Origin of the sequence: Pseudomonas sp. OE 28.3 (assembly GCF_014268205.2) — a bacterium.
Lineage (GTDB): Bacteria > Pseudomonadota > Gammaproteobacteria > Pseudomonadales > Pseudomonadaceae > Aquipseudomonas > Aquipseudomonas edaphica.
Map to the genome: position 1 here is coordinate 6244543 of NZ_CP077082.1, position 57671 is coordinate 6302213.

General features: G+C 60.4%; 49 protein-coding genes (1 of these 49 running past the window's edge). 29 read left to right on the plus strand and 20 right to left on the minus strand.

The features are described from left to right. Positions 1–17: 17 nt before the first annotated feature. Positions 18–1271, minus strand: a complete 1254-nt coding sequence (gene glyA, locus HU759_RS28200) for a serine hydroxymethyltransferase (RefSeq protein ID WP_099550385.1) — start codon at positions 1269–1271, stop codon at positions 18–20. Positions 1272–1716: 445 nt separating this feature from the next. Here glyA and HU759_RS28205 point away from each other — a divergent pair, with 445 nt between their 5' ends. After that, the gene (locus tag HU759_RS28205; RefSeq protein WP_225933015.1) at positions 1717–3243 is read left to right on the plus strand and encodes an FAD-dependent oxidoreductase; all 1527 of its coding nucleotides are present in this window, start codon (positions 1717–1719) and stop codon (positions 3241–3243) included. On the opposite strand, the gene HU759_RS28210 is transcribed toward HU759_RS28205, so the two are convergent. After that, positions 3208–3936 (minus strand): TraX family protein, encoded by a 729-nt coding sequence (locus HU759_RS28210; RefSeq protein WP_169987519.1) that lies wholly within the window; start codon positions 3934–3936, stop codon positions 3208–3210. The genes HU759_RS28205 and HU759_RS28210 overlap by 36 nt on opposite strands. Positions 3937–4026: 90 nt before the next feature. Between HU759_RS28210 and HU759_RS28215 the strand changes: the two genes are divergently transcribed. The 3 genes from HU759_RS28215 (at position 4027) to HU759_RS28225 (ending at position 6120) form a co-directional block, all read left to right on the plus strand. Beyond that, positions 4027–5067 (plus strand): low specificity L-threonine aldolase, encoded by a 1041-nt coding sequence (locus HU759_RS28215; protein ID WP_017137986.1) that lies wholly within the window; start codon positions 4027–4029, stop codon positions 5065–5067. A 183-nt stretch (positions 5068–5250) separates the two neighbouring features. After that, on the plus strand, positions 5251–5451 hold the full coding sequence (locus HU759_RS28220; RefSeq protein ID WP_017137985.1) for a hypothetical protein: 201 nt from the start codon (positions 5251–5253) through the stop codon (positions 5449–5451). A 135-nt stretch (positions 5452–5586) separates the two neighbouring features. Beyond that, positions 5587–6120, plus strand: a complete 534-nt coding sequence (locus HU759_RS28225; protein ID WP_026013773.1) for a hypothetical protein — start codon at positions 5587–5589, stop codon at positions 6118–6120. A gap of 515 nt (positions 6121–6635) precedes the next feature. On the opposite strand, the gene gbcB is transcribed toward HU759_RS28225, so the two are convergent. After that, a complete protein-coding gene (gene gbcB, locus HU759_RS28230; protein WP_017139359.1) occupies positions 6636–7736 on the minus strand; it encodes a glycine-betaine demethylase subunit GbcB in 1101 nt (366 codons plus the stop codon). A 283-nt stretch (positions 7737–8019) separates the two neighbouring features. Between gbcB and gbcA the strand changes: the two genes are divergently transcribed. Further along, on the plus strand, positions 8020–9315 hold the full coding sequence (gbcA, locus tag HU759_RS28235) for a glycine-betaine demethylase subunit GbcA (RefSeq protein ID WP_017139360.1): 1296 nt from the start codon (positions 8020–8022) through the stop codon (positions 9313–9315). Positions 9316–10144: 829 nt separating this feature from the next. On the opposite strand, the gene HU759_RS28240 is transcribed toward gbcA, so the two are convergent. The 6 genes from HU759_RS28240 to HU759_RS28265 form a co-directional block, all read right to left on the minus strand. Then, complete coding sequence (locus HU759_RS28240; RefSeq protein ID WP_017139361.1) at positions 10145–10915, minus strand: electron transfer flavoprotein subunit beta; 771 nt, start codon at positions 10913–10915, stop codon at positions 10145–10147. A 10-nt stretch (positions 10916–10925) separates the two neighbouring features. Next, a complete protein-coding gene (locus HU759_RS28245) occupies positions 10926–12146 on the minus strand; it encodes an electron transfer flavoprotein subunit alpha/FixB family protein (RefSeq protein WP_099550384.1) in 1221 nt (406 codons plus the stop codon). After that, complete coding sequence (dgcB, locus tag HU759_RS28250) at positions 12146–14089, minus strand: dimethylglycine demethylation protein DgcB (protein WP_169987521.1); 1944 nt, start codon at positions 14087–14089, stop codon at positions 12146–12148. The genes HU759_RS28245 and dgcB overlap by 1 nt, the downstream gene beginning before the upstream one ends. Before the next feature lie 167 nt (positions 14090–14256). Continuing rightward, positions 14257–16317, minus strand: a complete 2061-nt coding sequence (dgcA, locus tag HU759_RS28255; RefSeq protein ID WP_069552019.1) for a dimethylglycine demethylation protein DgcA — start codon at positions 16315–16317, stop codon at positions 14257–14259. Between the two features lie 16 nt (positions 16318–16333). Further along, a complete protein-coding gene (locus HU759_RS28260) occupies positions 16334–16864 on the minus strand; it encodes a DUF5943 domain-containing protein (RefSeq protein ID WP_099550381.1) in 531 nt (176 codons plus the stop codon). A 67-nt stretch (positions 16865–16931) separates the two neighbouring features. Continuing rightward, positions 16932–17909: a dipeptidase gene (locus HU759_RS28265; RefSeq protein ID WP_014720245.1), complete on the minus strand. Its 978-nt coding sequence runs from the start codon at positions 17907–17909 to the stop codon at positions 16932–16934. Between the two features lie 219 nt (positions 17910–18128). Between HU759_RS28265 and HU759_RS28270 the strand changes: the two genes are divergently transcribed. Together HU759_RS28270 and HU759_RS28275 are read left to right on the plus strand one after the other, a co-directional pair. After that, positions 18129–18530 (plus strand): lysozyme inhibitor LprI family protein, encoded by a 402-nt coding sequence (locus HU759_RS28270; protein WP_017139363.1) that lies wholly within the window; start codon positions 18129–18131, stop codon positions 18528–18530. A gap of 40 nt (positions 18531–18570) precedes the next feature. Then, positions 18571–18987: a DUF3010 family protein gene (locus HU759_RS28275; protein ID WP_186617038.1), complete on the plus strand. Its 417-nt coding sequence runs from the start codon at positions 18571–18573 to the stop codon at positions 18985–18987. 113 nt (positions 18988–19100) lie between these two features. Here the strand turns inward: HU759_RS28275 and HU759_RS28280 are convergent, their stop codons facing one another. Together HU759_RS28280 and HU759_RS28285 are read right to left on the minus strand one after the other, a co-directional pair. Then, positions 19101–20291 carry an AAA family ATPase gene (locus HU759_RS28280; protein ID WP_186617036.1) on the minus strand — a complete coding sequence of 397 codons (1191 nt, stop codon included), beginning with the start codon at positions 20289–20291 and terminating at the stop codon, positions 19101–19103. Positions 20292–20359: 68 nt separating this feature from the next. Continuing rightward, the gene (locus HU759_RS28285) at positions 20360–21304 is read right to left on the minus strand and encodes a GlxA family transcriptional regulator (RefSeq protein ID WP_099550379.1); all 945 of its coding nucleotides are present in this window, start codon (positions 21302–21304) and stop codon (positions 20360–20362) included. 194 nt (positions 21305–21498) lie between these two features. Between HU759_RS28285 and HU759_RS28290 the strand changes: the two genes are divergently transcribed. The 6 genes from HU759_RS28290 to HU759_RS28315 all read left to right on the plus strand — a co-directional run bounded on the left by HU759_RS28290 (position 21499) and on the right by HU759_RS28315 (position 26857). Continuing rightward, positions 21499–22443: a choline ABC transporter substrate-binding protein gene (locus HU759_RS28290; RefSeq protein WP_017139367.1), complete on the plus strand. Its 945-nt coding sequence runs from the start codon at positions 21499–21501 to the stop codon at positions 22441–22443. A gap of 77 nt (positions 22444–22520) precedes the next feature. Beyond that, positions 22521–23408, plus strand: a complete 888-nt coding sequence (locus HU759_RS28295) for a 3-keto-5-aminohexanoate cleavage protein (RefSeq protein WP_017139368.1) — start codon at positions 22521–22523, stop codon at positions 23406–23408. A gap of 155 nt (positions 23409–23563) precedes the next feature. After that, positions 23564–24529 (plus strand): L-carnitine dehydrogenase, encoded by a 966-nt coding sequence (locus tag HU759_RS28300; protein WP_099550378.1) that lies wholly within the window; start codon positions 23564–23566, stop codon positions 24527–24529. A gap of 117 nt (positions 24530–24646) precedes the next feature. Continuing rightward, entirely contained in the window at positions 24647–25126 is a 480-nt protein-coding gene (locus HU759_RS28305) for a thioesterase family protein (protein WP_170036870.1), read from the plus strand. A gap of 9 nt (positions 25127–25135) precedes the next feature. Further along, positions 25136–26296, plus strand: a complete 1161-nt coding sequence (locus HU759_RS28310) for a gamma-butyrobetaine dioxygenase (RefSeq protein WP_186617034.1) — start codon at positions 25136–25138, stop codon at positions 26294–26296. A 297-nt stretch (positions 26297–26593) separates the two neighbouring features. Then, positions 26594–26857 carry a hypothetical protein gene (locus HU759_RS28315; RefSeq protein WP_017139371.1) on the plus strand — a complete coding sequence of 88 codons (264 nt, stop codon included), beginning with the start codon at positions 26594–26596 and terminating at the stop codon, positions 26855–26857. Between the two features lie 109 nt (positions 26858–26966). Here the strand turns inward: HU759_RS28315 and HU759_RS28320 are convergent, their stop codons facing one another. Together HU759_RS28320 and HU759_RS28325 are read right to left on the minus strand one after the other, a co-directional pair. Then, complete coding sequence (locus HU759_RS28320; RefSeq protein WP_005792167.1) at positions 26967–28070, minus strand: GlxA family transcriptional regulator; 1104 nt, start codon at positions 28068–28070, stop codon at positions 26967–26969. Positions 28071–28571: 501 nt separating this feature from the next. Beyond that, positions 28572–29948 carry an L-serine ammonia-lyase gene (locus tag HU759_RS28325; protein ID WP_099550375.1) on the minus strand — a complete coding sequence of 459 codons (1377 nt, stop codon included), beginning with the start codon at positions 29946–29948 and terminating at the stop codon, positions 28572–28574. A gap of 414 nt (positions 29949–30362) precedes the next feature. Here HU759_RS28325 and HU759_RS28330 point away from each other — a divergent pair, with 414 nt between their 5' ends. The 3 genes from HU759_RS28330 (at position 30363) to choV (ending at position 33397) form a co-directional block, all read left to right on the plus strand. Then, on the plus strand, positions 30363–31310 hold the full coding sequence (locus tag HU759_RS28330) for a choline ABC transporter substrate-binding protein (protein WP_099550374.1): 948 nt from the start codon (positions 30363–30365) through the stop codon (positions 31308–31310). Between the two features lie 66 nt (positions 31311–31376). After that, positions 31377–32222 (plus strand): choline ABC transporter permease subunit, encoded by an 846-nt coding sequence (gene choW, locus HU759_RS28335; RefSeq protein WP_017139374.1) that lies wholly within the window; start codon positions 31377–31379, stop codon positions 32220–32222. Then, complete coding sequence (choV, locus tag HU759_RS28340) at positions 32219–33397, plus strand: choline ABC transporter ATP-binding protein (protein WP_017139375.1); 1179 nt, start codon at positions 32219–32221, stop codon at positions 33395–33397. The genes choW and choV overlap by 4 nt, the downstream gene beginning before the upstream one ends. 168 nt (positions 33398–33565) lie before the next feature. On the opposite strand, the gene HU759_RS28345 is transcribed toward choV, so the two are convergent. Then, the gene (locus HU759_RS28345; RefSeq protein WP_225933073.1) at positions 33566–35500 is read right to left on the minus strand and encodes a BCCT family transporter; all 1935 of its coding nucleotides are present in this window, start codon (positions 35498–35500) and stop codon (positions 33566–33568) included. A gap of 391 nt (positions 35501–35891) precedes the next feature. Here HU759_RS28345 and betI point away from each other — a divergent pair, with 391 nt between their 5' ends. From betI to yccS, 10 genes are all read left to right on the plus strand, one after another. Next, positions 35892–36485: a transcriptional regulator BetI gene (gene betI / locus HU759_RS28350; protein WP_010207128.1), complete on the plus strand. Its 594-nt coding sequence runs from the start codon at positions 35892–35894 to the stop codon at positions 36483–36485. Positions 36486–36594: 109 nt separating this feature from the next. After that, on the plus strand, positions 36595–38067 hold the full coding sequence (betB, locus tag HU759_RS28355; protein ID WP_017139377.1) for a betaine-aldehyde dehydrogenase: 1473 nt from the start codon (positions 36595–36597) through the stop codon (positions 38065–38067). Positions 38068–38211: 144 nt separating this feature from the next. Further along, positions 38212–39915 carry a choline dehydrogenase gene (betA, locus tag HU759_RS28360; RefSeq protein ID WP_017139378.1) on the plus strand — a complete coding sequence of 568 codons (1704 nt, stop codon included), beginning with the start codon at positions 38212–38214 and terminating at the stop codon, positions 39913–39915. Between the two features lie 165 nt (positions 39916–40080). After that, positions 40081–41523 (plus strand): TldD/PmbA family protein, encoded by a 1443-nt coding sequence (locus HU759_RS28365; protein ID WP_017139379.1) that lies wholly within the window; start codon positions 40081–40083, stop codon positions 41521–41523. After that, positions 41523–42839 carry a TldD/PmbA family protein gene (locus tag HU759_RS28370; RefSeq protein WP_170036855.1) on the plus strand — a complete coding sequence of 439 codons (1317 nt, stop codon included), beginning with the start codon at positions 41523–41525 and terminating at the stop codon, positions 42837–42839. Before HU759_RS28365 ends, HU759_RS28370 begins: the two co-directional genes overlap by 1 nt. 299 nt (positions 42840–43138) lie before the next feature. Beyond that, positions 43139–44029 (plus strand): alpha/beta hydrolase, encoded by an 891-nt coding sequence (locus HU759_RS28375; RefSeq protein WP_170036853.1) that lies wholly within the window; start codon positions 43139–43141, stop codon positions 44027–44029. 35 nt (positions 44030–44064) lie between these two features. Continuing rightward, complete coding sequence (gene mdtD, locus HU759_RS28380) at positions 44065–45492, plus strand: multidrug transporter subunit MdtD (RefSeq protein WP_017139382.1); 1428 nt, start codon at positions 44065–44067, stop codon at positions 45490–45492. Between the two features lie 130 nt (positions 45493–45622). Then, on the plus strand, positions 45623–46960 hold the full coding sequence (gene dbpA / locus HU759_RS28385; protein WP_232626477.1) for an ATP-dependent RNA helicase DbpA: 1338 nt from the start codon (positions 45623–45625) through the stop codon (positions 46958–46960). Positions 46961–47096: 136 nt separating this feature from the next. Continuing rightward, positions 47097–48275 (plus strand): NAD(P)/FAD-dependent oxidoreductase, encoded by a 1179-nt coding sequence (locus HU759_RS28390; protein WP_099550370.1) that lies wholly within the window; start codon positions 47097–47099, stop codon positions 48273–48275. A gap of 232 nt (positions 48276–48507) precedes the next feature. Next, complete coding sequence (gene yccS, locus HU759_RS28395) at positions 48508–50691, plus strand: YccS family putative transporter (RefSeq protein ID WP_138451593.1); 2184 nt, start codon at positions 48508–48510, stop codon at positions 50689–50691. 94 nt (positions 50692–50785) lie between these two features. Here the strand turns inward: yccS and HU759_RS28400 are convergent, their stop codons facing one another. Further along, on the minus strand, positions 50786–51523 hold the full coding sequence (locus HU759_RS28400) for a transporter substrate-binding domain-containing protein (RefSeq protein WP_186617030.1): 738 nt from the start codon (positions 51521–51523) through the stop codon (positions 50786–50788). A gap of 198 nt (positions 51524–51721) precedes the next feature. Between HU759_RS28400 and HU759_RS28405 the strand changes: the two genes are divergently transcribed. Further along, on the plus strand, positions 51722–52174 hold the full coding sequence (locus HU759_RS28405) for a GNAT family N-acetyltransferase (RefSeq protein ID WP_186617027.1): 453 nt from the start codon (positions 51722–51724) through the stop codon (positions 52172–52174). A gap of 103 nt (positions 52175–52277) precedes the next feature. Here HU759_RS28405 and HU759_RS28410 read toward each other — a convergent pair whose 3' ends face one another. The 3 genes from HU759_RS28410 to HU759_RS28420 are packed head-to-tail and all read right to left on the minus strand — an operon-like array spanning position 52278 to position 55241. Then, positions 52278–52574 (minus strand): winged helix-turn-helix domain-containing protein, encoded by a 297-nt coding sequence (locus tag HU759_RS28410; RefSeq protein WP_017139388.1) that lies wholly within the window; start codon positions 52572–52574, stop codon positions 52278–52280. 18 nt (positions 52575–52592) lie between these two features. Further along, the gene (locus HU759_RS28415) at positions 52593–53093 is read right to left on the minus strand and encodes a M48 family metallopeptidase (protein ID WP_017139389.1); all 501 of its coding nucleotides are present in this window, start codon (positions 53091–53093) and stop codon (positions 52593–52595) included. A 42-nt stretch (positions 53094–53135) separates the two neighbouring features. Next, the gene (locus HU759_RS28420) at positions 53136–55241 is read right to left on the minus strand and encodes an EAL domain-containing protein (RefSeq protein ID WP_186617025.1); all 2106 of its coding nucleotides are present in this window, start codon (positions 55239–55241) and stop codon (positions 53136–53138) included. A 310-nt stretch (positions 55242–55551) separates the two neighbouring features. Between HU759_RS28420 and HU759_RS28425 the strand changes: the two genes are divergently transcribed. Continuing rightward, positions 55552–56217, plus strand: a complete 666-nt coding sequence (locus HU759_RS28425) for a polysaccharide lyase family 7 protein (protein WP_017139391.1) — start codon at positions 55552–55554, stop codon at positions 56215–56217. Positions 56218–56260: 43 nt separating this feature from the next. On the opposite strand, the gene HU759_RS28430 is transcribed toward HU759_RS28425, so the two are convergent. Continuing rightward, a complete protein-coding gene (locus tag HU759_RS28430; protein ID WP_186617022.1) occupies positions 56261–56662 on the minus strand; it encodes a hypothetical protein in 402 nt (133 codons plus the stop codon). Between the two features lie 652 nt (positions 56663–57314). Here HU759_RS28430 and HU759_RS28435 point away from each other — a divergent pair. After that, the gene (locus HU759_RS28435) at positions 57315–57602 is read left to right on the plus strand and encodes a hypothetical protein (RefSeq protein ID WP_017139393.1); all 288 of its coding nucleotides are present in this window, start codon (positions 57315–57317) and stop codon (positions 57600–57602) included. Between the two features lie 60 nt (positions 57603–57662). Here HU759_RS28435 and fba read toward each other — a convergent pair whose 3' ends face one another. Then, positions 57663–57671: the end of a class II fructose-bisphosphate aldolase gene (gene fba / locus HU759_RS28440; RefSeq protein WP_003177554.1), read on the minus strand. It continues 1056 nt past the right edge of the window; the window shows 9 of its 1065 coding nt (coding positions 1057–1065); its start codon lies off the right edge, out of view; its stop codon occupies positions 57663–57665.

Below are 57671 nucleotides of genomic sequence, written 5' to 3' on the forward strand. Positions count from 1 at the left end.
TTACTCCAAAACCGCGCTCAGCGATAAACCGGGAAATCAGCGCACAGGGCAGACACGTGCTTGGCCACGTTGGCCTCGACATCGGCGTCGCCGAGGTTGTCGAGGATGTCGCAGATCCAGCCGGCCAGCTCGATGCATTGCGGCACCTTGAAACCCCGCGTGGTCACCGCCGGGGTGCCGATGCGCAGGCCCGAGGTCACGAACGGCGACTGCGGGTCATTCGGCACGGCGTTCTTGTTGACGGTGATGTGGGCGCGGCCGAGGGCAGCGTCCGCGTCTTTGCCGGTAAGGCCCTGGCGGATCAGGCTGACCAGGAACAGGTGGTTATCGGTACCGCCGGACACCACGTCGTAGCCGCGCTTGATAAACACGTCTGCCATGGCCTGGGCGTTGTCGATCACCTGTTGTTGGTAAGCCTTGAAACCGGGCTCCAGCGCTTCCTTGAAGCACACGGCCTTGCCGGCGATAACGTGCATCAGCGGGCCGCCCTGGGCGCCGGGGAACACAGCAGCGTTGAGTTTCTTCTCGATGGCTTCGTTGGCCTTGGCCAGGATCAAACCGCCACGTGGGCCGCGCAGGGTTTTGTGGGTGGTGGTGGTGACCACATCGGCGTAAGGCAGCGGGTTCGGGTACAGGCCCGCGGCAACCAGGCCGGCGACGTGGGCCATGTCGACGAACAGCAGTGCGCCAACCTTGTCGGCGATCTGACGGAAGCGCGGAAAATCGAGGGTCTTGGAGTAAGCGGAGAAACCGGCCACGATCATTTTCGGCTGGCATTCGACGGCCAGGCGCTCAACTTCGTCGTAGTCGATCAGGCCGGTGTCGGTGTTGATGCCGTACTGCACGGCGTTGTAGAGCTTGCCCGAGGACGACACTTTGGCGCCGTGGGTCAAGTGGCCGCCGTGGGCCAGGCTCATGCCCAGGATGGTGTCACCGGCATTGATCAGCGCCAGGTACACCGCGCTGTTGGCGGACGAACCGGAGTGTGGCTGCACGTTGGCGTAATCAGCGCCGAACAGTTGTTTGGCGCGCTCGATGGCCAGGGCTTCAACCTTGTCCACATGCTCGCAGCCGCCGTAGTAGCGCTTGCCTGGGTAGCCTTCGGCGTATTTGTTGGTCAGGCCGCTGCCCTGGGCTTCCATGACGCGTTTGCTGGTGTAGTTCTCTGACGCGATCAGCTCGATATGGTCTTCCTGACGCTGCTCCTCGGCATTCATCGCCGCCAGCAATGCGTCGTCATACCCTTGGATCTGGTCTTTTTTGCTGAACATCGCGTCTCTCCCAGCCTTTCGTATTGTTGAGGCCCTCGCAGGGCCCTTTGATGCGATGGTAGGGCTGGCGCAGCGAGGTCAAATGCCTACGCACGCCACGCAAAGGTGCGTTTACGACATGGCTTCGCGGGTGGGCGATAAAACACGCAGATGGCTCGGGCCGCCTGAAGATTTAGAAACAGAAACCTGACACTTTAAGCCTCACACGCCTGAAAACTTGGCTACGCTTGCCACTCAAACAGCGCCAGCTCATGTATTCGACGCTTTCACTGCTCAGTCCAACAGATTGAACGCCCTACACCGTTGAGGAACGCGGGCATGGCGCTCGACTCTTCGCCCAACCTGGCCACGCCGCTGACGCAAAGCGTTACACCTGCACGGTGCGCGTGGTGCCTTCCCCGATGCGAGCGCAGGGATATTCGCGCCAGGCTGGGATGTTGGCCTTGTGACGACTGACCCCGAATTGGGCAGCGTGGCGCACCTGGCAGCGTACAGGCTGGGCAGCCCATTCCCCGAGGATGCCAAGCTCTGCGCAGCGTTGAGTTCATTCTGGCCTGCAGTTGCATCAGACTCAGCACAAGCCTATCCACCAAACGTCGGGGCGGGTCCGACCGTAAAACCAATGCTGGATCAGGAGATCGGCAAAAGTGCCGGTTTCCCGTGGGATGGCGTACCCGCTCCGAAAAAATACGTCGCCAATTACGCGCCCCATAGAGCGTACGAAACTTACTTCTATACCGACTACACAGAGAACGCGCTGAACGGGAAGTTCTCATTGGCACTCACAGGCAAAGTCGACTCGCAGGAATATCAACGGCGAATCGATGCTTTCCGGCGCGTCAAACTGTCATTGAGCACCACACCTGGAAATTGGTTTATCGACACATTCAGCATGGCAACGCCCGACAGCGCAGGCCGCTATGACGTGATCATAATAGGTGCCGGCCCGGCGGGTTGCGCGGCGGCCATTTGCTGCGCTCAACAGGGCTTGAAAGTGGCACTGATTGAGCGCCTGTCTTTTCCGCGCCACCGCCCGGGTGAAACCCTGCACCCCGGCTTAGAGCCTCTGCTTCAGCAACTGGGTGTGGCTGAAAAAATCCGCGGCGACGCCTTCGTCCGGCCTGCGGGTACTTGGGTGAGGTGGGACACTGAACGACACTTTGTGCCTTTCGGGCAAGACCAAAACGGACCTTGGCGGGGGTTTCAGACTCCCCGAGCAATGCTGGACGGGTTGCTGCTGGATCGAGCAGCCGCGTCAGGTGTCCACGTCCTGCAACCCTGCCAGGCAAAGACCGTGTTGCAGATAAGAGATCGAGTGGTGGGCCTCCAGACCCAGGCCGGGCAACTGTTTTGCAGGCACCTTATTGATGCCAGTGGCGCTCACGGCTGGCTTGCACGCCAATTAAGGCTGACATCGCGTCGCTGCTCGCCCCCGCTGACTGCCGTGTATGGCTATAAGCGAGGAACAGTCCAGGAAAATGCGCTCGGCATCTTCGCAGACCCATCGGGCTGGTATTGGACGGCTCACATCGGCCAGCAGCTTTATCACTGGACGAGACTGCACTTTGTGCAAGATAAATCACCGAAGATGGCGGCTGTTCCAGCCTGTTTTGAACACTTACCGTGTGAAGGAACGATCCGGGGGGCAGATGTCACTTGGTCAATCTGTGATCAGGCAGCGGGTAACGGCTATTTCATCATCGGAGACGCAGCCAGCAGGTTGGACCCGGGCGCCTCTCATGGCGTACTCAAGGCGCTGATGTCAGGAATGATGGCCGCGCAATGTATTGCCGACGAAAGCCTCAACCCAATGCACAGGCAGGCTATTTCACTTCAATATTGCCAGTGGCTGCGAGATTGGTTCGAGCGCGACGTACAAAAAATGCGCGATTTCTACGCGGCTCATCCGTTCCCACCTTGTTGGCTCGAGTCGATGTCAGCCAATGGCCTTTCGAACCCCCAACAAAAGTAAAAAATGTAACGGATAAAGCGCGTAAGCCCAGCGGCGCATCGCCGGTGGCGAGACGTTTTTGGCGTGTCGCAACAAGACCAAACCCGCCAAGGGCGCAATCAGGCAAGCGGCCAACCCCATAAGCGCCACAGGCGTGCCGCTATTGAGCAGAATCTGCCATTGATTGGCGGCCACGCAGACCAAACCCGGCAACACGCTGAAATACCATGGCCGGTTAAACACCAGCAGCATCGCCAGCGGCAGTAACACACCGAAAAACCCGAACATCAGCTGGGCAGAAAACAGCGCCGCGATGACTAGGGCAATCAGCGCCAATCCTCGATCAAAAAGCACCTTCTGCTGCCATCCTCGGGCAACCAGCAACCCCAGCGCCAACGTCGGCAAGACGTTCAATGTATCGGCATCCTCGATAAACATCCGGTAGGGCACTTCACTGATCACACTGAACAGCAACAGCCAGCCCAGGTAGCGCCACTGGCCCGTGACGGGAGCATTGGCGACCCGGTGCAAATTGGCTGCAATCGCCAGGCAAAACCACGGAAACGCCAGGCGCCCCGGCACGTACAGGCCGTCCAGGCTCAAACCGACATAACGCAAGTGGTCGAGCACCATGCTCAGCAGCGCCAGCCACTTGAGCAGATCCAGTGCGCCATCGCGGACGCGTCCGACAGCCAACGTGTGTGTACCGTGCATAATTCCCCAGTGACTTTGCATTTACAGTGCGTGCGCACCCGCGACAATCTTGGTTACAGTGCGCACCAACATCGACCACAGGAATGGGCCATGACCGACAATAGCCAACAATTCGCCAGCGACAACTATTCCGGCATCTGCCCGGAAGCCTGGGCCGCCATGGAACAAGCCAACCAGGGCCATCAACGCGCCTACGGCGACGATGAGTGGACCCACCGTGCCGCCGACGGTTTCCGCAATTTGTTCGAAACCGACTGTGAAGTGTTCTTCGCCTTCAACGGCACCGCGGCCAACTCCCTGGCGCTGTCTTCGCTGTGCCAGAGCTACCATAGCGTGATTTGCTCGGAAACCGCCCACGTCGAAACCGACGAATGTGGTGCGCCGGAGTTCTTCTCCAACGGCTCCAAGCTGCTCACCGCCCGCACCGAAAACGGCAAGCTGACGCCCGAATCGATCCGCGAGATCGCCCTCAAGCGCCAGGACATCCACTACCCCAAACCGCGCGTGGTCACCCTCACCCAAGCCACGGAAGTGGGCAGCGTGTATACCCCGGAAGAAATCCGCGCCATCAGCGTCACCTGCAAAGAGCTGGGCCTGAACCTGCACATGGACGGCGCGCGCTTCTCCAACGCCTGCGCGTTCCTGGGCTGCTCGCCGGCCGACCTGACCTGGAAAGCCGGTGTGGATGTACTGTGTTTCGGCGGCACCAAAAACGGCATGGCAGTAGGCGAAGCCATCCTGTTCTTCAACCACAAACTGGCTGAAGACTTCGATTACCGCTGCAAACAGGCCGGCCAGCTGGCCTCGAAAATGCGCTTCCTCTCCGCCCCATGGGTGGGCCTGCTGGAAAACGATGCCTGGCTCAAACACGCCCGCCACGCCAACCAATGCGCCCAATTGCTCAGCAGCCTGGTGGCGGACATTCCCGGCGTGGAACTGATGTTCCCGGTACAGGCCAACGGCGTGTTCCTGCAACTCTCGGAACCGGCCATCGCAGCGCTGACGGCCAAGGGCTGGCGCTTCTACACCTTCATTGGCAAAGGTGGCGCACGGTTCATGTGTGCGTGGGATACCGAAGAAGAACGCGTAAGAGAATTAGCCGCAGACATTAGGGAAGTGATGAACGCTTAAGCCTCACGAATACTGGCGCATTGCCGAGACTGTTATTTGGTATTTCCGACAGCATCACAGTCCACTTTCATCGTCTAGCCTCTTGGAACCCGAAAGGAAAACGCCGCTGCAGCGGCCACCTTTCGGGCACAACTGCCTGCCGAATAATCGGTCGGAAACGGAAATCCAGCAGAGGGTTAGACCATGGAAGTTCAATGCTACAACACTAAAGCGTTGCAGGAAGGCAGTCTCAGCACCACGTTTGTGAGCTGGGATGAGTTCAGGAAACTGGCGAAAGTCGGTGACACCATCAGGGAGCCTTCAAGAACCCTGGTCATCACCGAAAAAACCTTTGAACTGACAGCATCAGGTGAGCAGTTCGCCATACAGATATACGCACGCTAACCAAGCTGACCCGATCGCTCCCACGCTCGCGCGGGCGCGATTAACTGAATGTACATGATCGTTCCCACGCTCTGCGTGGGAATGCATCCCCGGACGCTCTGCGTCCAAGCCGCACCCAGATTCAAGGACGAATCCATGGGCAGAAGCCGCTACGTCATCACCGAACCCGAAAAGCCGCACTTCCTCACCTGCACCGTCATGGAGTGGCTACCGCTGTTCACCCGTGACTACATCGTTGGTCATCTTTTGGACTGCTGGCGATATCAACAAAACCACCACGCCCTGAATCTCTTCGGCTACGTCGTTCTCGAAAACCACTTGCACTTCGTCGCTCAGGCTCCCGACCTTGGCAAATGCGTGAGCCAATTCAAATCCTTTACCGCCCGTACCATCATTGATGATTTGCAGCGCCGAGGCGCAGAGCGTTTATTACAACGCCTGCGGTTCAGCAAACGGGCGCACAAGGTAGACCGGGCTTATCAACTTTGGCAGGAAGGCGCACACGCTGAGTTGGTGTACAGCGAGGGGGTGATGCACCAGAAACTTGATTACATTCACCACAACCCGGTGAAACGAGGATATGTGGACCTAGCCGAACACTGGCGGTATTCCAGTGCGCGCAATTACGCAGGGCAGGAAGGGCTCATCGAAATTCAACAGTGGCACTAGTGCCCGCCGCCCCCTCTCTGCGTGGGAATGCCTCCTGGGGCGCTCCGCGTCCCGCTCTATGCGCATGGCTTGAATACTGGGCACTTTGTGACGCGGAGCTTCACGGGCTGCATTCCCACGCGGAGCGTGGGAATGATCGGGGGCACTCAAACAGCTCGTTCCCACGCTCTGCGTGGGAATGCCTCCTGGGGCGCTCCGCGTCCCGCTCTATGCGCATGGCTTGAATACTGGGCACTTTGTGACGCGGAGCTTCACGGGCTGCATTCCCACGCGGAGCGTGGGAACGATCCGGGACACTCAACCAGCTCGTTCCCACGCTCTGCGTGAGAATGCCTCCTGGGGCGCTCCGCGTCCCGCTCTATGCGCATGACTTGAATACTGGGCACTGTGTGACGCGGAGCGTCACGGGCTGCATTCCCACGCGGAGCGTGGGAACGATCGGGGAAACATGTTTACCGGACACTAGTGACGCTCTGCGTGGGAATGCCTCCTGGGGCGCTCCGCGTCCCGCCCTATTAGAACTCGATGCGCACGTCGCCCTTCGGCACGCTGCAGCACGACAGGATGTAGCCTTCGGCTTCGTCTTCCTCGGTGATCCCGCCGTTGTGGTCCATCTCGACCTCCCCGCCCAGCTTCATCACCTTGCATGTTCCACAAATGCCCATGCCGCACGCTTTAGGGATCAGCAGGCCAAGCTTGGCCGCGGCTGCGTGCACGGTTTCGCCCGGTGCCACGCGGATGCTTTTGCCGGAGGCGATAAATTCCACTTGATGCAGGTCTGCCAGGTCGATCTCTGGCGCGTCCGCTGCTTGCTCGGCTTGTTCCACCGCATCGGCGCGGGCTTCCGGCGGCGTGGCGCCGAAGGACTCCTCGTGATAGCGCGTCATGTCGAAGCCGGCGGCCTCCAGCAGGCGTTTCACTGCGCTCATGTACGGCGTAGGGCCGCAGCAGAACACTTCGCGCTCAAGGAAGTCCGGCACCATCAATTCCAGCATCTTGTGGTTCAAGTAACCGCGATAACCCGCCCAAGGCTCGCCCAGCCCGTGTTTTTCGCAGATCAGGTGCAGGCTGAAGTTGTCGATCCGCGACGCCATGTGCTCCAGCTCGCGGTGGTAAATGATGTCTTTGGGCGAACGGGCGCTGTGGACAAACGTCATGTCGACATTCGCGTTGGTGTCGTAGAACCAGCGCGCCATGGACATAACCGGCGTGATGCCGACACCGCCACTGAGGTACAGCACTTTCGGGCTTGGGAAGTCGATGGCATTAAACAGCCCGACCGGCCCGTGCACCGCCAGCTCTTGCCCTTCATGCAGGGTGTCGTGCAGCCAGTTGGAAACCCGCCCACCCGGCACGCGCTTGATGGTCACCGAGAAGCTGTACGGCACCGACGGCGAACTGGAAATGGTGTACGAGCGCATGATCGGCTGGCCTTCGATCTCAAGCTCCAGGGTCACAAACTGCCCCGGCTTGAAAAAGAACAGGATCGGCTGGTCGGCCATGAAGCAAAAGGTGCGCACGTCCCAGGTTTCCTGGATGACTTTGACGCAACGGACGATGTGCCGACCATTGGCCCAGGTCTGGGTGGTTACCGGGTTCAGGAAATTGTTGGACATGCTTGCTCTCCACTGCCGATGCTCGGCTTTATGGTGGCGATTCTGCGTAACGCCGGAACCGCCCATTTACCTATCTGCGACATTCACATACTTATCGCGACCAGCCCCCATACCACGGGGCTTGCGCGTCGGGATCAGAGTGGGCCATGTCGTTAATGGACAAGGTTCGGCGCATCGGCGGCCCCACACTCGCTGCCAACAACTACGCTTTCTTTACGCCTTGCTGCAAAACCTGATCAGCCACTTTCGCCGGCCACACAGAATGGCCATGAGGACACACACGATGGACGTCACCGCAACCTTAAGCTTGGGCGATCCGCTGGAACCCGCACGCAAGGCCACCGCGCAAATGCTGCAAGAGCGCGAGCGCACTTTTTCGCTGCCGCAGCCGTTCTACTCTGATGAGCGGTTGTTTGATATCGACATGCAGGAGATCTTCCAGAAAGAGTGGTTGATCGCCGGCATGACCTGCGAGATCCCCACCAAGGGCAACTACATCACCCTGCAAATCGGCAAGAACCCGATCATCGTGATCCGTGGTGCCGACGGCGTGGTGCATGCCTTCCATAACGTGTGCCGCCACCGGGGCTCGCGCCTGTGCACCAGCGACAAGGGCAAGGTCGCCAAGCTCGTTTGCCACTACCACCAGTGGACCTACGAACTGGACGGCCGCCTGTTGTTCGCCGGCACCGAGATGGGCGCCGACTTCGACATGAAGCAGTACGGCCTGAAGCCTGTGAACGTGAAAACGGCTGGCGGCTACATCTTCATCAGCCTGGCCGAAAACCCGCCGGCCATCGATGACTTCCTGTCGACGCTGAACCACTACATGGAACCCTACGACATGGAGAACACCAAGGTGGCGATTCAAACCACCTTGTTCGAAAAGGCCAACTGGAAGCTGGTGCTGGAAAACAACCGCGAGTGCTACCACTGCAACGCGTCGCACCCGGAACTGCTGAAAACCCTGCTGGAATGGGACGACGTCACCGACCCGCGTGCCGACCAGGCCTTCAAGGACCACGTTGCCGCCTCCGCCGCTGCGTGGGACGCCGAAAAGATCCCTTACGCCCACGCCAGCTTCGGCCTGCGCAACCGCATCGTACGCATGCCGTTGCTCAAAGGCACCGTGTCGATGACCCTGGACGGCAAGCAAGGCTGCGCCAAGCTCATGGGCCGCATCAAGAACCCGGACCTGGGCTCGATGCGCATCCTGCACCTGCCGCATTCGTGGAACCACTGCATGGGCGACCACATCATTGTGTTCACCGTGTGGCCGATCAGCGCCCAGGAAACCATGGTCACCACCAAGTGGATCGTGCACAAGGACGCCGTCGAAGGTGTGGACTACGACGTGGAGCGTATGCGCCAGGTCTGGGACGCCACCAATGACCAGGACCGCCGCCTCGCCGAAGAAAACCAGCGCGGGATCAACTCCACCGCGTACCAGCCAGGGCCGTACTCCAAGACCTATGAGTTTGGTGTGGTGAACTTTGTCGATTGGTACAGCGAGCGTTTGTTGAACAACCTGGGCGCGGCGCCAGCGCCTTACCTTAAGGGTGTAGCGGCGCACGAATAGCTGACACACCAAAGATCAAACTGTGGGAGCTGGCTTGCCTGCTCCCACATGTATATTGGTCACTGTTCAAATAATGATCACCCCCCTTACAGCCCTTTGCCGATCTACCCTCCAGCCTTCGCCCAACAACTTATCCACAAAGCCACCCACAGCAATTGTGGGCAAGTGTGCCCGGCCCTCTAAATTAACTGAAGAAAATCCGTGACTTATTCAAGTCGTGCGGTTTTAGCCACACCTGATCACTTATTGATCAACCCCTTGAAAGCCTCTTAATACGTGGCCTGCAGCAGTACGCGAACACCTTATCCACAGAAGCACCAACAGACTTTGGGGGCAACTTCGCCGGCGTTGTGGAAAACCGCGTCAAACCTTCACAAATCGGGGCATCCAGGGGTTTCAGCGAGCCAATAAGCCAAATTGATCATATTTTGACCATACCACTGAAAGCCTTTATTTATAAGGCTCACAGCCAGTAGCGAACATCTTATCCACAGAAGCGCCAACAGACTTTGGGGGCAAGTTTGTGCAGGGTTTCAAACTTATCCAGGAAAAAACCCAAGCAAAACCGTCAGTTAGCCTGGTTGTTTTTCGTACAGAGGGCTGCAGGGCTTGATTAGCCGGGGGTGTGGACAACCGCGAACAGGTTATCCACAGGCGGATCAACAGGGATTGTGGGTAATCCAACGATGCATCGTAAAGACAGTGTGGCGGGCGAGCTTTCTGTGGGAGCTGGCTTGCCTGCGATACAGGCACCTCGGTCCATCAGTCAGACCGAGGTGATGCTATCGCAGGCAAGCCAGCTCCCACACAAGCCAGCTCCCACAGGTAATCAGCGCACCACGCCTTCTTCAATGAGTAGCTTCAGAATCGCTTCCGCGCCCGCCTCGGGGCTAAGACCTTTGAGCACTTGCCCACCGCCGCCGCTGGCCTTGGCGGTCGCCGCCTTCATCCGGTCCGCGCCGCTCTTGGCCTTAATCACCTTGAGGCGCTTGGGCCGGGGCTTGGCCGGTTGCAACACTGCGTCTGCGAGTAACTCGTCCGTCTCGATTTCGACCTCATGGGCCGCCAGTTCACCGCGTTGCGCCGGGCCATAGGCGCTTTGCCGTGGTTTGGGCGCGGCGTTATCCACAGTCGCCAGAAACGGCAGGCGCACCTTCAGGCGCCGCCGCTGCCCGCGCGGCAAGGCTTGCAGCACATGGGCAATGCCGCCATCGATAGATTCCACTTGCGCCAGCCCGACTATCAATGGCCAACCCAATTGCTCGGCCAAAAGAAACGGCAACATGCCTGAGCCTTCGCCGGTTTCCGCCTGGCTGCCGGTGAGCACTACGTGGGCGCCAGTCTCGCGCAGATAATCACTGAGCACCGGCAAGGCGTCGCTGCCCGCCGGTTGTTCCAGCACATGCAATTGCGGCAGGCCCATGCCCAGGTAGCTGCGCAACGTCGGCTCGTTAACGTCACCGGCATGCAACACCTGCAACTTATCCCCAGCCAGCTGCAGGCCCAGCTCGACGGCGCGTGCATCCTGCTCCGCACGGCGTGGGCGGCCGGAGGTCGGGTGGGCGCCGATTGACACCAGGCTGATTACATTCGTGGTCATGGTCATGTCCCTAGGCTGCGTCGCGCTTGGCGCCGTTGCGGTACACCTGCACCGCCTCGATCAAGGCTTGCAGAATCGCGGCGCTTTCGCCGATCACCGACAAGTCGGCACGCTTGATCATGTCGCAGCCAGGGTCGAGGTTGATTGCCACCACCTTGTCGCAGGCACCGATGCCTTGCAGGTGCTGGATCGCCCCGGAAATACCCACAGCCACATACACCCGTGCCGTCACCCAAGTACCGCTGGCACCGACCTGACGATCACGCGCCATAAAGCCATCATCCACTGCCACCCGTGACGCACCTTCGGTGGCGCCCAAGGCGGCGGCGGTCTGGTGGAACAGTGCCCAATCTTTTACGCCATTGCCGCCAGAGAAAATAAACTCCGCCTCGGCCATCGGAATCGCCCCTGGGTCCACCGCCACTGCGCCGAGATCCTCGATGCGCGGCAGGCTGCGCGCCAAGGCTGTGGATAACTCCACGGGCAAGACTTCGTGACGGGTTTCGCTGACCGGCTCGGCGCATTCCACCGCTGCCAGAATCAGGCGCGGCAGTGGCCGGGCCAAATCCTCCTGGCCCGCACCGGCGCGACCGATGCACTCCTCGCCCTTGATCTGCCAGACGCGTGTGGCCGGGCGCTCCTTGAGGCTCGCGGCAAAACGCCGGCCCAATTCACCGCCGCCACTGCGGCTGTCGGGCAGCAACCAATGGCGCGGGTTGAACTGGTTATCCACAGCCCGCAGGCCCTGGACGCGTTGCTCCGGTGAATAACCCTCGAATTCGTGGCCTTCCAGCACCAGCAGGCGATCGACGCCCGCCGTGGCAAAAGCACTTTCTTTGTGCTCGCCAAACACCACCGCCAGCACTGCACCGTCGCTGCCGGCCAGTTGCCGGGCAAGGCCGAGCAAATCGCGGTCGTGGCTGCTCAGGCGCCCACCAACCATGTCCGGCACCACGTTGATGTAGAACGCCGGCGCTGGCACCTGGTGCAACGGCAACTGCACTTGCACCGCCGCCGTGCGCTTGGCCGCGCCGCCCTGCTGGGCGCCGCTGCGGTCGATACGCTTGATGCCGTTGGGGCCGATAAAACCCACGCCATGTACATTTTTGCGGATGACGCCGTTCGGCCCCATCCAACTGTGTTGCAGCGGCTGCATGGCGGCGTGCAACGGGTGCAGGCGGTTGCGGGCGATCCATTCGGCCCGTGGGTCGCGGCGGATAATGTCGCTCATCAGTGCACCTCCGCAGGTTGACGCTTGATGGGTGCCTTGCCAGGTGCGGCGTCTTCAAGCAACGCGTCGGCGACCAGTTCGGCGATGTCCTTGATCAGGGGTCGTGGCTCGACCACGCCCTCAAGCATCGCCGTGCATTGTGGACAACCCACGGCCACCAGCTCGGCGCCGGTTTCGCGGATGTCATCCATGCGCATATCCGGGATCCGCTGCTTGCCGGGAATATCGGTGATCGGCGCGCCGCCGCCGCCGCCGCAGCAGCGCGAACGGAAACCCGAGCGTTGCATCTCCTTGACCTCAATGCCCAACGCCCGCAGCACTTGGCGAGGCGCCTCGTATTCGCCGTTGTAACGGCCCAGGTAACAAGGGTCGTGGTAGGTCACGCTGTTGCCCTTGTGCTGGCCCAGGTTCAGCGCGCCTTCACCGATCAGCTCGGCCATGAAAGTGCTGTGGTGCTGCACGACATAATTACCGTTGAAGGCGCCGTATTCGTTTTTCAGCACGTGAAAGCTGTGCGGGTCGCAGGTGACGATACGCTTGAAGCTGTACTTGGCCAGGGTCTGGATGTTGCGTGTGGCGAGCAATTGGAACGTGGCCTCATCACCCAGGCGGCGAGCGACGTCACCGCTGTCGCGCTCCTCCAGGCCCAGTACTGCAAAATCGACCTTGGCCGCTTTCAGCACTTTGACGAAGGCGCGCAAGGTGCGTTGGTTGCGCATGTCGAAAGCGCCGTCGCCGACCCAGAACAGCACGTCGCTGCTGCCTTTTTCGCTGAGCAACGGCAAGTTCAGGTCCGCTGCCCAGTTGAGGCGACCGCCCGGTGCGAAGCCGCCGGGGTTGTCGGTGGCGATCAGGTTTTCCAGGACTTCGGCGCCCTTGTTCGGCGTGGCACCTTTTTCCAGGGTGAGGTGGCGGCGCATGTCGACGATGGCGTCGACGTGCTCGATCATCATCGGGCACTCTTCCACGCAGGCGCGGCAGGTGGTGCACGACCACAGGGTTTCGGCATCAACCAAGCCGTTGACGATCGGCTGGTGCGGGTTGCCGCCGTGCTCGCCAATCGGTTTACCTGGATAAGGGCTGCCGGCGAACTTGGCATCGGTGCCACCGGCCAGGCCGACGACCATGTCCTGAATGAGTTTTTTCGGGTTCAGCGGCTGGCCGGCGGCGAACGCCGGGCACGCCGCTTCGCACTTGCCGCACTGCACGCAGGCGTCGAAGCCGAGCAGTTGGTTCCAGGTGAAATCCTTGGGTTTTTCCACGCCCAATGGCGCGGTTTTATCGCTGAGGTCGAGCGGCTTCAAACCTGTAGAGCGGCCGCCACCAAAACGCTCGGCGCGGCGGTGCCAGGCCAAGTGCAGGGCACCGGCGAAGGCGTGCTTCATCGGCCCGCCCCAGGTCATGCCGAAGAACATTTCGCTTACGCCCCACAGCACGCCCAGGCTCAAGAGCGCGGCGAGCAGCCAGCCGCCGAAGTCGGCGGGCAGAATCCCGGCCACCGGCAAGGTCACCAGGAAGAAGCTGACCGAGAACGCCATCAGGCTTTTCGGCAGGCGCATCCACGGGCCTTTCGACAGGCGTGATGGCGGGTTGCGCCGACGTAAATAGACGAAGGTGGCGCCGACAAACATCAGCACCGAGGCCAGCAGCAAGGCATAGCCGAGGATACGGTTATGCAGGCCAAAACCGTGCACCAAAATGGCCAGCAACGCCGACAGCACAAAGCCCAGGGCTGTGGCGACGTGGGTGTTGGCGATGTATTTGTCGCGGGCGACCACGTGGTGCAGGTCGACCATGTAGCGCTTGGGCATGGCCAGCAGGCCGCCCAGCAAGTCAACCTTGGAAGCACGCCCACGGCGCCACATGTTCACCCGGCGCAGGGCGCCTAGGGCGGCGAGGCCGATGGCTGCAAACAAGAGAATAGGAAGCAAGGTGTTCAACATGGTGAAGCTCCCAAAGACCACACAGGTCTTGCATGGGAACCGGATAAAGGTGGGAGCTGGCTTGCCTGCGATGGCATCGCCTCGGTGTCACTCAAGACCGAGTCGCCTGCATCGCGGGCAAGCCCGGCTCCCACATTGACCGGTTCCCACAGTGGTTCGGTGGTTGCCTAGAAATCCTTGCACAAGCGCAGGGCGTCATAGATAGCGGCGTGGGTATTACGCTGCGCCACACAGTCACCAATGCGGAACAGCAAGTAGCCGTCACCCGCTTCGCTCAAGCACGGCTGCGGCTTGATCGCGAACAAGGCTTCGACGTCAATCTGGCCCTTGTTGCGCGAACCTTCCTTGAGCCCGTAGTAGATAGCTTCGTCCGGGCGCACGCCGTTCTCGACCACCACCTGGTCAACCACGCGTTCTTCCTTGGCGCCGGTGTACTCGTTCTCCAGCACCGCCACCAGCTTGTCGCCCTCGCGGTAAACCTTTTCCAGCATCATGTCGCCGGTCATGATCACTTCTTTGGGGTACATGCTGCGGTAGTAAGTCGGGAACGACGTACCGCCAATCGCCACGCCTGGCTTGATGTCGTCGGTGACGATTTCCACCTGGCTGCCTTTGTCGGCCAGGAAGTCGGCCACCGACATGCCGGTGAACTCGCAGATGGTGTCGTACACCAGCACGTTCTTGCCTGGCGCGACTTTGCCGTCGAGCACGTCCCAACTGCTCACCACCAGGCCTTCAGCGGCGCCCCAATGTTCGTTCTGCTCGATAAACGGATGCCCGCCGACGGCCAGCACCACGATGTCAGGCCGCAGGTCCAGGATGGTCTCGGCATCCGCCGCCACGCCCAGGCGCAGGTCGACTTTCAAGCGCGCCAACTCCAGCTGGAACCAGCGGGTGATACCGGCAATCTGGTCACGCTGCGGGGCTTTGGAGGCGGTGGTGATTTGCCCGCCGATAAACTCTTTCTTCTCGAACAGGGTCACGTCGTGGCCACGTTCGGCCGCGACCCGCGCCGCTTCCATCCCGGCCGGACCGGCACCGACCACCACGACTTTGCGTTTGGCCCCGGTGGATTTCTCGATGATGTGCGGCACGCCCATGTATTCACGGGAGGTCGCGGCGTTCTGGATGCACAGCACATCCAGGCCCTGGTATTGGCGGTCGATGCAGTAGTTGGCGCCGACGCATTGTTTGATCTGGTCGATCTGGCCCATCTTGATCTTGGCGATCAGGTGCGGGTCGGCGATGTGCGCACGGGTCATGCCGACCATGTCCACATAGCCGCCTTCCAGAATGCGCGTGGCCTGGTTCGGGTCCTTGATGTTCTGCGCGTGCAGCACCGGAACCTTGACCACTTCCTTGATACCGGCCGCCAGGTGCAGGAACGGCTCCGGCGGGTAGCTCATGTTGGGGATCACGTTGGCCAGGGTGTTGTGGGTGTCGCAACCCGAGCCCACCACGCCGATAAAATCGAGCATGCCGGTGTCGTCGTAATACTTGGCGATCTGCTTCATGTCCTCATGGGACAAGCCGTCCGGGTGGAACTCGTCGCCACACAGGCGCATGCCCACGCAGAAGTCGTCACCGACCTCGGCGCGCACGGCCTTGAGTACTTCCAGGCCGAACTTCATGCGGCCCTCGAAAGTGCCGCCCCATTCGTCGGTACGCTTGTTGACCCGTGGGCTCCAGAACTGGTCGATCATGTGCTGGTGCACCGCGGACAGTTCCACACCATCCAGGCCACCGGCCTTGGCGCGCTTGGCGGCGCTGGCGTAGTTGCCGATCACGCGCCAGATTTCTTCCGGCTCGATGGTCTTGCAGGTAGCACGGTGCACCGGCTCACGCACGCCGGACGGCGACATCAGGGTTGGCCAGTTAAAGCCGTCCCAGCGCGAGCGACGGCCCATGTGGGTAATCTGGATCATGATCTTGGCGCCATGCTTGTGCATGGCATCGGCCAGGTTCTGGAAGTGCGGGATGATGCGGTCGGTGGACAGGTTCACCGAACTCCACCATTCCTGCGGGCTGTCGATGGCCACCACCGAGGAGCCGCCACAGATCGCCAGGCCGATACCGCCCTTGGCTTTCTCTTCGTAGTACTTCACATAGCGGTCGGTGGTCATGCCGCCGTCGGTGGCATACACCTCGGCGTGGGCGGTACTGAGCACGCGGTTGCGGATGGTCAGTTTGCCGATCTGGATCGGCGCAAACATTGCTTCGAAAGCCATGGCACGGTTCCTCGACTTACAACGGCTTGACGGTGAACAGGCCGTCGTCATGGCCCTCTTCGGAGCCTCCGTAAACTTGCTCGGCTACGGTGCGAATCTTGCTGCCACGCGCCTGCAGAATCTGGTCCATGGCACCGGCAAACCAACCGGTGAACATGTAGTCCACTTTGCGCCCGACCTTGCCGTACACGTAGACAAACGCCGAGTGTTCCAACTTGACGCTGGCGGTGCCTTTGTCGAGGTCGATGTCCTGGATCTTGAACAGGCCCCAGCCGCGTTGCGACAGGCGCTTCATGTAGTGCTCGAACACCGCAACGCCTTCCAGGCCGTGGCACTCAGCTTCTTTTTCACACCAGTGCCAGGCGGATTTGTAGCCGGCCTTGTAGAGGATCTCGGCGTAGGCATCGCTGCCCAGCACTTCTTCGATGCCCATGTGGTTGTTGACGAAGAAATGCCGTGGCACATATAGCATCGGCAGGGCGTCGGAGGTCCAGACACCGGTTTCGCTGTCGACTTCGATAGGCAATTGCGGGGCGATTTTGGCCATGGAAACTTAACTCCAGAAAATTCTCAGGTATGCCCCGACGCGAACGGTCGGGGAGAAATGCGGTGGCTTATTCGCCCCAGACGTCTTTCAAGACATTGACCCAGTTCTCGCCCATGATCTTGCGCACCACGCGCTCGCTGTGGCCGCGTTTGAGCAAGGTCTCGGTGAGGTTGGGGAACTCGCCCACGGTGCGGATGCCCAGCGGGTTGATGATCTTGCCGAAGCTGGTCAGACGGCGGGCGTAGCCTTTGTCATGAGTCAGCATTTCAAAGAAATCCTGGCCATGGCCCTGGGTGAAGTCGGTGCCAATGCCAATGGCGTCTTCGCCGACGATGTTCATGGTGTATTCGATGGCTTCGGCGTAGTCGTCGATGGTCGAATCGATGCCCTTGGCCAGGAACGGCGCGAACATGGTCACGCCGACAAAACCGCCATGGTCGGCGATGAACTTGAGTTCTTCATCGGACTTGTTGCGCGGGTGCTCTTTAAGGCCCGACGGCAGGCAGTGGGAGTAGCACACTGGCTTTTTCGATTCGAGGATGACTTCTTCGCTGGTTTTGGAACCGACGTGGGACAGGTCGCACATGATGCCGACACGGTTCATCTCACCGACGATCTCACGACCAAAGCCCGACAGCCCGCCGTCACGCTCGTAGCAACCGGTGCCGACCAGGTTCTGGGTGTTGTAGCACATCTGCACCACACCCACGCCGAGCTGCTTGAAGATCTCGACGTAGCCGAGTTGGTCCTCAAACGCATGGGCGTTCTGGAAGCCGAAGATGATGCCGGTCTTGCCCTGCTCTTTTGCACGGCGAATGTCGGCGGTAGTTTTCACCGGGATCACCAGGTCGCTGTTTTCACGGATCAGGGTCTGGCTGGCAACGATGTTGTTGATCGTGGCCTGGAAGCCTTCCCACACCGACACCGTGCAATTAGCGGCGGTGAGGCCACCTTTGCGCATGTCTTCGAACAGGTCGCGGTTCCACTTGGCAATAATCAGACCGTCGATAACGATGCTGTCGGCGTGCAACTCGGCTGGGCTCATCAGGCGTCCCCTTATTGGCGATTCATGCGCCGAATCGTCTGCCGGCGCTTTGGGGCCAGCATATGCTCAGGGGCCGACGGAGCCGGGTGCAAAAACGACAGGGGAATTGCCGAAAGCGTCAATCAGCGACAAAGGCCTACATGACATAGCTGACAGGTGGCTGTTCTTTGTCCCACGCTTGAGCCAGAATTTGCTCATCACCTGATATGAGACGGCGCAATGAAATCGATTTTCCTGGCTTTGGCACTCATCGCAACCGGCGTACACGCCGCTGAAGACACCGACAGCACGCCCTGCGATGGCATCGAAAACGACAAACAAACCCTGGAATGCGCCACCTATAACAAAACCACCGCCGAGCAATTGCTCAAGGATAACTACCAGGGCTTGCTGGAACGCATGGGTTCGACCTATGGCAGCAACAAATCGCAACTGGCCGACATTACCGCTCGTCTGAAGGATGCCCAGCAGAAATGGGAAAAGCTGCGCGATGCCGATTGCGCGGTGGACACCTTCCCGGCGGTGAATGGCAGCAAGGACTACGCGATTCAACAGAATGACTGCCTGGCGCGAATGAGTGATGAGCGGTCGGAGTTTTTGGAGTCGATCGGGCAGGAATAAGCGACAATCCCGTCACTTTTTCTCTGAAACCAGGCTATCCATGACTATCTGCGGCATCGAAATCAAAGGCAGCGAAGCCATCATCGCCGTCGCCTCCCTGGACAACCAGGCGCTGACCCACGTGGCGCTGGCCATCAAGAAAATCGCCCTCGATGACGACGATGAGGCAGCCAACGTCAAAGCCTTCGCCGCCCAGGTGAAGGCGTTTGTGCAAGAAAACGCCATCACCCGCATCGCGATCAAAAAACGCAGCAAGAAAGGCGAATTCGCCGGTGGCCCGACCACGTTCAAGATTGAAGGGGTGTTTCAGTTGCTGGACGGGGTTGAGGTGACATTGCTGTCGCCGCAGACCATCAATGCGCAGAACAAAAAGTACGATTTTGCCCTGCCGGCGACGCTGAACAAGTATCAGCATGAGGCCTTCAAGGCGGCGTGTTCGGCGCTGGTAAAAAAGTAAGCCACACCACCAATCCCCTGTGGGAGCTGGCTTGCCTGCGATGGCGGTTTGTCAGATAACGCTGTACTGCCTGATCTACCGCTATCGCAGGCAAGCCAGCTCCCACATTTGATTTATGGTGTCTTTGAATTCGCTGTACGGCTTATGTGCAGCAGCCAATCGCCAAAGGATTTGTCTTCCAGGGCATACCCGCCGCGACTCGACTTCCACACTAGCTCTTTGTCACGCAAGGCATCGATACAGGCCTGAATGGTCTGGGTGCCCGGCACCACGTCGCTGCCCATGTCCTCCAGTGCCTTGCTGACCGCCGTGAGTGTACTGTCGGTAAACGGCGCAAAAGGCTCGTTGTTCTGCGAACGCACCACCATCACCTCCAACACAGCACGCTGGGGAATGGTGAGGTTGTTCCACGCGCTTTCAAATTCGGTCCACACGCCGGCACGCAACAGTTCGGCGCGGCTGTGCAGCAGTTGGCCCAGGTTGCTCGCCTCGCCCAACTCCAGCGCCACTTCGCCGATGATGGTACGCAGCATCTCCGGGCGCCGGCCGACCAGTTCAAAGGCTTCGTCGATGTCCGCCGCGTTGAACTGATTGGTTTTGGCCAAATGCGCGTTGAGGTGCAGGGTGTAGGCCTGGGTAAACTCTTTGCCGAGCAAAGGGAACGGGGTAATGCTGGAGCCGAAGAATGGCTGGCTTTTACCGAGGACCAAATGCGCAAGCTTGTCGCGATTGGAGCCGGTGAACACCAGGCGCAAGCCACTGCCCTCCTCGTCACGGCCCTGGTTGAGCTGATCTCGGGCAGCTTTCAACGCGAACATCGCGTTGATACCAGGCTCGGTGGTCAGTGCGTGCTGCGCTTCATCAATCACCAGCACGACGGGCTTTTCGGCTGCGCTGTGGAGCAACTCCAAGGCTTGGGTCAGCGTCGCGCCAACCGGCAATTGTGGCTTGCTGAAGTCCCAGGAAAGGGTACGCAGGAAGCTTAGTTTCTCGATTCCAATGTTCTTGGCCAGCTTGCGAATGCCCTTTTCATAGGGCACCAGCGCCGCAGCAATCGCGCTGGCAATCAACTCCGCGGGGTCTTTTTCTTTGTCAGCCCAGAGATCGACATACACCGTCAGCCAACCCCGCAACTGGCACTCCGGGATCAAGTCTTCGCGCAAAAAGGTGCTTTTGCCGGTGCGTCGAGGTGCTGCGAGGAACAGGCCTGAAGTGAAATCCTGAATCCCGGCGCCCACCAAGCCATCAGCAATGCTGCGAGCCAGCGTCGGGCGGCGAAACACAAAGCCGCTGTGCTTGGACATGGTTTTATACTCAATTATTGGAAGCACTATAAATTATAGTCGTGAGTATAATTGACTATAATTGCCGGTCAAACCACCTCCCGTCGCCGATCCTCTCTCGGGCACTTGGCAAACCGCGCCCTGTAGCTGCGGGTGAAGTACGACGGCGACTCAAACCCGCACGCAATGCTCACTTCCAGCACGCTCATGTCGCTCTGGCGCAACAACTGCCGGGCTTTTTCCAGGCGCAGGCCGAGGTAGAAGTTACTTGGCGTGTCGTTCAGGTGCAGGCGGAATAGCCGTTCCAGCTGACGCCGGGTGACTTTAATTGCATCGGCCAACGCCAAGGTGCTCAGCGGCGGCTCGGTGTGTTGCTCCATTTCACCGATCACCTGCACCAACTTCTTGTTGTTGATGCCGTAGCGCGTGGCGATCTGCATGCGCTGGTGGTCTTTGCGCGGGCGGATGCGCCCGAGTACGAATTGCTCGGACACCTGGATGGCCAGGTCCGGGCCGTGGGCCTGGGCGATCAGGTCGAGCATCAGGTCGATGGAGGCGGTGCCACCGGCGCAGGTGATGCGCCGGCGGTCAATCTCGAACAGTTCCTGGGTCACGGTGAGCTGTGGATAAGATTCCTTGAACGCGTCGATGGCTTCCCAGTGCAAGGTCAAGCGGTGGCCGTCGAGCAAGCCTGCTTCGGCGAGCACGCAGGCGCCGGTGTCGATGGCGCCGAGGGTGACGCCGTCGAGGTCGAGGCGGCGCAGCCAGTGTTCAAGTGCGGGCGTGGTGAACTTCAAGGGTTCGAAGCCTGCGACCACCATCAGCGTCGCGCCTTTTTTCAGCGGCTCCAATGCGGCGTCGGCGTTCACCGACATGCCATTGCTCGCCAACACCGCGCCGCCATCGGCACTCAACACGTGCCAACGGTACAACTCGCCGCGAAAGCGGTTGGCCACGCGCAGCGGTTCCAGCGCGGAGATAAAGCCGATGGCCGAGAAACCCGGCATCAGCAGAAAGTAGAAATCCTGGGACATGGTGGCGCTCTCGTAGGACGGGCAGCGTGCTCACTGTGATACGCCAGTTCAACGGGCCATTCAAGAGCACAGGTCGCTGCAGTGCAAGAGCTGGTCGCCGCCGTGCGCTTTGCCTCCCCTCAAGCTGCGTAACTTGATCCCACGGCGCACAAAGACGCCGGCACCCACAATAACGACCTGCCGAGGGATCCACCATGAACCGACTGATCAGCCGCTGCGTGCTTGCACTCAGCGCCAGCGCCATCTTAAGCACCAGCGTATTCGCGGCCGACGCAGAGTCTTGCCGGAACGTGCGCATGGGCGTGGTGAACTGGACCGACGTAATCGCCACCAGCGCCATGACCCAAGTGTTGCTCGACGGCCTCGGCTACAAGACCAAACAAACCAGCGCTTCCCAGCAAATCATCTTCGCCGGTATCCGCGACCAGCGCCTGGATATGTTCCTGGGCTACTGGAACCCGCTGATGACCCAGACCATCACGCCGTTTGTGGACGCCAAGCAAGTCAAAGTCCTCGACAAACCCAGCCTGGAAGATGCGCGCGCCACCCTCGCGGTGCCGACTTATCTGGCGGATAAAGGCCTGAAAACCTTCGCCGATATCGCCAAGTTTGAAAAAGAACTGGGCGGCAAGATCTACGGCATCGAGCCAGGCTCGGGCGCCAATACCCAGATCAAGGCGATGATCGCCAAGAACCAGTTCGGCCTCGGCAAGTTCCAGTTGGTGGAGTCCAGCGAAGCGGGGATGCTCGCCGCCGTCGACCGCGCCGTGCGCCGCAAGGAGGCCGTGGTGTTCTTCGGCTGGGCGCCGCACCCGATGAACGTCAACGTCGCCATGACTTACCTCACCGGCAGCGACGACGCCCTTGGCCCGAACGAAGGCATGGCCACGGTGTGGAGCGTCACTTCGCCGACCTACGCCGAGCAGTGCCCCAACGTGCACAAACTGCTGACCAACCTGACGTTCACCGCCGCCGACGAGAGCCGAATGATGCAGCCGTTGCTGGATCACAAAGATGCCCTCGAGTCGGCCAAGCAGTGGCTCAAGGACCACCCGCAAGACCAGCAGCGCTGGCTCGAAGGCGTGACCACCTTCGACGGCAAACCGGCTGCGGCCAACCTGCAACTGACCAGCAAATAACCTGCTTCGCATCACCGTATCGCAGTCGCTGTTGGCTGCGAACGGCATCACTACGCCCGCCTGTAAGGAACCGCCTCATGAACCACGACGTCATCATCACCTGCGCACTCACCGGTGCTGGCGACACGACCAGCCGCAGCCCGCACGTGCCGGTCACTCCCAAACAAATCGCCGCAGCCGCGGTGGAAGCCGCCAAGGCCGGCGCCACCGTGGTGCACTGCCATGTGCGCGACCCGCAAACCGGCAAGTTCAGCCGCGACGTGGCGCTGTATCGCGAAGTGATGGAGCGCATCCGCGAGGCCGACATCGACATCATCGTCAACCTCACCGCCGGTATGGGCGGCGACCTGGAAATCGGCGGCGGCGAGAACCCGATGGAGTTCGGCCCCAACACCGACCTGGTCGGCCCGCTGACGCGCCTGGCCCATGTTGAGGAGTTGCTGCCGGAGATCTGCACCCTGGACTGCGGCACGCTCAACTTCGGCGATGGCGACACCATTTACGTCTCTACCCCGGCGCAACTGCGGGCGGGCGCCAAGCGTATTCAAGAGCTGGGCGTTAAGGCCGAGTTGGAAATTTTCGACACCGGCCACCTGTGGTTTGCCAAGCAGATGATCAAGGAAGGTTTGCTCGACAACCCGCTGTTCCAGCTGTGCCTGGGCATCCCATGGGGCGCACCGGCCGACACCACCACCATGAAAGCCATGGTCGACAACCTGCCTGCCGACGCCGTGTGGGCCGGCTTCGGTATCGGCCGCATGCAAATGCCCATGGCGGCGCAAGCGGTGCTGCTGGGCGGCAACGTGCGGGTCGGCCTGGAAGACAACCTGTGGCTGGACAAAGGCGTGCTCGCCACCAATGGCCAGCTTGTGGAACGCGCGAGTGAAATCCTCAGCCGCCTGGGCGCGCGGGTTATGACCCCGGCGGAGGGCCGAATCAAGATGGGCCTGACCAAGCGCGGCTAACTCAGACACCACAAAACCCTGTGGGAGCCGGGCTTGCCCGCGATAGCGGTACACCTGCACCGAATGCACCAACTGATACACCGATATCGCAGCGGTGCGACGATTCGACAAGCCAGCTCCCACCTTGATCACCGAATTATTCAGGGATTGTCGACATGAGCTTTATCACCGAAATCAAAACCTTCGCCGCCCTCGGCAGCGGTGTTATCGGCAGCGGCTGGGTGTCCCGCGCCCTGGCCCACGGCCTGGATGTAGTGGCCTGGGACCCGGCGCCTGGCGCTGAAGCAGCGCTGCGCAAACGTGTTGCCAACGCCTGGGGCGCCTTGGAGAAACAAGGCCTGGCGCCGGGCGCCTCTCAGGATCGCCTGCGCTTTGTAACCACCATTGAGGAATGCGTAAAAGACGCCGACTTCATCCAGGAAAGCGCCCCGGAACGCCTGGAGCTGAAACTCGAACTGCACAGCAAGATCAGCGCAGCGGCCAAGCCGAATGCGCTGATTGGCTCGAGCACTTCAGGTCTGTTGCCGAGCGAGTTCTACGAAGGTTCCACCCACCCGGAACGCTGCGTGGTCGGTCACCCCTTCAACCCGGTTTACCTGTTGCCGCTGGTGGAAGTGGTGGGCGGAAAGAACACCGCGCCGCAGGCAATTCAGGCAGCGATCAAGGTGTATGAATCCCTCGGCATGCGCCCGTTGCATGTGCGTAAGGAAGTGCCGGGGTTTATCGCTGACCGCTTGCTCGAAGCGCTGTGGCGTGAGGCGCTGCACCTGGTCAATGATGGCGTGGCAACCACGGGCGAGATCGACGATGCGATCCGTTTTGGCGCCGGTTTGCGCTGGTCGTTCATGGGCACATTCCTGACTTACACCCTCGCGGGCGGTGATGCCGGAATGCGCCACTTCATGGCCCAGTTCGGCCCGGCGTTGCAGTTGCCGTGGACGTATTTACCGGCGCCGGAGCTGACCGACAAGTTGATTGACGATGTGGTCGACGGCACCAGCGATCAGCTGGGTAAGCACAGCATTTCGGCGCTGGAGCGCTATCGTGATGATTGCTTGCTGGCGGTATTGGAAGCGGTGAAAACCACCAAAGCCAAACACGGCATGAGCTTCGCTGAATAACCGCTGTTGATCTGTGTGGGAGCTGGCTTGCCTGCGATAGCGATGCAAAATTCACCATCGCCATCGCAGGCAAGCCAGCTCCCACATTTTGACTGCATACATTCTGGAATATATGTGATGCCTGCACTGACCACCTACACCACCCACATCCAGCCCGACTGGGTGGATTACAACGGCCACCTGCGTGATGCGTTTTACCTGCTGATCTTCAGCTACGCCACGGACGCGCTGATGGACACCCTCGGGCTGGACAGCGAAAACCGCGAAGCCAGCGGCCACTCGCTGTTCACCCTGGAACTGCACCTGAACTACCTGCACGAAGTAAAACTCGGCGCCGAGGTGGAGGTGCACACCCAACTGATCGCCCACGACGCCAAGCGGTTGCACCTCTATCACAGCCTGCACCTTGTGGGCGACGCGAAGGAGTTGGCCGGCAACGAGCAGATGCTGCTGCACGTCGATCTGGCGGGGCCGCATTCAGCGCCGTTTACCGAGGCCACGCTGGAGAAACTGGCAACCATCAGTGCCGAACAGGCCGATCTGCCGCGCCCTGCCTTGCTGGGCCGAGTGATCGGATTACCACCCAAAAAACAATAAGGAATCACCATGCAAACCGCCGCCGCTGTTGCCGATTTCCGTACTTACCCGAAGATCTGCGACCTTGCCGAGGCGCAGGTACTGGACAACCAGATTCGCGTGCAGTGGGCCGATGGGCGGGTCAGCCCGTTCCATCATCAGTGGCTGCGGGACAACTGCCCCTGTGCCCAATGCGTGTACAGCGTGACCCGCGAGCAGGTGCTGGAAATTGTCGATGTGGACGAGCATCTGCGCGCAGTCAGCGCGCGCATCGATCAAGGTTTTCTGTGCGTGGAATGGTACGGCGGCCATCGCAGCCAGTACGATCCAGGCTGGTTGCGCGCCCATGCCTATGACGATCAATCACGCGCCGAACGCCGCGCTGCCAAACCCCAGTCGCAACTGTGGGGCAGCACCTTCGAACTGCCCATATTTGAATACTCAGCGGTGATGGAAGACCCCAACGCCCTGTTGCAATGGCTGCTGGCCTTGCGTGACGGCGGCCTTACGCAAATCCGTGGCGTGCCCACCGAACCAGGCTCGCTGGCACTGATCGCCAAGCGTATTTCGTTTATCCGCGAGAGCAACTTCGGCGTGCTGTTCAACGTGCAGTCCAAGGCCGATGCCGACAGCAATGCTTACACCGCTTTCAACCTGCCGCTGCACAGCGATTTGCCGACGCGGGAGTTGCAGCCGGGGCTGCAGTTTCTGCATTGCCTGGTGAACGAAGCTACCGGCGGCGAGAGCATTTTTGTCGATGGGTTTGCGATCGCCCATGCGCTGCGCAGCGAAGACCCCGAGGCGTTTCGCGCCCTGTGTGAAATCCCGGTGGAGTTTCGCAATAAAGACCGGCACAGCGACTACCGCCGCCTGGCCCCGATCATTGCGCTGGATGCCTTGGGCGATGTGGCGGAGATCCGCATGGCCAACTTTTTGCGCGGGCCGTTTGAGGCAAGCGTGGAGCAGATGCCGTTGTTGTACCGGGCGTATCGGCGTTTTATTGCGATGACGCGGGAAGACCGTTTTCGACTGGTCAAACGCCTGAATCCGGGTGAGTTGTGGTGCTTTGATAACCGCCGCACCTTGCATGCGCGCAATGCGTTTGATCCGGCTTCGGGGGCGCGGCATTTTCAGGGTTGTTACATTGATCGGGATGAGTTGTTGTCCCGGATATTGGTGTTGCAGAGGTAGACCGGGGTGCGGCCATCGCAGGCAAGCCAGCTCCCACAAACCCCGGCAAAAAAAAGCCCCGGGCCAGCCGTGACTGGATCGGGGCAGAGTGCTTGGTGTGAGCGTGACATCCCGAGGGTGACCAAACCTTCAAGGTGCGTGCCTGGCCTCCAGTGTGCCTATTGTTGGTGTCGGTAAATGACCCGAAAACGACCTGTTCATAGCCATCTGAGCCATTCGCCGATTCTGCCCTTGCCGACCGGCCGAGGGCCTACCAGAATCCCATTCAATCCCGTTCCCTACACCAGGATAAACGTCATGATGCACGCGGACTTGATTGACCAGGATGACCTGCTGAGCCAGCTGCGCTCGCTGGGTTTCGAGGTATCCAGCGGCGCCAGCGCCGAGCAGGCTTGCGAGTGTGCGGTGCGCGGTTTGAGTGCCGCACGGGCCAAGGCACTCAAGGGCATGGTGGAGCAGATGTACACCGGCAGCGCGACGATTTTGCCGGCGGTGCGCCAGGCGATCGACAAGCAGTTGTTGCCGGCTTTGGTGCAGTTCAAGCAGAGCTCGGGCGCCTGATAGACCGCTATCGCAGGCAAGCCAGCTCCCACATTTGACTGGGTTCACAATTCAAATGTGGGAGCTGGCTTGTCGGGTCGCCGCATCGCTGCGATAAAGCCACCTCGGTCTAAAGCCTTACACTGGCAAACGTCGACTCATTACGCGCCTGGCTCAACGCCGACATCGGCCCCGACAACGGTGACAGCACCAACGCCTGCGGAATCGGCATCATCGCCACTTGCTGGGTCGTGTTGGAACCTACGCGCTCATCGCGTGGCGGAATGCCAAAGTATTCGCGGTAGCACTTGGAGAAGTGCGGCGTGGACACAAACCCGCACACCGACGCTACTTCGATGATCGACATCGGCGTTTGCTTGAGCAACTGCCGCGCGCGAATCAGGCGCAATTTGAGGTAGTAGCGCGATGGCGAGCAGTGCAGGTATTTCTGGAACAACCGCTCCAGTTGGCGGCGCGACACGGCGACGTACACCGCCAGTTCGTCCAGGTCGATCGGCTCTTCAAGGTTGGCTTCCATCAGCGCGACGATTTCCTGCAGTTTCGGCTGGTTGGTGCCGAGCATGTGCTTGAGCGGCACGCGCTGGTGATCCTGTTCATTGCGGATGCGCTCGTACACAAACATCTCGGAGATGGCCGCCGACAATTCACGGCCGTGGTCGCGGCTGATCAGGTGCAGCATCATGTCCAGCGGCGCGGTGCCGCCCGAGCTGGTAAAGCGGTTACGGTCGAGGGTGAACAGGCGCGTGCTCATGGCCACGCGCGGGAAGGCTTCCTGCATCGACGCCAGGCATTCCCAGTGCACGCTGCAATCGAAACCGTCGAGCAAACCGGCGCAGGCCAGGGCCCAACTGCCAGTGCACACGGCGCCGAGGCGACGCGACTGGCGCGCCTGGCTTTGCAGCCACGACACGTGCTCACGGGTAACGGTACGCTGGATTCCCACGCCCCCGCACACAATCACAGTGTCCAGGGCCGGGGCTTTATGCATGGAGGCATCGGGGGTGATTTGCAGACCGTCGCTGGCCCACACTTGGTTGCCGTCGACACTCAGGGTTGTCCAGCGATACAGCTCGCGGCCGGACAGCTGGTTGGCCATGCGCAGCGGTTCCACTGCCGAAGCCAGGGAAATCAGCGTGAAATTGTCCAGCAGCAAAAAGCCGATGGATTGAGGCGCACGGTTCTGGGGTTGGGCCCCGGAGTTGAACGACGTCATCGCGGTATCTCCTCACACAAAGCGGGTGATGGCCTCAGGCGAGGCTCTTGTTATTGCGTTCGTCTCCAGCAAGGAGCGAGGCTTTGAATGGGTAGAGCAAATGCCATGCCTAAAATTGAATGGCCATCCAATAACTCCTAAAAACGACCTGATGACGCGTCTATATAAGCCCGCGCGGGGAGTGCGGAATATGGCCAGAAATGGACGTCAGACCGGCCCTGCTCTGGGGTGTGAGCAGATCGGTAGCACTTGTGGGAAGGCGCTTTGCGGGCGTGGGAAAAGTCTGTCACCGCACGCACGGGTGACGAGTGGTGAGGCACGGAATCGTTCGCAAGCTACTTATCTATTTGCGACGCGCTAAAAGGTGGCGCTTTTGGGTTCGGGTGTTCACTTTATGAGCAGTGGTGCTGCAACTACCGCTATCGCAGGCAAGCCAGCTCCCACAGGAGAATGCATTCCAAATGTGGGCGCTGGCTTGCCTGCGATGGCGGCATTAGTGAATCAACACTCTACTGCGCTGACGGCCAAACCACCCCGCGAAGTCTCTTTGTACTTGTCATGCATATCCGCGCCGGTATCGCGCATGGTGCGGATCACCCGGTCAAGGGAAATAAAGTGCTGACCATCACCGCGCAGCGCCATCTGCGCGGCGTTGATCGCCTTCACCGCCGCAATCGCGTTGCGCTCGATGCACGGCACTTGCACCAGCCCGCCGACCGGGTCGCAGGTCAGGCCGAGGTTATGTTCCAGGCCAATTTCGGCGGCGTTGCACAGTTGCTCCGGCGTGGCGCCGAGGATCTCGGCAAGTCCCGCAGCGGCCATGGCACAGGCTGAACCGACTTCACCCTGGCAGCCGACTTCGGCGCCGGAAATCGAGGCGTTTTTCTTGCACAGAATCCCGACGGCCGCAGCGCTCAGCAAATAGTCGACCACGTTGGCTTCGGTGACTTCTTCGCTGAACTTCATAAAGTAGTGCAGCACCGCAGGAATAATCCCCGCCGCGCCATTGGTGGGGGCGGTGACCATGCGCCCACCGGCGGCGTTTTCTTCATTGACCGCCAGGGCGAAGAGGTTGACCCACTCCATGGCGCTCAAGGTCGAGCCAATCACGTTCGGTTTGCCCAGCTCCTGCAAACTGCGGTGCAACTTGGCGGCGCGGCGACGCACATTCAGGCCACCGGGCAGGATGCCTTCGTGCTTGAGGCCCTGCTCCACGCAGTCTTGCATGGCGCGCCAGAGCTTCATCAGGCCACTGCGGATTTCGTCTTCGCTGCGCCAGGTTTTTTCGTTGGCCAACATTAGTTCGGCGACGCGCAGGTTGTGGGTCTTGCACAACTGCAACAGCTCCACAGCACTGGAAAAATCATACGGCAGTTCGGTACGGTCCATATCGGCCACGCCGCTCTGCGCCTGGGCCTCGTCCACCACAAAACCACCACCGACTGAATAGTAGGTGCCGCGGTGCAGCTCGCCGTCATCATCGAACACCACCAGGGTCATGGCGTTGGGGTGGAACGGCAGGTTTTCGTCGAGCAGGCGCATGTCGCGTGCCCAGACGAAGGGCACCGGCAGGCGGCCGTCGAGCAAGAGCGTGTCGGTCTCGCGCAGGGTGTGAATACGCAGGCCGATTTGCGCCGGGTCGATTGCGTCCGGCCACTCGCCCATCAGGCCCATGATGGTCGCCGTGTCGCTGCCATGGCCGATGCCGGTGGCCGACAACGAGCCATATAGCTGAACTTCAACGCGACGTACTTGTTCCAACACTCCACGTTCACGCAAGTGCTGAACGAACAACGCTGCGGCGCGCATGGGGCCGACGGTGTGAGAACTAGAAGGCCCGATGCCGATCTTGAACAGGTCGAAAACACTGATAGCCATTGCGGTAGAACTCCTCGATAAGCACGGCCAGGCTTGAACGAGGTGCTACGCTCAGATCGCCCAGATGGCGGCATCATCAAGCTTTTGCTTGCCTTCACGGCGTCTCACACCGACGTAACCATGCTCAACAACGCCGCTCTCGTGCGATCGGGCATTTTGGCCGTTTTTAGCGGTTCAGATCGGTAAAAACTGCGGTTTTGCCATTGGAAAAATCTGTAAGCGACGTCACCGACACTGGATACGACCATCCCTGTACTGGATACGACGCCCCCTGTAGGCGTCAGATTTTCACTGGTACATGATCAGTCTCGACTCGTTTGCAAGGCACCGTGCCGTCGCCTCGATGCACGCCCCAACCGCAACACTTATAAAGCGCGGCGAATGCCGCCAGAAAAGACACAGGAGTCTACCCCGATGAAAGGTTCACCCTCGTTGTTGTTGGCCGCCATGCTGAGTCTGCCAGTCCTGGCACACGCTGCAGAACCGGAACAGTGCAAGACCGTTAACTTCTCCGATGTCGGCTGGACCGACATCACTGTCACCACCGCGACCACCAGCGAAGTCCTCAAGGGCCTTGGCTATAAACCGCGCACCACGATGATTTCGGTACCGGTGACCTACAAGTCCCTGGCCGACGGCAAGAACATGGACATCTTCCTCGGCAACTGGATGCCGACCATGGAAAACGACATCAAGCAATACCGTGATGCCGGCACCGTGGAAACCGTGCGTGCCAACCTGGAAAACGCCAAGTACACCCTGGCGGTCCCGGAGGCGCTGTACAACAAGGGCCTCAAAGACTTCGCCGACATCGCCAAATTCAAGGATGAGCTGGGCGGCAAGATCTACGGCATCGAGCCGGGTAACGACGGCAACCGCACTATCCAGACCCTCATCGACAAAGACGCCTTCGGCCTGAAAACCGCGGGTTTCAAAGTGGTTGAGTCCAGCGAAGCCGGGATGCTCTCGCAGGTGGAACGCGCCTCCAAGCGTGACCAGGCCATCGTGTTCCTGGGCTGGGAACCGCACCCGATGAACACCCGCTTCAAGATGAAGTACCTGACCGGCGGAGACGACTCGTTCGGCCCCAACTACGGCCAGGCCACCATCTACACCAACGTTCGCAAGGGCTACACCCAGGAATGCAGCAACGTCGGCCAGTTGCTGAAAAACCTGTCGTTCACCTTGAACATGGAAAGCACCCTGATGGGTAACGTCCTCGACGACAAGATGAAGCCCGACGCCGCAGCCAAAGCCTGGCTGAAGAAGAACCCGCAAGTGCTCGACACCTGGCTCGCCGGTGTGACCACGGTTGATGGCAAACCCGGTCTGGAGGCCGTCAAGGAATACCTCGCCAAGTAAGTGCTGACCCCGGGGCGGTGCGCTGCCCCGGGATGTTTTCCCCTTCGCATGTGGACATTCACTACCATGCTGACTGAACAGAAAATCCCACTAGGCCAGTACATCGCTGCCTTCGTCGAATGGTTGACCAAACATGGTGCCAACTACTTCGACGCCATCGCATCGACCCTGGAAACGATGATCCACGGCGTGACGTTCGCGCTGACCTGGTTCAATCCGCTGGCATTGATCGGTCTGATTGCGCTGCTGGCTCACTTTATTCAACGTAAATGGGGCCTGACCGTTTTTGTCATCGCCTCCTTCCTGCTGATCCTCAACCTGGGGTACTGGCAGGAAACCATGGAAACCCTCGCGCAGGTGTTGTTCGCCACCCTGGTCTGCGTGGTCATCGGTGTGCCGCTGGGCATTGTTGCCGCACACAAACCGCTGTTCTACACCATGATGCGGCCGGTGCTCGATCTGATGCAGACCGTACCGACCTTCGTCTACCTCATCCCTACCCTGACCCTCTTCGGGCTGGGTGTGGTGCCTGGCTTGATCTCCACGGTGGTGTTCGCGATTGCCGCGCCTATCCGCCTGACCTACCTGGGTATCCGCGATGTACCGCAAGAGTTGATGGACGCCGGCAAGGCCTTTGGCTGCTCGCGCCGTCAGTTGCTCTCACGCATTGAACTGCCCCACGCCATGCCGAGCATTGCCGCCGGCATTACCCAATGCATCATGCTGTCGTTGTCGATGGTGGTGATCGCGGCCCTGGTGGGCGCCGACGGCCTCGGCAAGCCGGTGGTCAACGCACTCAACACCGCCGACATTGCCCTGGGCTTTGAAGCCGGCCTGGCAATCGTATTGCTGGCCATCATGCTCGACCGCATCTGCAAACAACCCGACGCTAAAGTAGGGGGTGATGCATGAGCATTATCCGATTCGACAATGTCGACGTGATCTTCTCCAAAGACCCACGCGAAGCGCTCAAGCTGCTGGACCAGGGCATGAGCCGTAACGAGATCCTGAAAAAGACCGGGCAGATCGTCGGCGTTGAAAAAGCCAGCCTGGACATTGAGAAGGGCGAGATCTGCGTGCTGATGGGCCTGTCCGGCTCCGGCAAGTCGAGCCTGCTGCGCTGCATCAACGGCCTCAACACCGTAAGCCGCGGCCAGCTGTTTGTGGAGCACGAAGGCCGCCAGATCGACATTGCGTCCTGCACGCCCGCCGAGCTGAAAATGATGCGCACCAAGCGCATCGCCATGGTGTTCCAGAAGTTCGCGTTGATGCCGTGGCTGACGGTGCGCGAGAACATCAGCTTTGGCCTTGAGATGCAGGGCCGCCCGGAGAAAGAACGGCGCGCGCTGGTGGATGAAAAACTCGAACTGGTGGGCCTGGCCCAGTGGCGTAACAAGAAGCCCGACGAGCTGTCCGGCGGCATGCAGCAGCGCGTCGGCCTGGCCCGCGCCTTGGCGATGGATGCCGATATCCTGCTGATGGACGAACCCTTCTCGGCCCTCGACCCGCTGATCCGCCAAGGCCTGCAAGATGAACTGCTGGAACTGCAACGCAAGCTGAGCAAGACCATCGTGTTCGTGAGCCACGACCTGGATGAGGCGCTGAAACTCGGCAGCCGCATCGCGATCATGAAAGACGGCAAGATCATCCAGTACAGCGTGCCGGAAGAGATTGTGCTGAACCCGGCGGACGACTATGTGCGCACCTTCGTCGCCCATACCAACCCGCTGAACGTGCTGTGCGGGCGCAGCCTGATGCGTACCGTAGAGAACTGCACCCACGTCAACGGCTCCATCAGCCTGGACCCGGGCGGCGATTCGTGGCTGGACCTGGCCGAAGGCAATGTGATCAAGGGCGCACGCCAGAACGGCACGCCGTTGAACCTGCAGAACTGGGCGCCGGGGCAACCGGTGGAAGGTTTGGGCCGGGTACCGACGCTGGTGGATTCCAATATCGGCATGCGCGATGCGTTGCAGATCCGGTATCACACGGGGAACAAGCTGGTGTTGCATAACAACAACCAGGTGGTGGGGATTCTGGGGGATAGCGAGCTGTACCATGCCCTGCTGGGCAAGAACCTGGGCTAGTCGGTACCGCAAAACCAACTGAAGAAACTGGGTCAATGTGGGAGCTGGCTTGCCTGCGATAGCTTTAGTGAATTCACCACCGCTATCGCAGGCAAGCCAGCTCCCACATTTGACCTCATTCCAAGCCTGGAACAGCGGCGCCAGTGACGGCGCCGCTCGGCTCAACTATCAGCTATAGACACGGCCAAGGAGCTGCCGATGGCTTTCAAACTGATCGAGCACGTCCCGGGTGATCTGTTCCTGGGCGAAGCCCATCAGGTCATATTCCTGAGGTCCGTTGTGCAGGTAGACCTCGGCCCGGTAGTAACGGGTGCGCTCTTCTTCGGGCAGGTCGCTCGGTGCCGAGGAGTAAGCATCCAGGCTCACTTCATAGACAAACGGGTTGCCCTCTTCCATCTCGATGCGCACACCGATGCAGCGCTTGGATTTACCCAACAAGGTCTGCACTTCCAGCCCTTGGTCACGCAGCGCACTCGCCGCTTCTTCCAACGCCGGCGTAACGTGTTTGTCCATAAAGCGCTGCACGGTGCCCTGGCTCGGTTGCAGGTCCAGCGCAGTCAAACGTTCGCTGAAACCACGACGGCCGCGCTCGGCCAATTGCGCTTGCTCCTGTTCGATGGCCACATCCTGGCGCATCGCCTTGTGCAAACCGAACATAAAGAAAATCAGCACCACCGAGAACGGCAGCCCCGCCAGCACCACCATGGTTTGCATGGCTTCGAAGTTACCCGCAAACAGCAGGCCGATGGTCACCAGGGTGATCACCGCCGACCAGAAGATCCGCAGCCAGTGCGGCGCATCTTCATCCACATTGCCGCCCTTGCACGAAAGGTTGGCCATCATCACCGCGCCGGAATCCGCCGGGGTCAGGAACAGCACAAAGCCCACGAAGATCGACACGCCGATCACGATATTCGACGCAGGGTAATGCTCAAGCAGTTGGTAGATGGCCATCGACGGTTGCTCCAGCGCCGTCTTGCCCAACTCCACTGCGCCGTGGTTCAGCACCAGGTCCAACGCCGAGTTACCGAAGATCGACAACCACGCCAGAGTGAAGCCCAGCGGGATCAGCAGCACGCCGGCCACCAGCTCACGCACCGTACGACCACGGGAAATACGCGCGATGAACATGCCTACAAATGGCGCCCAGGAAATCCACCAGGCCCAGTAGAACAGGGTCCACAGGCCCATCCAGCGCTCGGTCTTGTCGGCGTCGCCTTCGTACACATACAGGTCGAAGGTTTTCAGCACGATACCGTTGAGGTAGTCACCGGTGTTCTGCACCAGGCCATTGAGCAGGTGCAAGGTCGGGCCAAACAACAGCACAAAGATCAGCAAGCCACTGAACAGCACAATGTTGAGGTTGGACAGGCGGCGAATGCCGTTTTCCACACCCGACACGGCAGCGATGGTCGCCACGGTGCTCATCACAATGATCACGATCAGCAGGTTGGTGTTGCTGTGCTGCATGCCGAACAGGTTTTCAAGCCCCGACGACACTTGCATCGAACCAATCCCCAGGTTCGTCACCAGGCCCAGCAGGGTCACGAACATGCCGAAGCCGTCCACCGCGTGGCCGGCCGCGCCTTTGACCCAACGCTCGCCCACCAGCGGGTACAGCGCCGAACGCAAGGCCAACGGCTGGTTATGACGGTACGCGAAGTACGCCACGGCCAGGCCGACCAGCGCATAAATCGCCCAGCCGTGCAGGCCCCAGTGCAGGAACGTCAACTGCAACGCCTGGCGGGCTGCGCCATTGCTGGCGGCGGCGCCTTCGGGCGGGTTGAAGTAGTGATCCAACGGCTCGGAAGCCCCGAAATACAGCAGCGAGATGCCGATGCCCGACGAGAACAACATGCCGGCCCAGGCGCCGTAGCTGAAGTCCGGGGTGTCGTCCTTGCTGCCCAGTTTCAATTTACCGTAGGACGAAAACGCCAGGCCGACCACAAACACCAGGTAGGCCGCGATGACCACCATGTAGTACCAACCGAAGCTTTTCGACAGCCACGCCTGGGCTACGCCGAGCATGCGCCCGGCCTCCTGCGGGGCGATGATCAGAATGGCGGTCAACAACAGAATGAGCGCGGTGGAGGTGTAAAACACCCAACCGTTGACCCTGACCTTTTCCGGCGGGGTCTTTATAAGAGAGGCAGAACTCATGGCGCAGATGCTCCGGGCAGTGCGAGAGAGAAACACAAGGCAACGGTTATCCCGGGACATCGATTTTTCGGCAGTCGACGGACGGGTGTTATAAAGACACCCCGAAAATTCTTGAGCCGCGCCTAGGCAGTGGCCAGGCCCTGATACGGCCTGTTTCAAGGGTTTTTGCAGGTGTCAGAGGACGTTGCTCACAGGTAGGAAAAATCTGTAGGCAGCGACCATTTGTCGCAGATCTTATTCTTTGTTGATTGAACGTTCAATCAAAACAAAATAGACTGGCCATCAAGCCGACGGACGTTTAACGCCCAACGGCAGGCCTAAGGAGAGGTGCTACATGCCCAAGGTCGGTATGCAACCCATACGCCGCCAGCAGTTGATCGAAGCCACCTTGACGGCCATCGATCAGGTTGGAATGGGAGATGCCAGCATTGCGCTGATCGCCCGTTTGGCCGGCGTCTCGAACGGCATCATCAGTCACTACTTTCAGGACAAGAACGGCCTGATCGCCGCAACGATGCGGTACTTGATGAATGTGCTGATCGAGAACGTCCACGAACGCAGGCTTGCGCTGAAGGACGACAGCCCACGGGCGCACCTTCGGGTGATCATCGAGGGCAACTTCGACGCCAGCCAGGTCAACGGACCGGCAATGAAAACCTGGCTGGCCTTCTGGGCCACCAGCATGCACCACCCGTCATTGCACAGGTTGCAGCGGATCAACGATCAACGTCTGTATTCCAACCTGTGCTGCCAGTTCCGCCGAGTGCTACCGCTGCCGCACGCACGCAAAGCAGCCAGAGGCCTGGCGGCCCTGATCGACGGTTTGTGGTTGCGCGGCGCCCTGTCGGGAGACGCTTTCGACACGGAGCAGGCGCAACGGATCGCTTACGAATACATGGATTTCCAATTGGCCAAGCAGGTGAGTTAGAGCACACATAAACGCTCAACCCCTGAACGTCTGCCGCTCAGTGTTGCCACAACCCCATGGCCCACTGGCGGCAGGTAACGCCAACCACTTATGCACTTGCGAGGACTTTATGGCCCGTTTCGAACTGCAAAAACTCTACATTGACGGCGGCTACAGCGACGCTGGCAGCGATGCCACCTTCGAAGCCATCAACCCGGCTAACGGTGAAGTTCTCGCCCAAGTGCAACGCGCCACCAAGGAAGACGTGGAACGCGCCGTGGTCAGCGCCGAAAAAGGCCAGAAAATCTGGGCTGCCATGACCGCCATGGAGCGTTCGCGCATCCTGCGCCGTGCCGTCGACATCCTGCGCGAGCGCAACGATGAGCTGGCCGCCCTGGAAACCCTGGACACCGGTAAAGCCTTCTCCGAAACCCAATACGTCGACATCGTCACCGGCGCCGACGTGCTGGAATACTACGCAGGCCTGGTGCCAGCCATCGAAGGCGAGCAGATCCCGTTGCGCGACACTTCGTTCGTCTACACCCGCCGCGAGCCGCTGGGCGTAGTAGCCGGTATCGGCGCGTGGAACTACCCGATCCAGATCGCCCTGTGGAAATCCGCACCGGCCCTGGCGGCGGGTAACGCGATGATCTTCAAGCCAAGCGAAGTCACTTCGCTGACCACCCTGAAACTGGCCGAGATCTACACCGAAGCCGGCGTTCCGGCAGGCGTGTTCAACGTGTTGACCGGCAGCGGCCGTGAAGTCGGCACCTGGCTGACCGAGCACCCGCGCATCGAGAAAGTCTCGTTCACCGGCGGCACCGACACCGGCAAAAAAGTTATGGCAAGCGCTTCGAGCTCCTCGCTCAAAGAAGTGACCATGGAACTGGGCGGCAAGTCGCCGCTGATCGTGTTCGAAGATGCCGACCTGGATCGCGCCGCCGACATCGCCATGATGGCCAACTTCTACAGCTCCGGTCAGGTCTGCACCAACGGCACTCGCGTGTTCGTGCCGAAACACCTGCAAGCGGCGTTCGAAGCCAAGATCGTTGAGCGTGTTGCGCGCATTCGTGTTGGCAACCCACAAGACGAAAACACCAACTTCGGCCCGCTGGTCAGCTTCGCCCACATGGAAAGCGTGCTCGGCTACATCGCCAAAGGCAAGGAAGAAGGCGCCCGCGTCCTGTGCGGCGGCGACCGCCTGACCGACGGCGAATTCGCCAAAGGCGCCTATGTGGCCCCGACTGTGTTCACCGACTGCACCGACGAAATGACCATCGTCCGTGAAGAAATCTTCGGCCCAGTGATGAGCATCCTCACTTACGAGACCGAAGAAGAAGTGATCCGCCGCGCCAACGACACCGATTTCGGCCTGGCCGCTGGCCTTGTGACCAAGGACCTGAACCGCGCCCACCGCGTGATTCATCAGCTGGAAGCGGGTATCTGCTGGATCAACGCCTGGGGCGAATCCGACGCCAAGATGCCGGTCGGTGGTTACAAGCAATCCGGTGTTGGCCGTGAGAACGGCATCAGCTCGCTGAACAACTTCACCCGCATCAAATCGGTACAGGTTGAGCTGGGCGACTACGCCTCGGTGTTCTAAATCCGAGCGCTGTACTGCCCGCGAGGCCGCCATCGCGGGCAAGCCCGGCTCCCACATTTTGTGCTGTGTTAACCCAATAAAATGTGGGAGCTGGCTTGCCTGCGATGAGGCCCGACCTGACCATCTCAAAAGAGGGTGCATCCAATGTCCCAAGAATACGATTACATCATTGTGGGTGCCGGCTCCGCCGGTAACACCCTGGCGACCCGTCTGACCGAAGACGAAGGCGTCACCGTCCTGCTGCTGGAAGCCGGCGGCCCGGACTACCGTTTTGACTTCCGTACCCAAATGCCTGCCGCGCTGGCGTTCCCGCTTCAAGGCCGTCGCTACAACTGGGCCTACGAAACCGACCCTGAGCCACACATGGACGGCCGCCGGATGGAATGCGGTCGCGGCAAGGGCCTGGGCGGTTCTTCGCTGATCAACGGCATGTGCTACATCCGTGGCAACGCCATGGACTACGACAACTGGGCAAAACTGCCAGGTCTGGAAAACTGGACCTACCTCGACTGCCTGCCGTACTTCCGTAAAGCCGAAACCCGCGACATCGGCCCCAACGACTACCACGGTGGCGACGGCCCGGTCAGCGTGACCACGCCTAAAGCCGGCAACAACCCGCTGTTCCACGCGATGGTTGAAGCCGGCGTACAGGCCGGTTACCCGCGTACCGACGACCTGAACGGCTACCAGCAAGAAGGCTTCGGCCCGATGGACCGTACCGTCACGCCTAAAGGCCGTCGCGCCAGCACCGCACGCGGTTACCTGGACACGGCCAAGAAGCGCTCGACGCTGACCATCGTCACCCACGCCCTCACCGACAAAGTATTGTTTGAAGGCAAGCGTGCCGTAGGCGTGCGTTACCTGATCGGCGCGGCTGAAGAACGTGTTGAAGCCCGTGCGCGTAAAGAAGTACTGGTGTGCAGCGGTGCAATCGCTTCGCCGCAACTGCTGCAACGCTCCGGTGTGGGCCCGGCCAAACTGCTGGAAAGCCTCGACATCCCGGTGGTCCACGACCTGCCCGGCGTCGGCGAAAACCTGCAGGACCACCTTGAGCTGTACCTGCAATACGCCTGCACTCAGCCAGTGTCGCTGTACCCATCGCTGCTCTGGTACAACCAGCCGGCCATTGGTGCCGAATGGCTGTTCAACGGCACCGGTATCGGCGCCAGCAACCAGTTCGAAGCGGGCGGTTTTATCCGCACCCGTGAAGACTTCGATTGGCCGAACATCCAGTACCACTTCCTGCCGGTCGCGATTAACTACAACGGCAGCAACGGTGTGAAAGAGCACGGTTTCCAGGCGCACATGGGTTCCATGCGTTCGCCGAGCCGTGGCCGCGTGCAATTGAAGTCGAAGAACCCTCGGGACTACCCGAGCATCCTCTTCAACTACATGGCCACCGAGCAGGACTGGCAGGAATTCCGTGACGGCATCCGCCTGACCCGCGAAATCATGCAGCAGCCGGCACTGGACCAATACCGTGGCCGTGAAATCAGCCCGGGTATTGACGTGCAAACCGATGAGCAGTTGGACAAGTTCATCCGCGAGCACGCCGAAACTGCGTTCCACCCGTCCTGCTCGTGCAAAATGGGCACCGACGAGATGGCTGTAGTGGATGCCGAAGGCCGCGTGCATGGCATGCAGGGGCTGCGTGTTGTGGATGCGTCGATCATGCCGATCATCACCACCGGCAACCTCAACGCGCCGACGATCATGATCGCCGAGAAAATCGCCGACAAGATCCGTGGCCGCAAGCCACTGCCGCGCAGCACTGCCGACTACTACGTCGCAGGCGATGCGCCGGTGCGTGGCAAGCCGATGCGTGAAGTCGGCCCTACTGCGCAGTAACCCGTTGATCGTTCCCACGCTCTGCGTGGGAATGCATCCTGTGACGCTCTGCGTCACGACCTTCAAAAGCGGACGCAGAGCGTCCAAGGCGGCATTCCCACGCAGAGCGTGGGAACGATCACCTATGCTAGCCTCTGGGACTGCGCTGCCCTCAAGGAGGTCCCGATGTTCGACGCCCACCCCACCCTCAAACAACACTTCAGTGCCCTGCGCACCCGCGCCGAATTCTTCTCGTTGCGTTATGTGCGCGAATCCGGCCAGTACCTGTCGGTACGCAAGAACGTCGCCGAGCCGCCACACCTTAGCCACGACGAGGGCGCCATGCTCACCGTGCGCCTCAACGGCGTGGAAGCTTATGCAGCAACCAACGACATTTCCCTCGCCGGCCTGCAAGCAGCCCTTGAGCGCGCCGAACAGCAAGCCCGGCAGATTTCGCCCCATGCCCTGCTCGACTTGCACACACAACAGGTCTCCAGTGACGTGGCCGACTACCTGTCGCCCGACCTCGACCAGCCCTTCCCATCCCTGAGCGACTGCTACCAACTGCTCGGCGATGAATCCGCCAGCGTGCCCAAGGATGAGCGCCTGGTCAGTTGGGAAGTCAGCCTGGGCACCACGCGGGTTGAACAGATCTACCTCAACAGCGCCGGTGCCGAGCTGCGCCAGGCTCAGCGTTTCGTCTTTCCGGGCCTGAGCGTCACCGCCTTCGACGGCAACGACAGCCAGACCCGCACCCTGGGCGGCACCAACTTCGGCCAGCAAGGCAGTGCGAACGTGATTCGCCGCTTCGGCCTGGCCGGCGCCGCCCGCACAGTCGCCGATGAAGCCCTGCAACTGCTGCTCGCGCCGAACACGCCCCATGGCCCGCGTGACCTGCTGCTGATGCCCGACCAGATGATCCTGCAGATCCACGAGTCCATCGGCCACCCGCTGGAACTGGACCGCATCCTGGGCGATGAGCGTAACTACGCCGGCACCAGTTTTGTGAAGGCCAGCGACTTCGGCCACCTGCAATACGGCTCGCCCTTGCTCAACGTGACCTTCGACCCGGACATCCCCGAACAGCTCGCCAGCTATGGGCATGACGACGACGGCACGGCCGCCAGCAAGCAGTTCCTGATTCGCGATGGCCTGCTGCTCAAGCCCTTGGGTGGCGCGCTGTCGCAATTTCGCGCGAACTTGCCAGGCGTGGCCAACAGCCGCGCGTGCGGCTGGAATCGGCCGCCCATCGACCGCATGGCCAACCTCAATATCGAGGCCGGCGACAAGACCCAGGCTGAGCTGGTCAGCGGCATCGAGCACGGCATTCTGATGAGCACCAACCGCTCCTGGTCCATCGATGACGCACGCAATAAATTCCAGTTCGGCTGCGAGTGGGGCCAACTGATCGAAAACGGCGAACTCAAGGGCGTGGTCAAAAACCCCAACTACCGCGCCATCTCCGCGCAGTTCTGGCGCAACCTCAGCGCCGTCGGCGACGCCAGCACCTTCCAGGTGTTGGGCACGCCCAACTGCGGCAAAGGCGAACCCAACCAGGTGATCCGCGTGGGCCACGCTTCACCGGCGTGTGTGTTCAGTGATATCGACGTGTTCGGGGGAGATGCCTGATGAATAACTTCAAGGCACTGGTGGGTTGGCTCAAGCAAGCCGTCACCGACAAGGAACAGTTTCACCTGGGCTACGCTGACGAGTCGTCCGAGTTCGTGCGCTTCAACCACGCCAAGGTGCGTCAAGCGGGCCAGGTGCAACAGGCCAGCCTCAACCTCAAGCTGATCAACGATGGCCGTCACGCCGACCTCGGTATCACCCTTGCCGGTGAGCCGGCGCTGGATCGCCAGCGCCTGGTCGACGGCCTGCAACAACTGCGCGAAACCTTGCCATTGTTGCCGCAGGATCCGTACCTGCTGCTGAACCACAACGCCTGGCAAAACCACAACGAACAACTGCGACCGCTGCCGGAACTGGCCCAGGTGCTGGCAGATATCAGTCAGGCCGCTGAAGGTGTGGACCTGGTGGGCTTCTACGCTGCCGGCCCCATCAGCCGTGGCTTTGCCAGTTCCGACGGCGCGTTCGGCTGGCATCAGGCCAATAGCTTCAACTTCGATTTCAGCCTGTTCCACGCCAACGGCGAAGCGGTGAAAGCCAGCTACGCCGGGCACACCTGGGACAGCGCCGAGTTCACTGAGCGTTTCCAGCGGGCGCGTGAGCAGCTGGAGTTTCTTGGCCGCCCGCTGCACAAGCTGCCTCCCGGCCAATACCGCGCCTACCTGGCCCCGGCGGCGTTGGAAGAAATCTTCAGCATTGTCACGTGGGGCGGATTTTCCGCCCAGGCCATCGCCAGCAAAGGCAGTTGCTTGCAAAAGCTCTACACGGGTGAGCAGTCGCTGAGCCCACTGGTGAAGGTCGATGAGCAGATCAGCGGCTCCCTGAGCCAGGCGTTTTCCACCGAAGGTTACCCACGCGGCGACGTCACCCTGATCAACGCCGGCAAAGCCGAAGGCCAACTGATCAACTCGCGCAGCGCGGCCGAATATGGCCTGAGCACCAACGGCGCCAGCAGCGACGAGTCGCCCAGCGCCTTGCAGATGGCCGCAGGTAACCTGCCCCAGGCCGATATCCTCAAGCAATTGGGCACTGGCTTGTACATCAGCAACCTGTGGTATCTGAACTACTCGGACTTGCCGGCGGCACGCCTGACCGGCATGACGCGCTTTGCCACGTTCTGGGTCGAAGACGGTGAGATCAAGGCGCCGGTGAGCACCATGCGGTTTGATGACAGTGTCTACAGCCTGCTCGGTTCGCAGCTTGAAGCGCTGACCTCGGAACGGGAACTGCTGCTGTCGGCGAGTACGTACAGCCAGCGCAATACCTCCTCCAACCTGCTGCCGGGGGCGCTGGTCAAGCGCCTGACGCTAACGCTGTAAATACAATTGCCCCTGTGGGAGCGGGCTTGTGTGGGAGCTGGCTTGCCTGCGATGCAGTCACCTCGGTGTGTCAGTCACACCGCAGTGATGCCATCGCAGGCAAGCCAGCTCCCACATAGGCTTGTATTGATTTCAGACACCTCGTTTCATCCCTTCCTACCGCAAAATCCCATCTAACACTTCTCCCCGTGCGGCCTGTTGTCGCCCGCAAAAAACCTCGTTATAACGGTTAGTGGCATCCCGCCACCCACCCCACGAGAGCATGACCTTGCCCGGGAAGGGCAAGCTGGAGCGTTGACATGAACCATGGAAGTTTTGTCATAGAGAAGCTGTTCAAGCACTACAACGTTCATGTTGAGCAGCTAGGAAACGATTCGGAAAAAAAGACTGTCTTGATGGTCAACGGCGCGCTGTCCACCACACGCTCTTTCGCACGAACCAGTAAATGCCTGGCGGAGCATTTCAATGTGCTGCTGTTCGACCTGCCGTTCTCCGGCTATTCGCGCGAGCACAACACCGACCTCGAGCTTGTGACCAAGGACGACGAGGTGCAAATCCTGCGCGCCCTGGTGGAGCGCTTCGAGGTCAACCATCTGGTGTCGGCCTCCTGGGGCGGCATCTCCACCTTGCTGACCCTGGCCCACAACCCACCCTCCATCCAAAGCTCGGTAGTGATGGCCCTGGCGCCCAACCTCAACCAGGCGATGCTCGACTACGTGGAGCGCGTGCGCGTGTTGATCGAGGCCGATGACAAATCCGCCGTCGGCCACTTGCTCAATGAGACCGTCGGCAAATACCTGTCGCCGCGCCTCAAGCGCAACAACCATCGGCACCTGTCGAGCATGGCCACCACCGAGTACCGCCAGGCGCGTTTCCATATCCATCAGGTGCTGGCCTTGGGCGATGGTAATTACCTGCCGGCGCTGACCCGGATCGAAACCCCGGTGCACTTCCTCAATGGCGCACTGGATGAATACACGCCGGCGGCCGAGGCCCGGTTGTTCAAGCGCTATGTCGGCCGCAGCAGCTTTGCGGTCGCCGAACACACCGGCCATCTGCTCGACCTGGAGTCGCGCGAAGCGGCCATGTCGGTGCACCGTGCGCTGTTGGATTTCCTGGTGGGAGAGCATGCAACACTGTCGGAATTAGACGAACCGCCAGTGGGAAAAGGGGCGACGGATGGCGCATAATCGCCAACACATAGCCTGCTAATAAAAGGGTTCACATGCCGAATCGCGCCCCTCTCGATGCCAAGACCGCCCGCTGGCTACCCTGGGTGGTAGCGATTGCCTTCTTCATGCAGTCGCTGGACGGGACGATTCTCAACACCGCCCTGCCGGCCATGGCGCGGGACTTGGCGGAAAACCCGCTGCGCATGCAAGGGGTGGTGATCGCCTACATGCTCACCGTCGCCTTGCTGATCCCGGCTTCGGGCTGGGTGGCCGACCGCTTCGGTACCAAAAAAATCTTCTTCGGCGCGATCATGCTGTTCAGCATTGGCTCCTTGCTGTGCGCCTTGTCGAGCACCTTGACCATGCTGGTGGGCGCGCGGGTCATCCAGGGTTTGGGCGGCGCGCTGATGCTGCCGGTCGGGCGGCTGGTGGTCTTGCGTGCTTATCCGCGCTCCGAACTCGTACGTATCATGGGCTTCATCACCATTCCCGGCCTGCTCGGCCCCTTGCTCGGCCCGACCATGGGCGGCTGGATGGTGCAATACCTGACCTGGCACTGGATCTTCCTGATCAACCTGCCTGTGGGTATGGTCGGTTGCTACGCCGTGTGGAAACTCATCCCCGACTTGCGCGGCAGCGAACGCACGCGCTTTGACAGTGTAGGGTTTGTGCTGTTTGGCGCGGCGATGGTGCTGATTACCATCGCCATGGAAGGCCTGGGCGAACTGCACCTGCCGCACCTGCGGGTGATGTTGCTGCTGTTCGGCGGGCTCGCCTGCCTGGCCGCGTACTGGCTGCGTGCTGGGCATATCGATAACCCACTGTTCTCGCCGGTACTGTTCAAGACCCGCACCTTTGCCGTGGGCATCCTCGGCAACCTGTTCGCCCGGCTGGGCAGCGGCGCACTGCCGTTTCTGGTGCCGTTGCTGCTGCAGGTGGCACTGGGTTATTCGCCCTCCGAAGCCGGGATGAGCATGCTGCCCCTGGCGGCGGCGGCGATGTTTGCCAAGTCCATCGCCCGGCCACTGATCGAGCGGCTGGGCTATCGCATTGTGCTCACCGGAAACACGCTGGCGCTGGGCATCATGCTGGCCAGCATGGGCCTGGTCAGCGAACACACGCCCTACCCGCTGCTGCTGTGCATGCTGGCGGTGCTGGGCGCGATCAACTCGCTGCAATTTACCGCGATGAACACCGTCACCCTGATCGACCTCGACGACGCCCAGGCCAGCAGCGGCAACAGTTTGCTCTCGGTGGTGGCGCAATTGTCCTTGAGCCTGGGCGTAGCCTGTGCCGGCGCCCTGCTCGGCGGCTTTACTGCCGAAGCGGGCAATGACGGCGTGGAAAGCGTGCTGGGCGCGTTCCAACTGACCTTCCTCACCGTGGGCATCATGGCCATGCTGGCGGCGGCGATCTTCCTGCAACTGTCGCCAAAAGACGGCAAACGGGTGGTCAGCCGCGAGCACGACCTTGAGCATTAACAGGCTTCTCGTCTAGAACTTGCAGGGAAAATCCCACAGGGCTGGTACACTGCGCGACATTTTGTTTTGCAGAGCCAGTCCCGTGACTACCATCGCCACCGCTTTTAATACTTTGCCCCTGTCCGCCGCCATGCTGGCTAACCTCGACTCGCTGGGTTACGTCGAGATGACGCAGATCCAGGCGCAAAGCTTGCCGGTGATCCTCAAGGGGCTGGACCTGATCGCCCAAGCCAAGACCGGCAGCGGCAAGACCGCCGCCTTCGGCATCGGCCTGTTGAACCCGATCAACCCGCGTTACTTCGGCTGCCAGGCACTGGTGATGTGCCCGACGCGTGAGCTGGCCGACCAGGTCGCCAAGGAAATCCGTCGCCTGGCGCGTGCCGAAGACAACATCAAGGTACTGACCCTGTGCGGTGGCGTGTCCCTCGGCCCGCAGATCGCCTCGCTGGAACACGGCGCCCACGTCATCGTCGGCACACCGGGCCGTATCCAGCAGCACCTGCGCAAAGGTTCGCTGGTGCTGGACGGCTTGAACACGCTGATCCTCGACGAAGCCGACCGCATGCTCGACATGGGCTTCTACGACGCCATCGAAGACATCATCAGCAAGACCCCGCCACGCCGCCAAACCCTGCTGTTCTCGGCCACCTACCCGGTGAGCATCAAGCAGTTGGCCTCCAAATTCATGCGTGCGCCGCAGCAGGTGAAGGCCGAAGCCTTCCACTCCGACGACCAGATCGAACAGCGTTTCTACGAGATCTCGCCGGAAGAGCGCATGGACGCGGTGACCAAGGTGCTGGCGCACTTCCGCCCGGCGTCTTGCGTGGCGTTCTGCTTTACCAAGCAGCAAGTGCAGGAAACTGTGGATCACCTGACCGCCAAAGGTATCTCCGCCGTCGGCCTGCATGGCGACCTGGAGCAGCGCGACCGTGACCAGGTACTGGCGATGTTCGCCAACCGCAGCACTTCGGTGCTGGTGGCGACCGACGTCGCCGCCCGTGGCCTGGACATTGACTCCCTGGACATGGTGATCAACGTCGAACTGGCCCGCGACTCGGAAATCCACATCCACCGCGTAGGCCGTACCGGTCGCGCCGGTGAGACCGGTATTGCGATCAGCCTGGTGGCGCCGTCCGAAGCCCACCGTGCCCAGGCCATCGAGCAACTACAAAAGTCGCCGCTGAACTGGGACCAACTGGACAACCTCAAGCCGCAAAGCGGTGGCCCGTTGCTGCCGCAGATGAGCACGTTGTGCATCGCCGCCGGCCGTAAAGACAAGGTGCGCCCAGGCGACATCCTTGGCGCACTGACCGGTGACGCCGGGATTCCGGGAGCCCAGGTCGGCAAGATCGCGATCTTTGATTTCCAGGCGTTCGTGGCTGTTGAGCGCGGGATCGCCAAGCAGGCGTTGCAGCGTTTGAATGACGGCAAGATCAAAGGCCGCTCGTTGCGCGTGCGGATCCTCTGACCTGATCGTTCCCACGCTCCGCGTGGGAATGCCGCCATGGACGCTCTGCGTCCGCTTTGTGACGCAGAGCGTCACGGGATGCGTTCCCACGCAGAGCGTGGGAACGATCTGATCTGATGAACATGAGGAAACTGTTTTGCGCTCGACCGAAGTTGTGATCATTGGCGCCGGCGCCGCAGGCTTGATGTGCGCGCTGACCGCCGCCGGGCGTGGGCGCAAGGTGATGCTGATCGACCACGCCAACAAGGCCGGCAAAAAGATCCTGATGTCCGGCGGTGGCCGCTGCAATTTCACCAACATGTACACCGAGCCGGCCAACTTCCTCTCGCACAACGCGCATTTCTGCAAGTCGGCCCTGGCCCGCTACACCCAGTGGGATTTCATCGGGCTGGTGGCCAAGCACGGCGTGCCGTACCACGAGAAAAAACTCGGCCAGCTGTTCTGCGATAACAAGTCCAGCGACATCCTCGGCATGCTGCTCGATGAGTGCATCCAGACCGGCGTGAGCCTGCACCTGGACACCTCCATCGAGGAAATTGCCAAAGTCGACGGCGGCTATCAACTGCAAACCACCTTGGGCGAACTGCGCTGCGAATCCCTGGTGATCGCCACCGGCGGCCTGTCAATCCCGACCCTGGGCGCCACCGGTTTTGGTTACCAGGTGGCCAAGCAGTTTGGCCACGAACTGCTGCCGACCCGCGCAGGCTTGGTGCCGTTCACCATCACCGACCAGCTCAAGGAGTTGTGCGGCGAGTTGTCCGGTACGTCCGTGGATTGCCTGGTGAGCTGCAACGACCAGAGCTTTCGCGAGAACATCTTGTTTACCCACCGTGGCCTCAGTGGCCCGGCGATTTTGCAGATCTCTTCCTACTGGGAGACCGGTGACACGGTTGAAATCAACCTGCTGCCCGACCACGACGCGCACACCTGGCTGCAACAGCAACAGGTCGAGCACCCCAACAGCGAGCTGAAAACCCTGCTGGGTGAGATCTTCACCAAGAAGATGGCCAACCTGTTGGCGCAGATCTGGTTTGTGTCCAAGCCGATGAAGCAATACACCCACGCCGAAGTGGCCGACATTGCGCAAAAGCTGTCGAGCTGGCAGTTAGTGCCGGCAGGCACCGAAGGCTATCGCACGGCCGAGGTGACGCTGGGTGGCGTGGACACGCGGGAAGTGTCGTCCAAGACCATGGAATCGCTGAAAAGCCCAGGTTTGTACTTCATTGGTGAAGTGTTGGATGTGACCGGTCACCTCGGTGGGTTCAACTTCCAGTGGGCATGGGCTTCCGGTTACGCAGCCGCCCAATACGCCTGAAGGTTGTACGCGGTCAACAGGTGGGAGCTGGCTCGTCGAATCGTCGCACCGCTGCGATAGCGGTGTTGGATTCACCGCCGTTATCGCAGGCAAGCCAGCTCCCACAGTAGTTTCGTGGTGTTCTTAGGATGTTGGCTGGAATAAATTTTGCTGTTACATGTGATCGCCACGCTTGCCGTGGCGTCATTACTGGCTCAATTTAGCGGCATCGTCCCGGAAGACTCCAGACTTCATGTCATCGACCTCGTTCAAGCAGTCCATGCGGCGCCTGTGGGCGCTGGATAAATTCAGTTACAGCGTTCGGGTATTCATCGCCCTCACCGGCAGCATGGCGCTGTGCTGGTATCAAAACGAAATGACCCTGCTGATCCCGCTGTTCCTGGGGATTATCGCCAGCGCCCTGGCCGAGACCGATGACAGTTGGCAGGGCCGCCTGAATGCGTTGGCGGTAACGCTGGTGTGTTTCAGTGTTGCCGCGCTGTCGGTTGAACTGCTGTTCCCTTATCCGTGGATCTTCGCCATCGCCCTGGCCCTGGCCAGCTTCTGCCTGACCATGCTCGGCGCGTTGGGCGAACGGTATGGCGCGATTGCTTCAGCGACGTTGATTCTGTCGGTGTACACCATGATCGGAGTGGACCAGCGCGGTGGCGCCGTCACCGACTTCTGGCACGAGCCGTTGCTGCTGGTGGCCGGCGCCGCGTGGTATGGCGCGCTGTCGGTGCTGTGGCAGGCGCTGTTTTCCAACCAGCCGGTGCAGCAAAGCCTGGCGCGGTTGTTTCGGGAGCTGGGGCGTTACCTCAAGCTTAAATCGTCGCTGTTCGAGCCGATCCGCCAACTGGATGTGGAAGCGCGCCGCCTGGAACTGGCCCAGCAAAACGGCCGGGTGGTGGCGGCGCTGAATGCCGCGAAAGAAATCATCCTGCACCGCGTAGGCAATGGCCGCCCCGGCTCAAAAGTCAGCCGTTACCTGAAGCTGTACTTTCTGGCCCAGGATATCCACGAACGCGCCAGCTCGTCCCACTACCCTTACAACGCCCTGGCTGAAGCCTTCTTCCACAGCGACGTGCTGTTCCGCTGCCAGCGCCTGTTGCGCCAGCAAGGCAAGGCCTGCCAGGCCCTGGCCGAATCGATCCAGCTGCGCCAGCCGTTCATTTATGACGACAGCTTCGCTGAAGCCCTGGGCGACCTGAACGCCTCCCTGGAACACCTGCGCATCCAGAGCAACCCGGCCTGGCGTGGCCTGTTGCGCTCGTTGCGTGCGTTGGCCGCCAACCTGTCCACCCTCGACCGCCTGCTCGGCGATGCCAGCAACCCCGACTCCCTGGCCGACGCCACCGACAGCAGCCTGCTGGACCGTGCCCCGCGCAACCTCAAGGAAATGTGGACGCGCTTGCGCACGCAACTGACGCCGACGTCACTGCTGTTCCGTCACGCCCTGCGCCTGCCGCTGGCACTGAGTATCGGCTATTGGATGGTGCACTTGATCCACCCGTCCCAAGGCTACTGGATCATCCTCACCACACTGTTCGTGTGCCAACCCAACTACGGCGCCACGCGGCGCAAGCTGGGCCAGCGGATCATCGGCACCGCCATCGGCCTGACCGTGGCCTGGGCGCTGTTTGATCTGTTCCCAAACCCGTTGGTGCAGTCGATGTTCGCCATCGCCGCAGGCCTGGTGTTCTTTATCAACCGCACCACCCGCTACACGTTGGCCACCGCGGCGATCACCCTGATGGTGCTGTTCTGCTTCAACCAGGTGGGCGACGGTTACGGGCTGTTCCTGCCACGCCTGTTCGATACCTTGCTGGGCAGCTTGATTGCAGGCCTGGCGGTCTTCCTGTTCCTGCCGGACTGGCAAGGCCGGCGCCTGAACAAAGTGCTGGCCAACACCCTGACCTGCAACAGCATTTACCTGCGCCAGATCATGCAGCAATACGCCGCCGGCAAGCGCGACGACCTGGCCTACCGGCTGGCGCGGCGCAATGCGCACAACGCCGATGCGGCGCTGTCGACCACGCTGGCGAATATGCTCATGGAACCTGGGCATTTCCGTAAGGAAGCCGATGTGGGCTTCCGCTTTCTGGTGCTGTCGCACACCTTGCTCAGTTACCTTTCCGGGCTGGGTGCGCATCGGGAGACTCAATTACCGGCCGACGTGCGTGAACATCTGATCGACGGCGCCGGTAACAGCCTGGCGGCGAGTATCGACGAAATCGCCACGGGGCTGGCCAACAAGCAGCCCATCGCGATCCAGAGTGATGCCGAGGAAGCGTTGGCGGCGGACCTGGAGCAGATGCCCGATGAGATCGATGAAGGGCAGCGGCTGGTGCAGACGCAACTGGCGTTGATTTGCCGGCAGTTGGGGCCGTTGCGCACGTTGGCGGCGCATTTGATCAAAGATACCAGCGCAGCGTAGACCGCCATCGCAGGCAAGCCAGCTCCCACCTTTGAAGGTGTTCGCCATTCAAAATGTGGGAGCTGGCTTGCCTGCGATGGGGCCAGCAGAAACACTACATCCCATGCTCCTTCATCAACTGCGCATAACTGCCATCTGCCTTCATCCGCGCAATCTCCCGATCAAAGCTGGCCACGATCTGTTCATGCTCCGGGTTCTTCAGGCTCACCAGAATATGCAGGCTGTTCTCGCTCAACGGCTTGGGTAAAAACTCCACCGCGTTGCGCACCCGTGGCGACTCCCGCGCCAGGTAATAGCGGGCCACAAACTCATCTTCCAGCGTCAGCTTGACGCGTTTGGCCGCGAGCATACGCACCGCCATGGCGAAGTTATGCACCGGCACTTTCTGCAACTGCGCATCCTGGTCGAACGCCGCCGAATAGGCGTAGCCGCGCACCACGGCGATGGGATCGTCGTGCAGTTGCTCCAGGTTCTGATAATCGATGGGGTCGTCGCGGCGCTTGATAAACCGCACGCGATTCATCAGGTATTCGCCGGAAAACTGGCCCAGCTTGGTGCGGGCATCGTCGTACCAGGCGTTGATCAACACGTCATAACGGCCATCGCCCACGCCCATCAGCGCCCGCGCCCATGGCACTTGTTCGAAATCACTGGCATAGCCTGCTCGGGCCAGCGCCGTACTGACAATATCAGTGGCCAGGCCGCCGTTGATCAAGGTCGAATCGGTAAACGGTGGCCATACATCCGCTACCAGTCGCAGGCGCTGCGCCACCGCCGGCTGAGCCAGCAGCAACACTCCTATTAAAGCAACGGCACGAGAAAATCGCGGCATGCTCAAAGTCCTTGGCGGGCAGGCATTGGCCTGATAACAGTAGCTCATCAATGAGCCTGTATTGCAGATTACACAAAGAAGCCTGTGGCGATCGGACTGAATGATGGCAAATTGACGCCATTCACAAAAATGCTCAATTTAGACAGGACGGGCGGCGGCGCTTACTATCGGCCACAGACATTAATAAGGGAAAACGCCATGACGGTTGAATGGGTCTGCAAACATCACGAAGACCTCGGCAAAGAGCAGCTGTACACCATTATGCGTCTGCGCAATGAGGTGTTTGTCGTCGAGCAAAAATGCGTTTATCAAGACCTCGACGAGCAGGATCTTTCGGGCGATACCCACCACTTGATGGCCTGGCAAGATGACGTGCTGGTGGCCTACCTGCGCCTGCTGGACCCGGAATCCCAGGGCGGTGATGTGGTGATTGGCCGGGTGATCGTCGCGCCGGTGGCACGCGGTACCGGCCTGGGGCACCAGATGATGGAAGAAGCCCTCAAGCGCATTGAAGACATCTGGCCGCAGACGCCGATCTATCTGTCAGCCCAGGCGCATTTGCAGGGGTATTACGGCAAGTATGGGTTTGAAGTGGCGGGTGAGGAATACCTGGAGGATGACATTCCCCATATTGGTATGCGGCGCCAGTAAGGACGCCATCGCAGGCAAGCCAGCTCCCACACGTTGAATTGCGAATACTTCAAGTGTGGGAGCTGGCTTGCCTGCGATGAGGCCAGAGCTGCAAGCACCCGGTTCAGGGATAACCCAACACCTGCTTGACCGCCGCAAGGTTCGCCTCGATCCAGCGCCGATCAATCGCGCCCCAGCTACGAATCCGATAACGCCCGGCATGATTGCGCGCACCATCCTCCTGCTCAAACTCACACACAATATCCAGATCAGCCAACGCCGCAATCGTGTCCTGCGCCGTGCGCCGTGGCATCCCGGTGGCGTCGGTGAGTGCCGGCACGCTGCTGGCCTGGCCGCTGTCGATCAGGTAGGCCACATACAGGCGGCGGTAGAAACTGCTTTTGGTCTTGCTCACATCCATGCTCGACGCCTTTTGAAGTTAGGGCTTGCCCTGCAAGTCGCGATACGTGAGGTACACCCGCAGGTCGAACTCCACCTGATGGTAGCCCGGCATCATGTACTCACAGAGTTTATAAAACGCCTTGTTGTGGTCCGATTCCTTGAAGTGCGCCAGCTCGTGCACCACGATCATGCGCAGAAACTCCGGTGCGGCTTCCTTGAACAGCGCCGCAATGCGGATTTCTTTCTTGGCTTTGAGGTTGCCGCCCTGCACCCGTGAAATCGTGGTGTGCAGGCCCAGGGCGCGGTGGGTGAGGTCCAGGCGGTTGTCGAACAGCACTTTGTCGATGGCCGGCGCGTTGCGCAAGTGTTCCTGCTTCAACGCCAGGGCATAGCTGTATAACGCCTTGTCGCTCTGCACGCCGTGGCGCTCGGGGTAGCGTTGCTCCAGGTAGGCGCCCAATTGGTCCTTGGCGATCAATTGGCGCACTTGCTCCTGGAGCGCTGCGGGGTAGGCCTGGAGGTATTTCAGCGCGGTCATGGGGTTCTGCAACAGGGTTTGAAGGCCGCCAGTGTAGCGAATTCACAGCAGACGAGGGTGGGACCAGGCAGCCACTTCCTCCGCCACCAACGGTTGGGCAGCCAACGGCCCCTGAATAAATGCGCAGCCATTGGCCTTGAGCCACGTTGACTGCTCGAGGGTTTCCACACCCTCGGCGATCACCAACACCTCAAAATGTGCGCATAACTGGATGATACTGCGCGCCATTGCCGCGTCCCTTACCGAGCCTGGCAGGCGCGCCACCAGTTGCGGGTCGAGCTTGAGCGTATCGAACTCCAGGTCCCGCAGGTGGGCCAGGGAGCATTGGCCCAGGCCGAAGTCATCCAAGGCAATGCGCACGCCGATCTGGCGCAATAACTTAAGCTGCTTATGGGTCTCTTCCAGGTTACTCATCAGGCTGTCTTCGCTGATTTCCACCTCCAGCTGGCGCCCCTGTAACCCATGCCGCTCGAGTACCTGCTGCAGTTGGCTGGCGAGGTTGGGCATATTGAACTGGCTGGCACTCAAGCTCACGCTCAGCACCAACTCTTGATCGAAGGTGGCTTGCCAGGCTTGGCGCTGGGCAGCGACTTGCTGGTAGATCCAGGCGCTCAACTGGCTGATCAGCCGCGCCTCTTCAAGCAGCGGCAAGAATAAGCCCGGCGGCACATCGCCGACGCTGGGGTGCTGCCAGCGCAGCAGCGCCTCGACACCGCGCAAGCGCCCGTCTTCCAACGAGACCTGGGGCTGGTAGACCAGGGTGAAGTCCTTGTTTTGAATCGCGGTGCGCACGCTGTCTTCCAGCATCAACCGCGAACGGGCGCGGCCGTTCATTTCCTGATCGTAATAGCGATATTGCTGACGGCCCGCGCGCTTGGCTTCGTACATGGCGATATCCGCCGCACGCAACAGGCCGCTCAGGTCGGAGCCGCAGTCCGGGAACGTCGCGATGCCGATGCTGACGCCAAGCATCACCTCCAAACCGTCCACTTGCTGGCACACAGACACTCTTTCGATCAGTTTTTCCGAAATCTTGGCGGCCTGCTCCGGGCACTCCAACTCCAGCAATGCGGTGAACTCATCCCCGCCCATACGCCCGAGAATGTCGCAGGAGCGCAAGCAGGCCTGCATCTGCTCCGAGACCCAGCGCAGCACGCGGTCACCCGCGTCGTGGCCCAACGAGTCATTGACCCGCTTGAAACCGTCCAGGTCCAGATACAGCAACACCAGCGACTGCTCGTTACGCTCGCTGCGCAGCAAGATGTTCTCCACCGCCTGGTGAAAGCCACGCCGGTTCAACAGCCCCGTCAACGGATCGGTCACGGCCTGGAACTCCAACTGCTGGTGCAGATGGCGTACCTCGGACATGTCCAGCACGGTCACCACCATGGCCTTCTGCTCGGCGGGCAGCGGTGCACAGGACAACGCCACGGGCACCTGCTGACCACGGCCGGTGCGCAAAATCGCGTCGTGCTGACGCCACGTTTCACCCCGGCGGTATGCCTCGTACATCGGGAAACTCAACCACGCGGGCACATGGGGCTTTTGCAGGAAACTCAAGAAGCTCTCGCCCTGCAACTCGGCCATGGTGGCGTTCAGCAAGCGTGAAATAGCCGGGTTGGCGTACTCGATCACACTGCCCTCGCCCACCACCAACAGGCCTTCGGCGGCGTTGTCGAGCACCGAGGCGTTGAAGGCACGCGCCAACTCCAGGTCGTGGCTCAGGCGCTGCAAGGCGCGGCGGTTGCGCTGCTGCTCCAGCAGGGCCTGGACCTTGGGCTTGAGGACATGCGGGTCAAAGGGTTTGAACAGATAGTCGATCGCGCCGCTGGCATAGCCTTCCTGCACAGCGGCGGACGATTGGGCGTGGGCCGTGAGAAAGATAATCGGCGTCATGCGTGTGCGCTGGCTGCCACGCATCAGGCGTGCGACTTCAAAGCCATCCATGCCGGGCATGCGTACATCCAGCAAGACCAGGTCGACCTCGTGGGCAAGCAGCAACTCCAAGGCTTCCAGCCCGGAAGCGGCCGTGATCACGTGCCAGTCTTCACGCTGCAAAAGCGCACGCATGCTGATGAGGTTTTCCGGGTAGTCATCGACGACCAAAAGAACCGAACTGCCATCGCCGGGGTGTGGAGCGCAATCCATGCTACGTCTCTTCCTTGAGGGGCTGCACCGGTCACTTCTGCTACAAAAACCGGACAAACACTGAGGGCTCACTCTAGCCCCGCTTTAAAAAAAGCAGAAGTGACGTGGATGCCATCATTGCGCCAAAGCTCAGGAAGCCGACTAACGGTCAAGCCCTACAGCCCACGGCCTGTGGGAAACATGGCTTTTTGGCATTTAGCTGACGCCAATAATTTGCCACAAACTGTTTAACAACCGGACAACCACCGCCTATAAAGAACCTGTACAGCCCTCGGGCTAAAGCCTTCACCCTCTGTAAAAGGCCAACACCATGATCGACCTTTCCACCTGGAACCTCAGCATCCCGGTCGGCTCCCCGCCCACGACCATCGACACCCCCAAGCTGCTGAGCGGCTTCAAGGACCAGTACTTCCAGGCCGAAGGCAGCAACGTGCAATTCTGGACACCCGTGACCGGCACCCGCACCGAAAACGCCATCTACCCACGCAGCGAGTTACGCGAAACCTACGCCGATGGGCGCCTGCGCAACTGGACTTACAACGAAGCCAACAACTTCCTGCGCGCCACCGTGGCCGTCAACCAGGTGCCCTCCAGCGGCAAAGTGGTCATCGGCCAGATCCACGCGTATGACAGCCAGAAACCGCTGATCAAACTGGAGTATCAATTCAAGGAAAAAACCCAGACCGGCAACATCGTCGCCAAGGTGCGCATGCGCCCGGATGATGGTGAGGGGCGCGTGGTCACCGTCGCCTCCAATGTGCCACTCAACAAGAGCTTTACCTACGTGATCAACCTCAATAAAGCCGGGCTGCTCAATGTGTATGCCGCAGATGGCGAATGGAACGAGCGCATAGGCGCCGCGTGGGGTGCGAAACCGCTGTACTTCAAGGCAGGGGTGTATGTGCAGGACAACAGCGGCGACAGCAAGGAAGGCGCACGGGTGACGTTTGCCAAGTTGGATATTGATCACGAGTAGAGCGTGAAAGAAGCCCCGTTAGTAACGGGGCCTCTTAGTGGGTTTAATCAACGCACATCAGCATAAAGCCCATTGAAGAATCGCCGGCGGGTTTGTTATCACCCACCATGAGTGTCAATACATTAATGTAATTGATCGCCGGCAGCCCACCCAACTTGGCGTGACCATAGAAGATACGTTCATTAGAGTACACTTCCGTCACCGACACCGTACAGAAGCTCGGCACCTCTTTAAAAACACCGGGCACGAATCTAACTTTATACTCTGAAAAGTAGTCAGGTTGCGCAGTCAATTTTACTTCTTTAATCCACGTGGGCGATTGCGCATAGACCGTTCCCTTATCGTCAACAGACGCTGTATATACCCTGCCTTTCCCATAGACCGACGCAGCAGAGCCCACTGCCGTCAACGCTATGAAAATGCCAGCAACTTTAATAAAGTTCATTACCAATTCTCTCTCATCGAATACATTTTAAAGCCCAACCTTAAATGATTCGAAGGCGATAAAAAGGCACTTTCAATGGTGTACAAATAAAACAGAAAAACCATCAAGACACTGTGCGTTCTACTGACCGGCTTTAGGATGCTTCCGATCGCAAACAACTGTTGAGTCGCCACTATTCGTAGGCAAACTCCGACAAACACAAAGACTATTCCCTGATTACTACGACCTCTTAAACACACCACCGAACCCTGTGGGAGCCGGGCTTGCCCGCGATGGCGGTGTATCAGCCACCATCAGCAGTGCCTGACACACCGCCATCGCGGGCAAGCCCGGCTCCCACATTGGATCTCCATCGGTTCGGGGATCGAGGTTGGTCCTACACGACCGTTGCGGGCGGACAGATCGCCGCTTATAGTTCGCCCCGTCGCTGAGAACAGCGATAGGGTTTCGCAGCCCTACCGAGTTAATACTGCACCCGTCACAAACGGCCCCGGCGCTCCGCCGACGGCCGTCCTTGTTATGGCGGCTGTGCGTGGGAGACCTTCGGGTCTGCCGGGTCTTAACTCCTCGGTCTGCGAACCCGCGTACAGCTGCCACCTAATTTGTTTCGCAGCAAACGGTGGTCATTCTTCTTTTGAGTTAAGGATTCACCATGACCGACCCATTACCGCCCCGCCGCTTCTACCCCTGCACCGAATCCGCCACCGATTCACCGGTGCTCTTGATCGACAGCGCCGCCCCACTGCCCGACCTCCACGCCTGCCTGCGCGAACGCCTCAACGCCGCCCTCGAACACCTCAACCTGATGGCCTGCTCCAGCCTCCCGGACTTCGCCGAGCGCGACCTGAATAACGTGGCCAATACCGCACGTATTCTGGTGCAGGACGTGAGCGACGTGTTCCGCGTCATTGAGCACCGAGGTTTCGATACCGCTGCCTGATCAAATCCCGGCCACAAAAAAGCCCGCATCGCTGCGGGCTTCTTTTTAAACGCTTAAGGCTCAGTTCAC

Coding starts and splice junctions, on each gene's coding strand:
- glyA (WP_099550385.1), bottom strand. CDS start 1,271: ATGTTCAGCAAAAAAGACCAGATCCAAGGGTATGACGACGCATTGCTG.
- HU759_RS28210 (WP_169987519.1), bottom strand. CDS start 3,936: ATGCACGGTACACACACGTTGGCTGTCGGACGCGTCCGCGATGGCGCA.
- HU759_RS28215 (WP_017137986.1), top strand. CDS start 4,027: ATGACCGACAATAGCCAACAATTCGCCAGCGACAACTATTCCGGCATC.
- HU759_RS28220 (WP_017137985.1), top strand. CDS start 5,251: ATGGAAGTTCAATGCTACAACACTAAAGCGTTGCAGGAAGGCAGTCTC.
- HU759_RS28225 (WP_026013773.1), top strand. CDS start 5,587: ATGGGCAGAAGCCGCTACGTCATCACCGAACCCGAAAAGCCGCACTTC.
- gbcB (WP_017139359.1), bottom strand. CDS start 7,736: ATGTCCAACAATTTCCTGAACCCGGTAACCACCCAGACCTGGGCCAAT.
- gbcA (WP_017139360.1), top strand. CDS start 8,020: ATGGACGTCACCGCAACCTTAAGCTTGGGCGATCCGCTGGAACCCGCA.
- HU759_RS28240 (WP_017139361.1), bottom strand. CDS start 10,915: ATGACCACGAATGTAATCAGCCTGGTGTCAATCGGCGCCCACCCGACC.
- HU759_RS28245 (WP_099550384.1), bottom strand. CDS start 12,146: ATGAGCGACATTATCCGCCGCGACCCACGGGCCGAATGGATCGCCCGC.
- dgcB (WP_169987521.1), bottom strand. CDS start 14,089: ATGTTGAACACCTTGCTTCCTATTCTCTTGTTTGCAGCCATCGGCCTC.
- dgcA (WP_069552019.1), bottom strand. CDS start 16,317: ATGGCTTTCGAAGCAATGTTTGCGCCGATCCAGATCGGCAAACTGACC.
- HU759_RS28260 (WP_099550381.1), bottom strand. CDS start 16,864: ATGGCCAAAATCGCCCCGCAATTGCCTATCGAAGTCGACAGCGAAACC.
- HU759_RS28265 (WP_014720245.1), bottom strand. CDS start 17,909: ATGAGCCCAGCCGAGTTGCACGCCGACAGCATCGTTATCGACGGTCTG.
- HU759_RS28270 (WP_017139363.1), top strand. CDS start 18,129: ATGAAATCGATTTTCCTGGCTTTGGCACTCATCGCAACCGGCGTACAC.
- HU759_RS28275 (WP_186617038.1), top strand. CDS start 18,571: ATGACTATCTGCGGCATCGAAATCAAAGGCAGCGAAGCCATCATCGCC.
- HU759_RS28280 (WP_186617036.1), bottom strand. CDS start 20,291: ATGTCCAAGCACAGCGGCTTTGTGTTTCGCCGCCCGACGCTGGCTCGC.
- HU759_RS28285 (WP_099550379.1), bottom strand. CDS start 21,304: ATGTCCCAGGATTTCTACTTTCTGCTGATGCCGGGTTTCTCGGCCATC.
- HU759_RS28290 (WP_017139367.1), top strand. CDS start 21,499: ATGAACCGACTGATCAGCCGCTGCGTGCTTGCACTCAGCGCCAGCGCC.
- HU759_RS28295 (WP_017139368.1), top strand. CDS start 22,521: ATGAACCACGACGTCATCATCACCTGCGCACTCACCGGTGCTGGCGAC.
- HU759_RS28300 (WP_099550378.1), top strand. CDS start 23,564: ATGAGCTTTATCACCGAAATCAAAACCTTCGCCGCCCTCGGCAGCGGT.
- HU759_RS28305 (WP_170036870.1), top strand. CDS start 24,647: ATGCCTGCACTGACCACCTACACCACCCACATCCAGCCCGACTGGGTG.
- HU759_RS28310 (WP_186617034.1), top strand. CDS start 25,136: ATGCAAACCGCCGCCGCTGTTGCCGATTTCCGTACTTACCCGAAGATC.
- HU759_RS28315 (WP_017139371.1), top strand. CDS start 26,594: ATGATGCACGCGGACTTGATTGACCAGGATGACCTGCTGAGCCAGCTG.
- HU759_RS28320 (WP_005792167.1), bottom strand. CDS start 28,070: ATGACGTCGTTCAACTCCGGGGCCCAACCCCAGAACCGTGCGCCTCAA.
- HU759_RS28325 (WP_099550375.1), bottom strand. CDS start 29,948: ATGGCTATCAGTGTTTTCGACCTGTTCAAGATCGGCATCGGGCCTTCT.
- HU759_RS28330 (WP_099550374.1), top strand. CDS start 30,363: ATGAAAGGTTCACCCTCGTTGTTGTTGGCCGCCATGCTGAGTCTGCCA.
- choW (WP_017139374.1), top strand. CDS start 31,377: ATGCTGACTGAACAGAAAATCCCACTAGGCCAGTACATCGCTGCCTTC.
- choV (WP_017139375.1), top strand. CDS start 32,219: ATGAGCATTATCCGATTCGACAATGTCGACGTGATCTTCTCCAAAGAC.
- betI (WP_010207128.1), top strand. CDS start 35,892: ATGCCCAAGGTCGGTATGCAACCCATACGCCGCCAGCAGTTGATCGAA.
- betB (WP_017139377.1), top strand. CDS start 36,595: ATGGCCCGTTTCGAACTGCAAAAACTCTACATTGACGGCGGCTACAGC.
- betA (WP_017139378.1), top strand. CDS start 38,212: ATGTCCCAAGAATACGATTACATCATTGTGGGTGCCGGCTCCGCCGGT.
- HU759_RS28365 (WP_017139379.1), top strand. CDS start 40,081: ATGTTCGACGCCCACCCCACCCTCAAACAACACTTCAGTGCCCTGCGC.
- HU759_RS28370 (WP_170036855.1), top strand. CDS start 41,523: ATGAATAACTTCAAGGCACTGGTGGGTTGGCTCAAGCAAGCCGTCACC.
- HU759_RS28375 (WP_170036853.1), top strand. CDS start 43,139: ATGAACCATGGAAGTTTTGTCATAGAGAAGCTGTTCAAGCACTACAAC.
- mdtD (WP_017139382.1), top strand. CDS start 44,065: ATGCCGAATCGCGCCCCTCTCGATGCCAAGACCGCCCGCTGGCTACCC.
- dbpA (WP_232626477.1), top strand. CDS start 45,623: ATGCTGGCTAACCTCGACTCGCTGGGTTACGTCGAGATGACGCAGATC.
- yccS (WP_138451593.1), top strand. CDS start 48,508: ATGTCATCGACCTCGTTCAAGCAGTCCATGCGGCGCCTGTGGGCGCTG.
- HU759_RS28400 (WP_186617030.1), bottom strand. CDS start 51,523: ATGCCGCGATTTTCTCGTGCCGTTGCTTTAATAGGAGTGTTGCTGCTG.
- HU759_RS28405 (WP_186617027.1), top strand. CDS start 51,722: ATGACGGTTGAATGGGTCTGCAAACATCACGAAGACCTCGGCAAAGAG.
- HU759_RS28410 (WP_017139388.1), bottom strand. CDS start 52,574: ATGGATGTGAGCAAGACCAAAAGCAGTTTCTACCGCCGCCTGTATGTG.
- HU759_RS28415 (WP_017139389.1), bottom strand. CDS start 53,093: ATGACCGCGCTGAAATACCTCCAGGCCTACCCCGCAGCGCTCCAGGAG.
- HU759_RS28420 (WP_186617025.1), bottom strand. CDS start 55,241: ATGGATTGCGCTCCACACCCCGGCGATGGCAGTTCGGTTCTTTTGGTC.
- HU759_RS28425 (WP_017139391.1), top strand. CDS start 55,552: ATGATCGACCTTTCCACCTGGAACCTCAGCATCCCGGTCGGCTCCCCG.
- HU759_RS28430 (WP_186617022.1), bottom strand. CDS start 56,662: ATGAACTTTATTAAAGTTGCTGGCATTTTCATAGCGTTGACGGCAGTG.
- HU759_RS28435 (WP_017139393.1), top strand. CDS start 57,315: ATGACCGACCCATTACCGCCCCGCCGCTTCTACCCCTGCACCGAATCC.